We start from the raw sequence: 55,573 nt of genomic DNA on the forward strand, positions 1-55,573 counted from the left end.
CCGTCGGGCTCTCGGTCCTCACCGAGCCCACCTACTTTGGGGGGAGCACCGAGTTCCTCGTCCGGGTACGGCGTGCGGTAACGGTCCCGATCCTCCGCAAAGACTTCATCATCGACGAACGCCAGCTCAGCGAAACCCGGGCGCTCGGCGCCGACGCCGTCCTCCTGATCGCCCGGGTGCTCGGGAACCGCCTCCCCGCGTTCGTCGACGAGGCGTGCATGCTCGATCTCGAGCCGCTCGTCGAGGTCCACGACCGAAGCGAGATGGATCGTGCCCTCGACACGAAAGCAAACCTCATCGGGATCAACAACCGCAACCTCGAGACGCTGAAGATCGATCTCTCGACGACCGTCCGCCTTGCAGAGGCGGCCCGGGACGAGGGGAGGACCGTGGTCTCCGAGAGCGGCATCGTCTGGCCCTACGACGTCAGGAACATCGGGAGGCACTGCGATGCGTTCCTGATCGGGTCCGCCCTGATGTCGGCCCGGGACCGCCGGAAACGACTGGAGGGGTTCGTATTCGCGTAAAGATCTGCGGGATCACCACCGTCGGCGACGCACTTCTCGCCGCGGCGGCCGGAGCCGACGCGATCGGCGTGGTGCTCGCGAGCCCCTCTCCGCGGTCCGTGACGCCCGATCGGGCGCGGGAGATATTTGCGGCGGTCCCGCCGTTCGTGACCACGGTCGCCGTCACCTCGACCGGCCGGCCCGAAGACCTCGCGGCGATCCTCCTCTCGCGGCCGGATGCGGTGCAGGTGGCAGGTGACCTCGCCGTGCCCCCCAACGCGGGGGTGCGGGTCCTCCGGATGCTCTCGCCCGGCGATCCCCTGCGGGACGACTGCGACGCGGTAGTCATCGACGGCAGCCACGGCACCGGAAGGGCGTTCGATCCCGGGTATGCCCGGGAATGCGTGGCATCCTCGCCGGTGCCGGTCATCCTCGCGGGCGGGCTCGCCCCCGGCAACGTGGGCGAGGCGATACGGACGGTGCGGCCCTACGCCGTCGACGTCGCTTCAGGCGTCGAGGCGGCGCCGGGGGTCAAGGACGAGCGTCTCATGAGGGCGTTCGTAAAGATATGCAGGACGGATCCATGAAAGCAGGACGATACGGAGTATACGGCGGGCAGTACGTGCCCGAGACCCTGATGAGCGCGCTGATCGATCTTGAGGAGACCTACGGCCGGGTCCGCGAGGACCCGGAGTTCTCCCGCAGGCTCGACTGGTACCTGCATGAGTATGCCGGACGGGAGACACCGCTCACCTACTGCGAGAATCTCTCCCGCGACCTCGGCTGCCGCATCTACTTAAAAAGAGAGGACCTTCTCCACGGCGGTGCGCACAAACTGAACAACACCCTCGGCCAGGCGCTCATGGCGAAGTTCATGGGCAAGCGCCGGCTCATTGCCGAGACCGGTGCCGGGCAGCACGGCGTCGCGACGGCGATCGCGGGTGCGGCCCTCGATCTGCCCGTAGAGGTTTACATGGGCGAGGTGGATACCCGGCGCCAGGCGTTGAACGTCTTCCGGATGGAGCTTCTCGGCGCCCGGGTCGTCCCGGTCGCTTCCGGGACGCGGACCTTGAAGGACGCCATCAACGCGGCGATGCGCGACTGGGTGGCGAACCTCCGGGAGACCCACTACCTGCTCGGTTCCTGCGTCGGCCCGCACCCCTTCCCCCGGATCGTCCGCGACTTCCAGTCGGTCATCGGCGAGGAAGCACGGCGGCAGGTGCTCGAGAGGGAAGGGCGGCTCCCCGATACCGTCGTCGCCTGCGTCGGCGGGGGTTCGAACGCGATCGGCATCTTCTACCCCTTCGTCGGCGACGACGTGGCGCTGGTCGGCGTGGAGGCGGGCGGCGATGGGCTCGATACCCCCCGTCACGGGGCTTCACTCTGTGGAGGCTCGGTCGGGGTTTTCCAGGGGGCGCTCTCCTACCTCCTCCAGGACGGCGACGGCCAGGCGCTCGAGACGCACTCCGTCGCCGCGGGCCTCGACCATCCCTCCGTCGGGCCGGAGCACGCCATGCTGAAGGACTCGGGAAGGGTCCGCTACGAGGCGGTCACCGACGCCGAGGCGCTCCATGCCTTCCGCTACCTCTCCCGCACCGAGGGGATCATCCCGGCGCTCGAGTCCGCCCACGCGGTCGCCTACGCTCTCCGGGCGGCGGACGACCTCGATAAGGACGGAGTCCTGGTCATCAACCTCTCGGGGAGGGGTGACAAAGACGTCGCGGACGTCGCGAGCCTTCACGGGGGCGTCGCATGAGCCGGATCGAGGGGCTCTTTGCCCGGGAAAATCCGGCCTTCATCGGCTTTACCGTCGCCGGAGACCCCGGCATCGAGGCGTCGTTTGGGGTGGCGACGACGATGATCGACGCAGGGGTCGATCTCCTCGAGATCGCCGTCCCCTACTCCGACCCGGTGGCGGACGGCCCCGTGATCGAGCGGGCGCACGCCCGTGCCCTCCGGGCGGGCACCACGCCGGACGACGTCTTCGCCCTCGTCCGGCGGGTCAGGGAATATGCGCCGGCGTTGCCCCTCGTCCTCTTCACCTATTACAACATCGTCTACCGCCGGGGAGCCGACCGGTTCTTTGCGGAGGCCGCCGCCGCCGGCGCGGACGGCGTCCTCGTCGTCGATCTTCCGAGCGAAGAGTCGGGCGAGGTCGCGCCGTACGCCGCCCGGCACGGCATCGACCGGATCGCCCTCATCGCCCCGACGACCTCGCCGGAACGGCAGCACGCGATCCTCCGCGAAGCCTCCGGTTTTGTCTACCTGATCTCGCTCGAGGGGGTTACCGGCGAGCGCGACCGGCTCCCCTCCGGTATCGTCGGGCTGGTCGGCGCGGTGCGGGAGAAGACGGATCTCCCGCTCGCCGTCGGGTTCGGGATTTCGCGCCAGGAGCATGTCCGGACCGTTACAGCCACCGGTGCGAACGGCGTCATCGTGGGGAGCGCCCTCGTCCGGCTGATCGAGGAGCACTCGAGCGATGAGACCGGGATGCACGAAGCGCTCGCGACGGCGATCACCGCGTTGCGGGATGGGCTTACTCCCCGATCCTGAACCTCATATACCCTGACGGGCAAGAATAGAGGGATGACGCAGACCGTCGGGTTTTTGCTCAACCCGGTTGCCGGGATGGGCGGCGCCGTGGGGCTGAAGGGGACGGACGGACAGGCGGAGGAGGCTCTCCGCCGGGGCGCGGTCCCGCACGCCCGCGACCGGGCGGTGCAGGCCCTCTCCCTCCTCAAGAGCGACGACATCGCGTGGTGCACCTGTGCGGCGCCGATGGGGGGGGACGTCCTCGCGCTGGCGGGGATCGACCGCTTCACCGTCCTCTACCGGCCCGAAAAGCCGACCGCTGCCGCCGATACGAAGGCCGCCTGCCGGGCGTTCCTCGATGCCGGGGTCGATCTCGTCGTCTTCTGCGGCGGGGACGGGACGGCCCGGGACGTCTTTGATGCCGTCGGCCGGGAGGTGCCTATCCTCGGCATCCCCGCCGGGGTGAAGATGTACTCGGCGGTCTTTGCGGTCAACTCGGCGGCGGCGGCCGACCTCATCCGGCAGGCCGGGCGAACGGGCTGCCGGGACTCCGAGGTGATGGACGTCGACGAGGAGGCCTACCGTTCGGGCCGTCTTGCCGCCCGGCTCTACGGGTATGCATGCGTTCCTTTCATCCCCGAGCGGACGCAGGGCGGGAAGCAGGTCTTCGAGCAGCAGGACGAGGAGCGGGCGAAGGACGAGATCGCCGTGTTCATCGGCGAGATCATGCTGCCGGATACCCTCTATATCGTCGGCGCCGGGAGCACGACGGCACGGATCGTGGAACGGCTCGGCCTCCCGGCGACGCTGCTCGGGGTCGATGCCGTCAGGAACGGGGAGGTCGTCGCCCGCGACGCCGATGAGAAGACGCTTCTTGCCCTCCTCGACGAATACCCGCGGGCGAAGATTATCGTCAGCCCCATCGGGGCGCAGGGCTTCGTCCTCGGCCGGGGGAACCAGCAGATCAGCCCGGGCGTCCTCCGGAAGGCCGGGTTACGGAACCTGATCGTGATCGCCACGCCGGCAAAGCTCGCCGCAACACCCCTCCTCTACGTCGACTCCGGCGATCCGGTGCTCGACCGGGAGGTCGGCGACACCCTGCAGGTCATCTCCGGCTACCGGATTGCGCAGCGAAAGCGTGTCGTCCACCACGGTTGAAGCCGCATCATACCTCTTCTGGACGGAGTACTGCTCGGAAAGTTTACGGAGGTCCCGCACCTTGGCGTTCGCCGCCTCGATGATGGAGAGGACCTCCAGGTAGCGGCTGTCCGCGAGATTGCCTTCCCTCTTGAGACTGACGAGCTGCTCGCGGTAGTGCTCGTTGATGGCGCGCTGGAGTTCGACGTCCCGTGCGCGGAGTTCCGAGACGGTCACTTCCAGGATCCTCGGGAAGAGGAGTCCGAGCCCGACGATGTTCCCGTCGAGGATCCGGTAGACGCTTTCCGTCTTCCGTACCAGGCCGGCGGGTGTACCGTTTCCGTTCCGGGACGACCTGCGGAAGAACTCCCCGAGATCCGCCCCGAGGTCCCCGAGCCGCTCGATCTCGTTTGACATCCGCACCAGGAAGACCACCTCGGTCGCTTCCCGGTCCGAGAGCTGCCTTCCGGAGATCGCCCGGAGCGCCTGTTCGATCCTCCCGTCAAGGTAACCGTTCAGGCTCTTGAGTTTCTCGACCATCTGGTAGTCCGCCTCCCTCGACGTGGCGAGGTAGGTCATCGCCGCCCGGAAGAGGTCGAGCGTGACCTCGTGGGCGTGCTTGAGCTCGTTCTGGATCAGTTCGAACCCGAGTTGCGTGTCTTCGGGGATGCCGTCCTCGAGGTGGCGTGTCCGCATCAGGATCTCGGGCTCGCTCCCGGGCACCGCCCGTTCCACGAGCTGCCCGAACCTCCCGATGAAGAGGAGGAAGACCGCCGCCGCGATCAGGTTGAAGATGAGGTGGGCGTTCGCCACCATCTGCGCTTCGGTTCCGCCGATCGCCGTTACGAGTTCGGCGAACGGCACGAGGAAGGGCAGGATCAGGAGCACGCCGCCGAGGTTGAAGATGAAGTGGGCCGCCGCCGCCCGCCGGGAGTGGAGGTTCATCCGGGCAGAGGCGATCAGGGTCGTCGTGGTCGAACCGATGTTTGCGCCGAGCAGGATCGGGATCGCCTGCGGGAGGGTGAGCAGCCCCTGCTGGGCGAGGACGACGACGAGGCCGGTCGTCACGGAACTCGACTGCACCATGGTGGTGAAGAGGAACCCTATCAGGATGGCAAGCGGGAGCGCCGAAAACTCCGCAACAAGCCCGATGATCGCAGGATCGTTCTGGAACGGTGCGAGCGCCGTGGAGATGAGGTTTAAGCTGAAGAGGACCAGGCCGAAGTAGAAGAGGGGCTTGCCCAGGAACCGGTAGCGCCGCCCGAATATCCCGACGAGGAACCCGACCGGGATCAGCACCTGTCCAAACGCCGTCATATTGAAGGCGACGAGCTGCGCGGTGGCGGTCGTCCCGATGTTCGAGCCGATGATGATCCCGAGGCTCTGGAGGAACGAGAGCGTTCCGGCGTTGACGAGCCCGATGGTGATGATCGTGGTCGCCGCACTCGACTGGACGAGGGCGGTGACGACGGCGCCGAGGAGTGCGCCGACGACCGGCCGCGACGTCAGCCGCCCCAGGATCTTCGCAAAACTGCCTTTCGCGACGGCGAGGATCTCCCTTGAGAAGTTCTCTATCCCGTAGAAGAAGAGGATCAGGCCGGGAATGACGGCGAATACGAGCTCCCACGGGACCATTGCTGTTCGAGGAGTATGGAGCCTCCGCTCTGAAATAACTCTCTAAATAGATCGCCGGCGGAGGGTGCCTTTGCGTGGGATTTCATGCACAGTGTGCCGTGCTCTGCCTCCAGGCGAGGACGAGGAGCAGGATGCCGAGGAGCCCGAGCCCGGCGTAGATGTAGGCCGCTCCGGCGAACTCGTAGAGCGAGGGCGAGTCGGTTATGATATTCTCCGGGAGCGGTGGGGCGAGGAAGAGGCCGTATGCCCAGAGCAGGCCGGGGAGGCTGATGAGCCCCGCCTCGATCGCCCCGAACCATGCCGTCGATCCCTTCTCGAGCGGGAGTGCCCCGAGCAGGAGGGCGAGGACCGCCGGGGCGAGGAGGGCGATCGCGACCTGGCTGAACCCGGGTGACCAGGGCGACGGCCCGATGACGGCGAGCGCGAGGAAGATTGCCGCGAGGGGTATCGCCGCCCACCACCTGCCCCCTTCCTCCCGCACGGCGACGGCGAAGAGCACCGCTCCTGCGAGGGAGGCGATGCAGAAGAGAAGGAGCACCGGCGAGATGTCTGCGATCCGGTACGCGAACTGGCCGTTGTAGACGTACCGGGCGTACATCCCGGTCACGGGAACGGCGAGGAAGTAGGCCGCGGTGAGGGTGAGTGCGATCGAGGTTCTCTCCGGCGCCGTACCTATCCCTCCTCCTCGGCGTGCCCCTCTTCCCGCAACCCCGGGGCGGGGGCGGCAGTCAGGCGGAGAGCGGCGTAGAGTATGGTTGCGGCCAGCACGCACTCGAGGTAGAACCCGAAGACCCCGAAGGCGGAGAAGAGCAGGTTATACGCGGGGGTGCCCGCGGCGAACGGGAGGGCGCTCATGATCCCGTCGAAGAGCCACCCGAATACCGGCACGCTGTCCGCGATGAGCGGGGCGGGCCCGCCCGGCCACCGGTCCGGGTTTATCAGGAGGGCGAAGACGAACGGAACCGAGGCTGCAACGGCGACGAGCATCGCCTGCCGCTCTCTCCGGACCGGGACGGCGCCCGAGATGAGCGGAAGCGGCGTCGCGGCTCCCGCGACCGCAAGGGTGACCATTACGAGAACGAAGACAGGGAGGACGAACGGTGGCGCCGGCCCGATGATCCCGGAGACGGTTCTCGCGGTACCCGCCCAGATCACGCATGCGACGACCGCGACGAGCGGGGGGATGGCCGGCGAGAACCGGCTCCGGGGGAGAGAGGCGACGATCTTACGTGACATACTGCACCGTTCTCGACACTGTTCGGCTGCCGTGTCCTGGAAACCTGCGGGAAAGGTCAACGTTCTTCTATAAACGATTTCTGTCACAATCGTCTACACATCGGGGCATCCTGACCCATCTCATCCCGGATCCGACCATAACCGGCCGGGCTCCTGCAGGCATCTCTCCCGGCACCGGTCGCCGTCACAACCTTTATAGTTAGGTCAAGCAAAACTAATCAGCATCAACTATGCCGGCGAGAGAGGAGCATCTGTTCGAGGTATTTGATCGCCTGATCGCCATCAAGAACGAATGCTCCTCCGAGATCTTCTCCGAATGCGGGCTTGCCGACGTGACGGTGAAACAGGTCGCCTACCTGAAGACGATCGACGAGCACGGCGACGTGACGTTCAGCAGGCTCGCCGAGATCACCAGGAACTCAAAGCCCACCGTCACGGAGATGATCAACAGGTTCGTCCGGATGGAGTGCGCCTACCGGCAGAAATCCCCCGATGACGGGAGAATCGTATACATCCGCCTGACCGAAAAAGGACGGATGATGGCGAACGCCGAGCGGAACGCGCTGAACCGGATGATCGAGAGGATGGTGCGGACGCTCGACGAGAACGAAGTGGATCTCCTGATCGAGATCTTAAAAAAGGTCGGATAATTTTTTTGGCCGGCATCAAAGTTAGGTAAATTCAAACTAAATGATTGGAGTCACCATGCACTCACCACAACCAGACACCAGCAAAGAGTACATCGTCATACCGCTCTTCGAGACCGTGGTCTACCCCGAGACCCGGACGAAGCTCCAGGTCGAGACGGCCGTCGGGGAAGCGCTGATCGCCGCCATGAAGAGCAACGGGTCGGCATCCGCGGTCGGTCTGACCGCAAAGAGCGGCGCAGAGTCGGCGGAGAATCCGACCGACGCGCTCTATTCGACCGGAAATCTCCTCCTGATCGCGCACGTACAGCCTGCGGACGACGGCTACCTGGTCTTTGCGCACGCAACCTCCCGGGTGAAGGCCGTAACCCTCTCCGAGAAGGACGGGTTGTTCCACGCCGCCTGCGAACCCCTCCCGGATGTACCGGACCTCGACGAAGATACCCGGGCGAAGATGCTCGCGGACGTCAAAGCGGCCGTCCACGAGATCAGCGGCAACTTCCAGGGCTCCGAGCAGTTCACCCGACCCGTCGACAGGATGGAGTCCGTCGACCAGATCATGGGGTTCGTCATGCCCTTCCTGCCGATCGGTGTTGCCGAGAAGCAGGCCCTCCTCGAGACCGTCTCCGTCCGGGAGCGCCACGCCGCGTTCCTCCGTCTCCTGGTGAACCTGAACGAGAGCATCAACCTCCGGATCGAGGTGGCCAGGAAGGCTTCCGAGAAGGTCGGGAAGGCGAACCGGGAAGCGATGCTCCGCGAGCAGCTCCGGGTGATCCAGGAGGAGCTCAACGGGTGCGAGGGCTCTTCCGGCGAGGAGAACTACCGGGAGCGGATCGAGTGCTCGACGATGCCTGATGAGGTGAGGAAGAAGGCGCTTGCCGAACTGAAGAAACTCGAGTCGGGCGGGAGCCAGCACCACGAGAGCCAGGGGATAAGGAACTACCTCGACCTCCTGCTCGATCTGCCCTGGACGGTCGAGAAGAAGAGCATCGATATCGAGGAGGCCCGCCGCGTCCTCGAGAGCAACCACAACGGCCTGGAGAAGGTCAAGGAGCGGATCGTCCAGCACCTTGCGGTCATGAAACTCAAGGAGGAGAAGCAGGGCTCGATCCTCCTCTTCGCCGGCCCGCCCGGAACCGGGAAGACGAGCCTGGGCAAAAGCATCGCCGACGCGTTGGGGAGAAAATACGTCCGTATCAGCCTCGGCGGCGTCAAGGACGAGGCGGAGATCCGGGGGCACCGGCGGACCTACGTCGGGTCTCTCCCCGGCCGGATCATCCAGGGGATGAAGCGGGCCGGGGCGAAGAACCCGGTCTTCATCCTCGACGAGGTCGACAAGCTCGCCGTCTCGTATTCGGGAGATCCGGCAAGCGCCCTCCTCGAGGTCCTCGACCCCGAGCAGAATAGCACGTTCTCGGACCACTACCTGGAGGTGCCCTACGATCTCTCGGACGTGCTCTTCATCGCGACCGCGAACTCCCTCGCAACCATCCCGGCGCCGCTCCTCGACCGGATGGAGCTGATCGAGATCTCTGGCTACACGAAGAACGAGAAGTTCGCGATCGCAAAAGACCATCTCCTGCCGGAGACGCTCGAGGAGCACGGCCTCGATGCGGGTATGCTCCAGGTCGAGGACGAGGCCGTCTCGGCGATCATCGACCGCTACACCCGGGAAGCAGGTGTCCGGACGCTCAAGAAGCAGCTTGCACGGATCGCCCGGTTCGTCTCCGCAAAGGTCGTCTCGGGAACGGTCGACCTCCCGGTCGTCGTGACGGCGGAGATGCTCCCCGAGATCCTGGGCAGAGAGACCGTCCGGCCGGACGTGGCGCGGAAGGAGAACCAGCCCGGCGTCGTGACGGGTCTCGCCTGGACGCCGGTCGGCGGCGACATCCTCTTCATCGAGGGGACGTTCATGCCCGGCAAAGGGAAGCTGACGCTGACCGGCCAGCTCGGCGACGTGATGAAGGAGTCGGCCCAGATATCGCTCAGCCTGATCCGTTCGAGGCTCGCAGCCGTCACGACCGGGTTCGACTTCTTCGCAAGCGACGTCCACATCCACGTGCCGGCGGGGGCGACCCCGAAGGACGGGCCTTCGGCGGGCGTGACCCTCTTTACGGCCCTCGCCTCCCTCGTCACGGGGAGAGCGGTCGACCCGACGGTCGCGATGACCGGCGAGGTGACGCTCTCCGGCGCCGTCCTCCCCGTAGGCGGGATCAAGGAGAAGGTCCTTGCGGCCCACCGGGCCGGGATCAGGACGGTCATCCTCCCGCGGGAGAACGAGCGGGACCTCGAGGATGTCCCCGAGGACGTGCGGAGCGATCTTTCGTTCGTGACCGTGGAGACGATCGAGGATGTCCTCCGCGAGGCACTCGGGATAGAACTCCACGGCCCGGTCGTGCCGTATGCGGGGAAGAACCGGTGCGTCCCCGCCCACAACCTCTGAACACCCCTCTTTTATTATCTCTCCATACCCTCATTTCGCCCGCCGCGCCTTGCCCCGGGAGCAAACAGGCTTGAGGCGGTTCGACGTGTAGAGGATCGTGACAGAAATCGTTTATAGGGAAACGTCGACCTCTCACCGACAGTTGCCGGAATCAGTGCCCCGATGTGCGGGATCTGTCCGGTCTACGTCGAGACCGGAGGGGATTGCATGGAACCTGACAGGAAGCGCCTGATTGTTGTCGGGACCCTCGCGTTCATCGGCGTCGTCCTCCTCGTCGCGGCGGTCGTGTTCGTGTGTACCGCCCTCGTCGCCCTGATCACGGGAATCGACGGTCTTCCGCAGGAGTTGACCGTGGAGGTAGTCGGGGAAGAGGATCTGCAGAATGCATCCGTCATCCACCTGACCGACCGGGACTTGAAGCAGCACCCGGTGCTTGCCTCCGCGATCCGGGAGGCCAGCAGCGACTCCAACGTGGTGAAATCCGCGTCGGTCCCGATGACGGGGGCCGAATGTCTCGTGCTTACCGAGTCCTGTGGTGTGTATACGGCGAATGCGCCGATCCTCGAGTACGACGGAGTATACTACGCCACCCGCGTTCTGATCCATTAGAATCGTGTCAAAACAGGTGCAGAATGGAAGAGGGTAAGAAACCCGGCAACCGGCTCAGAATGGCGGGGCTCGTCGTCGCGTGCGGCCTTGTCGGCATCGTCGCCGTCGCGCTCGGCTTCATGCTCGCCGACGCTCTCATCGTCTACGCGATGGAGGGTTCGGGCGGGCAGCCGATGCTCTACGTCATGGAGAGGACGGAGCCGGGAGAGAACGTGGTCGTTCCCCTGACCGAGAAGGACTTTGCCGACCACCCGGCGCTTGATATGGTCATCCGGGGAGAAGAACGAAATCCGTCAGGATGGGAGTGGGGTATGAGCGACCGGCGCTTCATCGGGGGAACTAACGTCTCGTATGCGGAGAGCAAGGCGCTCCAGGACACTTACGGCCCCGACCGGGAGACATGGGTCTACCCGCACCTGGAGTACGAAGGAGCATATTACCTGGTGGTGACAACGTGGCCGTGAGAGAGCCGGGGGAGGAAGGATGAACGGAACGACCAGAACATGGACACTCCTCTTCGGGCTGCTGCTCGCGGTCGCCCCGGCGGCAGGCGCAGATCTCGATCTCAATCGACACCTGATCCCGGAACTGAAGGTGAACGGGTCGATCGAGACGATAGCCATCTCCGGGGAGTTGAGCCTTCAGCCGGAGCCGGGGGTTACCGCTGAGGGAACCTTCGGGATACCGTTCGGTTCGATCGTCGTCCATACGGCCGACGCAAAGACGCTGATCTTCGATGGCGACGGGAACCACCTCTTTTCCATCAGCGACGAACGCTCCGCGAAGATCCCCACTCCCGCGGGTGTCGAGAAGCCCTGCACCTGGGTGAGCCAGGTTCCGAGCGGTTCTCGTTCCTATCACCGCGGCGACACGACCTTCGTCTTCGGCACGGCCGGTGGCCCCATCCTCACCGTCATCAACGAGGGCCCTTTGATCGCCGTCTCGGGCAGAGTGACGGATGCCGGCGGCAACCCGGTTCCCGGTGCATCGGTGCGGTTCGAGCCGCTACTTACGCTCGACGAACCTCTCGCAGCGGTCACCACGGACGAAGACGGCCGCTACCAGATAACCGCTCCCGGCTACCGGCAGACCGTCACGGTCGAGAAGGAGGGCTATTCCACCCTCCGGGAGGAGCTCATCTTTGAGAACTCAATAAACACCCTCGACCTGGAACTGGAGCCCCTGCCCCGGACGGTCCCGGGGTTCGGTTCCGCGCTCGCGGTTCTCTCGCTTCTGGGGTTCTTCCTCCTCATCGGCCGGAATGGGTGGTGAGATGGTACAGGAAGGCTCGGTAATCCCGGCGCTCCTCCTTACCGCCGCAGTCACGGCGCTGGCGGCGGGGTTCGCGGCTTTTGCGCCCGTTGCGGAGGTCCCCGTAATCCCGCATGAGCAGATAGCCCCACAGGATCAGGCCCTGGTCCATATCGACTTCTTCACGGAGAAGAGGGACGTCCCTGTCGAGGGCGTGGATATTCTCTCCTCTATCCGGCGCTACGACCTCGCGGTCTACGATACGCAGGCAATCCTGGAGCGCCTGCTTTCCGGGGAACCGCTGGCGCTGCATATTGCCGGGCAGCCCTGCACTGCGAACCTGCAGGAGGTGCTGCACGACACTGGCTCCTTCACCGGCACCCTTTCCGGGGACGGGAGGGTGCATCTGACCATCAGCGGCAGCGTTCTTCGCGGCTATTTCGAGACCGGCGGCATCGCGTACTGGGTGGAGAGCACGGGGCGGTACGACACCGTATCCCCGGAGAACGTCCTCTACTACGTTTTCTCCTCCGCCGACGTAAAAGGGCTGAGCGGCTGCTATCTCACGCTGTACAACATCAGCAACGGGGATCTGGAGGATTCCGGGTACCCTGCAGGCTGGACGGAAGCCGACTTCCTGAGTGCCGGCCGCGAGGTCGTCCCGCTCGCGGATGCCGATCTCGTCGACCTCCCTAAAGTGAACGAGACCCTTCGCACCGGCTTTATCGAGGTGCCGCTCTCCGAGAACGAGACGATGTGCATCGTCAAGGGTTACCGGGGGAAGATCGCGGAGTACCACGGGGACTACTACCTGATCGACTTCATCGAGAGTTAGATTGTGGCGATCCCCTAAACTCTCTTTGCTATCGTCTCGATCGCTTCGATAAGCGTCTGCTGCTGCGGCTTGATGATCGCGACCGGGCAGTCGACGATCTTTTCCACGATCGGGGCAAGGATGGGTGCGCAGATGATCCCGAGCGCTCCCTCCTTATCCGCCCGGACGGCGGCGATGATGCACTCCTCTAGGGAGTCGGCCGCGTAGCCCCGGATGTGATATTGCTTCCCGCCGATGGGGAGGTTGCGGTTGTCGATCTCGTCGAGCAGGAACCGGGCCGCGATCACCGCGATGAAGCTCTTCTCCCGGGGCTCGAGGACGTTGACTATCCGCCGGACGGTCGAGAGGCGTGGGTCCGCCCTGCCCGACGTCAGTTTGTAGAGGGTAGCGGGTGGGATCCCCGCCCGCTCCGCGAGTTCCCGGATGCTCATATCCTGCCGGGCGAGTTCCTCCTGGAGCGCATCGGCAAACTCGGCTTCAAAGATCTTTCGTGAGAGCATCGATCTACTATGGTCTGGTGTGTGGGAAAACATTTTCCTCATACGGTCAAAATCTCCGCCCGGGAGGCGAACCCCTCTCCCCCGGGAGATCCGGGCCCCACGGGGCGGAGGGTTTAAGGACGTGGAAACCTACCAGATCGCCGGTTCTGGGGATCCGCCCGGCGGGCGGACGGTTCCCGGCAAAGGCGGAGGAGATCGGGAGTATCATGAAGACGATGGCAGAGATCGATGAGAAGATCCGGAACGGTTCGGCGGTCGTCTACACCGCCGCGGAGTTCAAACGCCTCATCCGCGAGGGTGCAGAGATCACGGCCGCGGACGTGGACGTGGTCACCACCGGGACGTGCGGGGTGATGTCCGGGACCGCGGCGATCCTCTCGGTCCCGGTGGCGACGCCGGGGACGTTCGAGCGGGCGGAGCGGGCCTGGCTGAACGGCGTCCCCTGCATGCCCGGTCCCTGCCCGAACGAGCGCCTCGGGCTCCTCGACCTGATCGTCTCCGGGACCGCCCACGCCAGCGCCGGCTACGGGGGCGGCCACCTCTTCCGCGAGATCGTCGAGGGCCGCGAGATCGAGGTGGTGGTGGAGGCCGCCGACCGGTCGATCGAAGCACGGGTGACCCTCGACGACTTTGGCTACGCCCGGCTCTTCACCACCCGGAGCGCTTACAAGAACTATACCGCCTACGTAAACACCCTGCCGACCCGGGTGAAGACGATCTTCTCCATCGAGGGTCTTCAGGGGCCCTGCCGGGAGGTCTCGGTCAGCGGATGCGGCGAGATCAATCCCCTCCAGAACGACCCCGCCCGGCTCGCGATCCGGGACGGGACGCCCATCCTCCTGAACGGCTCGGTCGGGATCGTGACCGGGGAGGGAACCCGGAGCACCCCCGGGCGCCCCAACCTCACGGTCATCGCCGACATGGCCGGGATGCAGCCCCGCTACATGGGCGGGTTTACGACCTCCGCCGGGCCCGAGTGCATCACGAGCCTCGGCGTCGCGATCCCGGTCCTCGACGACCGGCAGGTCGCGGCCCTCCGCGTTCTCGATGAGCATATCCCCCTCCCGGTGGCCGATATCAACACCCGCGCCGTCCTCGGGGAAGGGACTTACGCCGACGTCTGGCAGCAGCCCGACCGGGAGGTGACCTACTACCCCGAGTGGTGCGAGGAGTGCTCGGCCTGCGTTGCGGCCGCGGTCTGCCCCACCGGTGCGTTCTCCCGCGAGACCGGGATCGACCGCGACCGCTGCCTCGCCTGCACCGCCTGCCTTGCCGCCTGCCCGAACAACGCCCTCGAAGCGGGGGAGGGCGCGATCCGGGTCCGGGGGCGGAAGGTCCCGATCACCCTCCGCCAGTCGGGCCGGACGCTCGCCGAAGACCTCTGCCGGGACTTAAAAGAGCGGCTCCTCGATGCCCGGTTCACTTTCACCGGGGGCGGGGGGCGGTGAGGGCGAAGTTTATCCCCGCCGCCGCCCTCCCCCGCCCATGCGCATCATCCGGGCGGCGCTCCTCCTCACCGCCCTCGCCCTCTTCCTCGCCGCCTATCTGGTGGTCCGGTTCGACGACCCGGCGATCCCGACCGCCGTTCCGGTGGTCTTCCTGGTCGGGCTCGCCCTCCCCTCCTACGTCGCCCTCGTGCGCTGGCTCGGGCCCCTGCGGGGCATCGCCCTCCTCCTCCTCCTGAGCCTCCTCCCGCTCGCCGTCGAGGCATACGCCGTCTCGACCGGCGTCCCGTATGGCAGCTTCACCTACGCGGCCGACCTCGGCTACCGCGTCTTCGGCCTCGTCCCCTGGACGGTCGCCTTCGCCTACCTCCCGATGCTGCTCGGGGCGGTGACCCTCGCCGCGGCCGCTGCCGGGACCGCCTGGAGCCGCCTGGTCCCGGCCGGAACCTTCGTCCTCCTCCTCGTCGACCTGGTCATCGACCCGGCGGTCGTCCACGCCGGCCTCTGGGTCTGGCTCGACGGAGGCGCTTATTACGGCGTCCCGGCCTCGAACTTCGTGGGCTGGGTCCTGACCGGAGCGGTCTACGTTGCACTCTTCCGGCTCATCTCGTCCGGCCGGCCGATCCCCGGGATGGTCGCGGCGAGCCTTCTTTTGATACTCGCGTTCTGGACCGGCTATCTTACCCGGGACGGCCTTGCGATACCGGCGCTCCTCGGGACCGCGCTCGCCCTTGCAACCCTTCCGGTCGTTTTCGGCGACGATCCCTCGCGGTGAGCACCGCATCGCCGGCGGTCTCCCATGACGATCCTGACGCCAAAATATATATGCCACCTGTGACTTCCTACACCCGTTTTCCGTTCCGGAAGGGGGGAATGATGCGGGCTGTAATCGTTGGAGCCGGGTTCGGGGGCCTCTCCGTCGCCGCCCTTCTTGCGAAGGGCGGTTTCGACGTCACGGTGATCGAGAAGAACGAGCAGCCCGGGGGCCGGGCGAGCGTCCACCGCGATAACGGGTTTACGTTCGATATGGGGCCGTCCTGGTACCTGATGCCCGATGTCTACGACCGTTTCTTCGCGGAGTTCGGGAAAAGCCCGAAAGACTACTTCCCGCTCGTGAGACTCGACCCCTCGTACCGGGTCTTCTTCGCCGACGAACGAGTCGCGGACGTTTCGGCCGACCTCGAGAAGAACCTCGCTCTCTTCGAGTCGTTCGAACCCGGTGGGGCCGAAAAACTCCGGGGCTACCTCGCCGAATCGGAGGAGACGTATGGGATCACCATGAGCGACCTCCTCTACCGGGACTACCGGAGCATCTTCGACTTCTTCGACCGGCGGCTCCTTTCCCGGGGGAGGAAACTCCATCCCTTCGAGAACCTGGAGTCCTTCGTCAAGAAGCGCTTCGAAAGCGACGAGGCCCGGAAGATCGTGCAGTACTCCATCGGCTTCCTCGGCGGCTCGCCGAGAAACACCCCCTCGTTCTACCACATCATGACGCACATCGACCTGAATATGGGCGTGTGGTACCCGGAGGGGGGCATGCGGGCGGTGGTCGATGCCCTGGTCTCGCTCGGCCGGGAGTTCGGGGTCGAGTACCGCTACAACGAACCGGCGACCGCCATCGACGTCGAGGACGGAATCGCCCGCCGGGTCGTCACCCCGCTCGGGGCGCACGAGACCGATATCGTCGTCGTCAACGCGGACTATCCGTTTACGGAACTCTCCCTCCTCTCCGAAGGCTCACGGTCGTACTCCGCCTCCTACTGGGCAAAAAAGGTCCTCGCCCCGTCCACGTTCGTCGCCTATCTCGGTGTCGATCGGGTGATCGAGGGGCTCGCCCACCACAACATCTTCCTCGAGCCCGACTGGGAGGAGGGGTTTGAGACAATCTTCGATCCCAAAAAAGCTGCCTGGCCGTCGAGTCCTTCGTTCTACGTCAACGTCCCCTCGAGGACGGATACGACCGCCGCCCCGAAGGGCACCGATACCCTCTTCGTCCTCGCACCCCTCGCCCCCGATCTTGAGGACACCCCGGAACTCCGCGAGCGGTTCTACGACCACCTCATGAACCGCATGGAGGAGATCCTCGGCGAGAATATTCGGGGTTCGGTCGTGACCCGACGGATATTCGCGCTCTCGGACTTCTCGGACCGCTACAACGCCTACCGGGGCACGGCGCTCGGGCTCTCCCACACCCTCCGGCAGACGGCGCTCTGGCGGCCGGCGCACCGGAGCAAGCGTGTCAGGAACCTCTACTACACCGGCCAGTACACCCACCCGGGGATCGGGGTGCCGATGACCCTGATATCGTCCCAGATCGTCGCCCGCGAGTTGACCGGCCGCTACCACCGTTGAGGTGCCCCGTGATCGACAGGACCATCTACGACATCTTCAGGCGGGGGAGCAGGACCTACTTCTACTCGACCCTCTTCTTCCCGCCGGCGGTGCGGGAGGATGTCTTTTCCCTCTACAGTTTCGTCCGCACGGCCGACGATTACGTGGACGCTGTGCCGCAGGAGGTCGAGGAGTTCTACGCCTTCATCGACCGCTACGCCGCGGCCGCGGCCGGGGAGACGACGGGGGACGTGGTGATCGATTTATTCGTCGAACTTGCGGGGCGCAAAGGCCTCGACCCGGCATGGACGGCGGCGTTTCTCAACTCCATGGAGAAGGACATCACGGTCGGCTCCTACCGGGCGATCCGGGATCTCGAGGGCTACCTCTACGGATCGTCCGAGGTGATCGGGCTGATGATGGCCCGGATCCTCGATCTCCCGCCGGAATCGCACGCTGCGGCGCAGAACCTCGGCCGGGCGATGCAGTACGTCAACTTCATCCGCGACATCGCAGAGGACCTCGCTCTCGGCCGGACCTATTTCCCCCAAGACGAGATGGACCGGTTCGGGCTCGACGACCTCTCGGCGACGACCGCTTCCCGTGACCCCCGGGCGTTTGCGGCGTTTGTCCGGTTCCAGCTCCGGCGCTACCGGGTGTGGCAGGAAGAGGCGGAAGCAGGGTTCGGGCACATTCCCCGGCGTTACCGGATCCCGATCCGGACGGCGTCGGACATGTACCGCTGGACGGCCCGGGCGATAGAGCGGGACCCGGCCGTCGTCCACCGGCGGAAGGTGAAGCCGTCGGTGATCCGGATCGTCTCAGGCGCCGCCTCGAACACCCTGAAGGCATGACGTCCATGACGCCGCGGCTCCTCTCGCTCGCCTGGCGGGTCTCGCGGTTCCGGTTCTGGATCTACACCGGCGGGACCTACGTGGTGGGCTACGCCCTCGGGATGGACTCCTGGACGGCGTTCTTCAATCCCGCGTACATCCTCTTCCTGCTCTACTTCTTCCTTCCGGCAAACCTCCTCATCTACGGGGTGAACGACTGGTGGGACCAGGAGACCGACCGGTTCAACCCTAAAAAAGACGTGAAGGAGTACCGCATCAGCGAGGCGGACGGCCGGGACCTGCTCCTCCTCCTCGGCCTTGCGGGCGCCGTCAGCCTCGCGCTCCTCGCTGCGCTCGATACTGTCGGAAAGGCGCTTCTCCTCTCGTTCCTCTTCCTCTCCTACTTTTACAGCGCCCCGCCGCTCCGGTTCAAGGAGGTCCCGGTCCTCGACTTCTCCTCGAACATGCTCTACGTCGTCCCGGGGATCCTGGGCTACTACATCGCGAGCGGCACCCTCCCGCCGCTGGCCCTGGTCATCGCCGGCTACCTTCATGTCGCCGCGATGCACCTCTTCTCCGCTATCCCCGACATCAGCTTCGATGCGGCCGCGGGGATGACGACGACGGCCGTCCTTCTCCAGGAACGGCGTTCGCTCCTCCTCTGCCTCGTGTTCTGGTCGGGGCTTGCCGTCCTCGTCATCCGGCTTGCCGACTTCAACCCGGTGAGCCTGCTCGTCCTGGTCTACCCGGCCGTCCCCCTCGCCCTCCTCCTGCGGGAGAGCCTCTCCATCGACCGGGTCTACTGGTACCTCCCGTACGTCAACACCGGCCTCGGTGGGCTGGTCTTTCTTCTCGCAACCCTCCGGACGGTGGCGTGGTAGTGCGGGAGCCGTGATGGCCTACCTCCGGTCGGGTGCCTGTCCTGAGGCTCGATGCGGAGACACGCGTCACAGAAAAGGTATATGTCAGAACGTTGACTTCTCACCCATAGATACCGGTATCGGGGCAGGCACGGTCCATCCCCGGGTCCGACGCCCGGCAGCACGTCGCGAGGTCCGTATGAAGGTTGATTATGTTCTCAAGGCGATCGCTGCCGTTCTTGCCGTGGTTGTCTTCCTGTTCCTCTTTGCTCCTGCGTTCTCCGAGACCGTTCTGCCGGGCAACTTCTATGTGATCGAGATCACCGGTCTATCCGGTCTTACCGTGAACGGCACCGCCACGGTCATGGTCCCGCTCCCTGCAAACGCAGAGGGTGAACCGGTGATCCCGGAGGGGGTGTTCTCCGGCGATGGGGTTACCGGGTGGCAGGCGGCGGTCCGGGAGACACCCTACGGGAAGATGCTCGCGTTCACGACGACGGGAGAGTATGCGCCCGATATCTCTGTATCGTTTGAGGTGCTGCAGACGGAAGACGAGCTGCAGCGGTTGCCCCTGCACCAGCGGCCTACCAACCTGACTGCATGGGAGATGAAGAGGGAGCCGCGGCTGCTCGTGCCCGTGCTTGCGACACCCAATAACATGAGCGTCGCTGAGTTTAGCCGGGTTTCGAGCGGGACCTACACCTCGGTTGTATTCCTCGATGGCTTCGTCCCGTCGCCGGAGGATGCAGCGGTGGTCACGTTCAGCCTCGACTACCGGGGAGTGGGGGGCACGAAACGTTTGATAAGAGAGAATACCTGGACGACAATGGTGAATACGGACGTTATGAGCACTGAGTCCGGCTTCGTCCCGGTTCCGGCTGATTACCGGGTTATCGCAGGAGGTATCGGGTTCCTATGAGGATCAGGGCTGTACGTCTCTACGGGATTACGGTGACGGCTCTTGCCGCTGTTGGGGGGATTCTTGACGACCTGTTACGGAAACCCGTTGCCGTGATCGTGTGCGGAGGAGAGAAGGCCTATGATGCAGGGTAAGCGCGGTCTGCGGAGGATGCTCCGATGAAGAGGAGATCGTTAACATGGCTCTTCCTCTCTCTTTCGGCGGCGCTGCTCGCGGCCCTGCTCCTCCTCCACGCACCGGGCGCTGGCGCCGTGCAGGACCCGGTAGAGATGCCCGGCACGGCAAAAGAGCCCGGGCGGGCGGGGAACCTGACCGTCATCCTGGTGGCCGGGGATTCGAGACTCCCGCAGGCCGTCCCGATCCCCTCGTCCTGGAGGGATATCGAACCGGAGAGATGCGAGCCGACCGAAGAGGATTGGGCTTTCGTCAGAGATGCCGCAACGGATCTATCGGAAGAAGAGAAGACCCGGTTTGTTACGGAGATCAGAAAGATATTCGCCGGGGAATCGGCACTTCCCCGGGAGGAGCAGGATGTTCTGAAGAGGAGACTCGGGTACTACCTGGTTGAGGCAACCGGGGGAGCCGGGACGGCCCCATAACTGCAGTCGGTGTTCGGGTCGCTCTCGCTCCCGTCCTACAGCATCACCGTCGCGATCAGCGGAATCGTAACGAGCGACCCGATCGTCGAGACGAAGACGATCTGCGACGCGAGCCGGGAGTCGGCGCCGTACTGCTCCGCGAAGATGACGGTGTTTGCGGCGGCGGGCATCGCGGCCATCGTGATCATGATCCCGTTGATGTAGGGGTCGGCAAAGACCGGGGCGAGGAGGTAGCAGTAGGCCGCCGGGATGGCGAGGAGGAGGATGGCACTCGCCGCCCATATCCGCCAGTTCCCGACCATCTCCCGGGCCGGGAACGTCGCGAGCATCGCCCCGACGATGATCATCGCGAGCGGCGTCGTCACCCCCCCGAGGAGTTCGATCGAGTCGATGAAGGGGTTCGGGATCTCCACCGAGCCGAGGAAGAGGGCGAGCCCGACGACGGAGGCCGCGATCCCGGGGTTTAAGAGGAGTTTTGGATCGAACCCCTTCCCCCTCCCCTCGGTCAGCATCGCGATCCCGACCGAGAAAACCAGGATGTTGAAGAAGAGGTTGAAGATCGCGACGTAAAAGAGCGAGTCCTCCCCGAAGAGCGTCAGGGCGACCGGGAACCCCATGAACCCGACGTTCCCGAAGACGATCGCGAACTGGAGCACCCCCTCCTCCGCGGGCGGGACCCGCATGGCTTTCGAGACCCCCCAGGCGAGGGCGAACGAGAAGACGTAGAGCGCCCCGGTCGCGAATATCAGGGTCTCGGCCCCGGCGAGGCGCTCGGGGGTGAAGGGCACCTGCATCGAGGCGACGATCAGCGCCGGGATGGTGATGTTGATGAGGAGCCCGGAGAGCCCCCGGGTGGCCCGGGGGTCGACGATCTTTGTCGAGACGGCGACGTAGCCGGCGGCGATCAGGAGGACCAGGATGAATATCTGGTCCGCAACTATCAGGAAATCCGTGATCGCGCCGTTCATATGGGCACCGCTCCGTCCGGTTCATCAAGGTGAGTGCCGATACCCCTTTACGGTTCTGCTCCCTTAACCCGCGCCCGGAACATGTGCTGTCGGGTCAGGTCGCGAAGCGGCGGCAATAGGTTAAGGCACGATTTCGTGGAGCAGGGCGAGTGGAGAGGACTTACTCCCGGCACGGGGAGGTTCTTCGCCGGCACCGCACCGCAAGGCACCAGAGCACGACCGTCACGCCGAGGAGCGCCTCGCCCGCGTAGAGGAGGAGAGGTTCCCGGACGACGCTTCCCCCCTGGACTACGAAACCGCGGAGATATGAGGTCACGCAGAGCAGTCCGGCCGTCATGGCAGCGAAGGACGCGCCGAGGATGATGATGATCCGGTGGTCCCTCCCGGGATGAAGGATCCGCCGCCCCCTCTTCGTCAGGGTGTAGTCCCGCCATTTCCGGGCATTCTCGTAATGCACGAGATCCGCGTCGGCGAGAACACTGAGGTGCTCATGAACGGTCGACCTGGCAAGGCCAAGCCGATCGGCGAGCTCGCTCATTGTCATGGGCCGGATATCGAGCGCTTTGAGGATAGCGACCCGGGCGTCGGAGGAGAGAGCGGCGATATCGTCCCGGTCGAGCGTGACGTCTTCCATAGTCTGGCCTGAAACGATCAGATACTCTTCTGCCGGAAGGGAAAAGCGTTCCGGCTCCTGGCAGGGCTGAAAAAGGGGGTATGCGGCGAATCCAGTCACTCCGCCCGGATGGTCAGCGGCGGGGCCGGCTCCGGTGCATCTCTCCCCGCTACGACGAACGCCGCCGATGCCCGGGGAAGGCGGGCCCTGTTGTAATCGGGGTCAATCGTGTCCCCGCAGGTGGGGATGGGGCCGGAGACGACGCTACTCATTCCCCGGAGATCGAAAGCGACCGACGTGCCGTTCGGGGCCATGAGGTTGTGCGGGGCGGCAAGACCGATCGTCAGGTAGAGGAGTTCCTCCGGGCCGGGCCGCGGGAGGTCCGCCGCCACCCGCACTTCGCGCCACTCCCCGGCGGCAAGATCGCCGATGGGCAGCGCGGTCGCGGCGCCGGAGAGGATGTCCCCCTCCGGCGACCCCATGGTAGCGTTCAGGCGCGTGATTTCCGTCGTCACGGCAAGATCGGCACGTGCGCAGTCTTCGCTAGCGAGGTTCCGGACGAAGAAGTCGAGGCTGATTTTACCGTCCTCGATCGCGATATCGGGAGTGTACCGGATATCCTCCGGGCGGGCCGGATCGAGGCTGTAGCGGTCATCGAGGGCGATGGTCCGGTTCCAGGCGGCGGCGTTTTGCAGGCGCCAGGTCTCGTTCATCCCGTCGTAGACGATCACCGGGCTTTCATAGGGATCGCGGTACTCGAACCCCGGCCCGAACGGCAGTATCCAGTTCACCCGCTTGAGCGGTTCCTGTACGTGCTGCTGTCCCGGGGGAAAGGCCGCAAGTATGGCGAGGTTTGCCGCAGCAAGGATGAGAACGGCGCCGATACCGAGCCATATCCATGTCTTCGAGTGCATTTGATCACATCAGAGAGTTCGGAGCATCCGGAACCATATCTGGATCCGGGGTGAAATCGTATAAAACCCACTGTGATCGTTCGGTTCCAACCGAATAAACCTTTAATGTTGCGATTTGCTGTGTGACGGCAGGAAGATGGCAGTTTCCCGGACTGCCGACCGGATCCAAAGGTTTATGGTGCGTTCGGTTCCAGCCGAACGATGAGTGTCGATTTTATATGTTCTAACGGCCTAAAAACGTGTTAGGTATCGCGTGTAGCGCCCACGTGTGTTTGAAATCCTCTATCCACAGTCGACGCCCGGATGAAGAACCCTGCATGCCCGGAGGCAGAGGGGCATACGCGTTCTGCGTTCTCAAACATGCACCTCTCCTGTCTCAAGCGAACGAAAACGGAGTTCGCATAGATGGAACCAAAAACCGGAATACAGGCATTCTCTCTGCTCCTGGCACCGCTGCTGGTGAGTGTAGATTTTGTGCTGGCAAGATCGTAGATAGCGATCCTGTAGGGGGTGAAGAAATGGAGAAAAAACGGCAACTCCTGCCGACACTCGTTGTACTTCTGCTGACAGCATCGGTCTGTCCAGGACTTGCTTCTGCGAATCCGGTTGCTGATGAATATAACACAACTGTTGAACGTGCAGAACTTACAGATGACGAATACACCGCGGCCGTTGAATTCCTCAGGTCAAGTGAAAATGTCGTTGATACGCGAGGCTATTTACCAGAGTTCAAAGACGCTCAACACCGTCGTTCATGGTATAACTTTCTGGAGAATCTCACAAGCGACACGTTCGACTCAATAAAACCCTATCTTTACCCGGATGGCCCCATTATCGGTTTTGGATACGATATTGAAGGGTATGTTGAAATCGGTATTGTGGAGGCATATCCTCGGGATAAAGCCAGCGTTGCGGTGGACGAGATATACACGATGCTGAACGAAGAGGCAGAAATACTGGGAGTTGAAGATATCCCCATCAAGATCAGATCTGTCGACCCTGACAGCCTGGAACTTGATGTGCTGATCGATCCGACAGACGGCGAGGCACCACCGGCCGTGCTTGCGGAACCTGCAGATACGACGACGTATCACGGCTCCGGGAGTGCGTTCAGCGTCTTCTATAGCCCTGTGCATCTCGGGTGTGCTCTCGGAGCCGTGATCGTGCTCCTGGTGGGCTACTTCCTCGTCCGGAGGTCCCGCGGGAAGGATGCACCGTGAGTCTGCTCTTCTTTCCGGCCATCGCCTTCGTCCTCGCATGGCCTTTCGCTCTTATAGCCCTGGTCGGGAAACCGGGACAGGAAAAACGGCGTCCGGCGGTTTCGCTCGGGATAGGAATCATGGCGGGGGCGTCCGGCACGATCGCCACGGCTTATGCAGGCGCTCCCGCCAGCCCGCTGGTATCCGGAATAATCCTGCTGTCGATGGTTACGGTCTCGGCATCCACCGTGGCGACGGCGTATTTTCTGTTCAGGAATGTTGCTACGAGCGGCAGGAGGTTGTGTGTTGCAGTCGGGTCGCTTCTTCAGCTGCCGTTCCTGGTTGCCCAGCTCGTGGGTCCCGATAAATTGCCTGGCGCCGCCCCGCCGGTCTTCGCGGAAAAACTGCCCGTTCTCGGCATACTCTTCGATGCTCTCGCAGCAGCAATCGGAACCGCCGGGGAACCCGGGTACCGGGGTTTCTTCTCTCTCGGCCTGCTGGCCGGGCTGTACCTGGAGGTATTCCTCGGTGCAGCGGTCGTCTGCCTGATTGTGGGCATCGTGATGCGCAGTCCGGGTGAAGGTGCAACTGGAGGGTGAAGCGATGACACAGACCCAAAGTAGACTCTGGATCTTCGTGATGGTTGCAATGTTCATTCTGTTGACCGTCGCCGGGTGTCTCGACCGGCCGCTGACGCCGGGCCATCGCGCGCTGGAGGGGGACGTCTGGGTGCTGAAACTGGACGATTCCGGGGACCGGGAATGGTTCACCGTCATCGACAGCGGGAGGTTCGACGAAGCATTCTCCATCGTCGAGGTTCCCGACGGCTACGCGATCGCCGGGTCGGTCTCGGACCTAGGCGAGTTTCATCCGACACCGAGGATTATCCTCCTCGACCAGGAGGGGGCGATAGTATGGGATACGACCTACCCGACGCCGGACGATCGCCGCGGGACGGGGATCGCGTCTGCCGGTGCACGGGGATTCGCCGTCGTGGCTTCCCGCGGCCTCCTCATCCTGACGGATGGGGACGGGAGCGAGCGGCACCGCACGGACCTTGCCGCGGAGGGGGAGTACTGGGCGATCGCACCCTTGGGTGCCGGAGGCTGGATCGCGGCTGGTGACGACCGGGTTTCGAGGATCGACGCTAACGGCAGCGTCACCTTGCAGGAGCCGGCCGGGGGCGTGAGTCCGGGTTCGATCCCGATTATCGTTTCGGACCCGGCGGGAGAGTTCCTCGTCGCCGGGGAAGCAGCAGGGGCGCCCGGAGCCGTAATAGCGGCGAAGTTCGACGACCGCGGTACACCGGTCTGGAACACGACGATCCGGGGCGGTTCCGGGGAGCAATACCTCCTCTCGGCGGCCTGGCAGGACGTGACCGGCGGTTACGGCCTGCTTGCCGGGGTCACGGGTGCGGAGCCGGCGGGAGTTCTGGAGGTCTCGCTCGGCGAGGACGGGAGCATCCTCCGGCGGAACACGATCAACGCCTCCGCTCCGGTGATCTGGACCCCTGGCGGCGGGTACCTCTCGGCGGCCCTTGCCGAAAACAACCACGGCGGTGCCATGCTCCGGGTAGAGAGATTCGATGAAGACGGTGCTACGCGGTGGGCGTCGACACAGCGGCTGGACGAGTACAGCAGGGCCGTAGCCCTCATTCCGACGGCCGATGGCGGATCGGCGGTGCTCGGGATGTACATGAAGTACTGATGCGGGTGAGGGTACCGATTTCTGACGTGGAACCAATCCGGCAGGTCCAATGCGTAGACGCGCGCCACAGAAATCGTTTATAGATGAATGCCGAGATCCCTCTCAACCAATGAGGTGACCGGGTATGCGGGTAATCAAAGTACTCCTGATATTGGCGCTCCTCCTCCCGGCGGGTTCCGCCGCCGCTCCGGCGCCCTCCACCGGGGGCACCACGAACTGGCTCGATACCTTTGACGAGTGGGTCACGCCCCGGGACATGTCGATGTACAATCCGGTCATTGAAACCCCGCAGAGGGTTCCGATCACTGAGGAGATCGCACGGCAGCACCCCGGCCTGATCCTGCTCGATGAGAACGTGACGTTCCCCGACGCCGGATACGTGGTGGCGCCGGGGCTACCGTCCGGCCCTACGGTTGACGTGGTCATGACCGATCCCGTGTACTTCAGCCCGGTCCCGACGGCCGGGGGGATGAACCTCACAAACCTTCCGCCCCTCCGGAAGTACGACCTCGTGACCGCCGACCCGGCGGCGTTCGTCGCCGACGCGGGTTCGGGGGGGCTGGTGACGCTCCGCCTCCCCGGCCGGGAGTTCGTGCTCGGCCTTGAACCGGTGCCGGGCCCCGTTGCAGAAGGTGCCCGGGCCTTCGTCAAGAACGAGTCGGGCACGTTCGCCGCCGCCCTGCCTCAGATGCGGTTCTTCGAGGGAGCCGTCGCCGGCGAGCCCGGGAGTTCCGCTTCGTTCACGGTCGGCGGCGACGTGATCCTCGGGACGGTCCGGTGCGGCGCGACGTCGCTCGTCATCGACCAGGCCGGGACGGTCGAGGTCGGCGGGGAGCAGAAGATCGTGCACGTCATTTACGACGAGCGGGACGTCATATCCGCATGCGGCCTGAGCCGGCTTGCGAGCCTTGCAGGAGGTCTGATCGACGCCATGAGGGCTTGATGGGCCATGTAACGGCTCCCCCGGCTTCTATGCCGCCGGACATCGCCGTTTCCCCCGCGCGCAGAACAACAACCCTTAAGAGGAACCCTTAGAGAGATACTACTCAAATGCTCGATCAGTTCAAGGGCTGTCTCCTCGGGGCCGCCATCGGGGATGCGCTCGGCATGGCGCGGGAGAGCACGCCGCCGGACTTCCAGCGCCTCCACGAGGGATACCGCCGGGCGTGGCGGGGGCACCCGAACGCCGGGCTGAAACCCGGGCAGTTCACCGACGACACCCAGATGATGCTCCTCGTGGCCGGCATGCTCGCCGACGGCACCTACTCGGAGCAGGGGTATGCGGCCGCCCTTGCCCGGATGTACATGAACGAGGAGCTTCGGTTCCCCGACGGTGCCGTGGACGCCGCGTGCCGGCACCTCCTCCTCTCCGGCGAGAGGCCGGGTGGTGTCTCCTCCAACACCGCCGGCTGCACCGGCATCTCCGTCCCGTTCGGCCTCCTCTACGGCGACCCCATCGACGTGACCGAGCGGGTGGTCCAGGCCTGCAGCGTCACTCACACCCACCCGGCGGCGCACGCGGGAGCGGTCACCGTCGCGATGCTCGTCCACTACGCCGTCCGCGGCCGCCCCGACGCTCTCTCCCTTGCCGGGAAGCACGCCGCCCTCGAAGACGTTGCCCTCGGCAACAAGATCCGCGACGCCGTCCGCCTGGCAAACGAGGGGATCAGTCTCGAGAGCGCGTTATCGGTGATAGGCAACGACGTGACCGTCTACCAGACCGTTCCGCTCGCATTCTTCCTGATCAACCGCATCAAGGACGTCATGGCTCTCCTCACCACCGCCGCACACGTCGGGGGGAACACCGACACCATCGCGCTCATCTGCGGGGCCTACGCGGGCGCGACCTACGGGAAAACCGCGTTGCCGCAGGTTCTCCTCGAAGGGCTCGAAGGAAGAGATGAGATCGAGTCGACGGCCGCCCGGCTCTACGAACGATACACCACAAAGCCTTAAGATTCTATAAAAGACACCTCTTTCTTATGGAAATTGCGATTATCGGTGCATCCGGATACACCGGCGGCGAGTTAATGCGGCTCCTGCTGCACCACTCGTCCGCGGAAGTCGTCGCCGCGACGTCCCGGAAGCTGGACGGCACCCCCGTCGCCTCGGTGCACCCCCACCTCCGGGGACTGACCGATCTCGTCTTCCGGAACACCGAAGCCGGCGATATCGATGCCGATTTCGCCTTCCTCGCCGTACCGCACACGGCGGCGATGAAGGTGGCCGGGACGCTGGTGGAACGGGGGATCAGGACCGTCGACCTCTCGGCCGACTACCGGCTCGCGAAGGATGTATACGAGAAGACCTACGGCGTGCCCCACGAGGCCTACTTCGAGGCCCCCTACGGCCTGCCCGAGCTCCACCGCGACGAGGTCAGGGGAGCCACCTTCGTCGCGAACCCCGGGTGTTTCCCGACCGGGGCGACGCTTGCCGCAGCACCGCTCGCGAAACTCGCCCACACCATCATCTACGACTCGAAGACCGGGGTCTCAGGGGCCGGAAACACCCCGTCCGCGACCACCCACTACGGAAACGTCGGCGACAACTTCACCGCCTACAAGTGGACGAGCCACCGCCACCTCGCGGAGATGAAGCAGGAGGCCGCCAGGCTCGGCTCGGACGCCCGGTGCTACTTCACGCCGCACCTCCTCCCGGTGAACCGGGGGATCCTCACGACGGCCCACATCCTCCTCCGCGAGCCGATGGAGCAGGACGAGGTCGAGGCGCTCTACCGGAAGTTCTACGAGAACGAGTTCTTCGTCCGCTACCAGAGACCGACCCTCGCGGCCGTGCGGGGCACGAACTTCTGCGACGTTGCGGTCGAGAGCGAGGGCGACCGTGTTGTCGCGGTCTCCGCGATCGACAACCTGGTCAAGGGCGCAAGCGGCCAGGCGATCCAGAACATGAACCTGATGTGCGGGTTTGCGGAAGACGACGGTCTCCGCAACGCCGGGATGCTCCCCTGAGGTGACGACGATGCTTGTTAAGGATGTTATGACACCGGACCCCGTGACCGTCCGGGTCGACTCACCGGTGCGCGAGGCGGCGGGATTGCTCCGGAAATACCATATCGGCGGCCTCCCCGTGATGGACGGGGAGCGGGTGGCGGGAATCGTCACCGAGACCGATATCCTCTCGCTCCTCGATACCGGCGACCTCTCCGAAGACCTCTGGCTCCCGTCGCCGCTCGAGGTGATCGAGGTCCCGGTCAGGGAGTTCATCAACTGGGAGAAGACGAAGCGTGCACTCACCGATATCGGCGACATGGAGGTCAGGCGGGTGATGAGCAGCCCGGTTATCGCCATCGACGAGGATTCGGATATCGCCGATGCCGCCGCCCAGATGCTCCACGAAGGTATCGCACGCCTCCCGGTGCTCCGCGACGGAAAACTGGTCGGGATCGTCACCCGGGCAGACATCGTCCAGGGCCTCGGGGCGTCTTCCCGGGAGGAAGAGTCGTGAAGAGCATCTGTGCGGTCAGGGGCGTAGCGGCCTCGGGGATCAAGGAGAGGAAGTACGGGCTTGCCCTGATCCGGGCGAGCGGGACCGCGGCCGGCGTCTTCACGTCGAATAAGGTGCGGGCGGCCCCGGTCGAGGTGATGGTGGACCGGATGCGCCGGGGCACCCTCGACGCCATCGTCGTGAACAGCGGGTGCGCGAACGCCTACACCGGCGAGCGGGGATACCGTGATGCCGTCGAGATGTGCGCCGTGGCGGCCGGATCCCTCGACCTCGACCCTGAGTCGGTCGGCGTCGCGAGCACCGGGGTGATCGGGCGCTACCTCGACCTTCCCCTGATCCGGGACCAGTGCGGCCGGGTCGCGCCGCTCCTCGCCCGGAGCGGCGACGCCGAGGACGCGGCGGCGAGGGCGATCATGACCACCGACACCTTCCCAAAACACGCCCTCGTCGAGACGGAGTCGTTTGCCGTCGGCGGGATCACCAAGGGGAGCGGGATGATCGCCCCCAACATGGGGACGATGCTCGCGTTCATCTACACCGACGCGGAGGTCGAGGCCCCGGTTCTCCAGGATATCCTCCGCCAGGCGGCCCGGCGGTCCTTCAACCGGGTCGTGGTCGACGGCGACACGAGCACGAACGACGTGGCCCTCTGCACCGCGACCGGCGCCGCCGGCCGGGTCGACCGTGACGAGCTTGCGAGAGCGGTCGAGGCCGTCTGCCGCGACCTCGCCGTCCAGATCGCCCGCGACGGCGAGGGGGCGACGAAACTCCTCGCGGTCACGGTCCGCGGCGCCGCCGACGAGGACGCTGCCGCCGCCGTGGCGCGGACGATCGTCGCCTCTCCGCTCGTCAAGACCGCCATCTACGGCGAGGACCCGAACTGGGGCCGGGTGGTCGCGGCCGCCGGTAGGGCCGGCGTTGAGTTCGACCCCTACGCGGTCTCTCTCTCTGTCGGCGAGGGCGCCGGACGGACGCCGCTCGTCCTCCGCGGCGAGATCGTCGCGGATCTTTCGAAGGCGAAGGCCGCGATGCACGGTGATACCGTCGCGTTCGACCTCGACCTTGCCGCAGGCGAGGGGAAGGCGACGGCGTGGGGGTGCGACCTCACGGAGAAGTACGTAGAGATCAACGGGAAGTATACGACATGAAACGAGAAGATGTGCTGATGGAGGCACTCCCCTACATCCAGAAGTTCCACGGCAAAACGATCGTGATCAAACTCGGCGGCCACGCGATGGTCGACCAGAACATCCTCGAGACGGTGATCCGGGATGCCGTCCTCCTCCGCTACGTGGGGATGAAGGTCGTCCTGGTCCACGGCGGCGGCCCCGAGATCACCACGAAGATGCAGGCGATGGGCAAAGAGCCGAAGTTCGTCGGGGGGCTGCGGATCACGGACCTCGAGACCCTCGAGATTGCCCAGATGGTCCTCGTGGGCAAGATCAACGATGGAATAGTCTCCCTCATCGCAAACTGCGGCACCCGTGCGGTCGGGATCTCCGGCAACGACGGCAACCTCCTCATCGCCCGGAAGATGGACCCCCAGCGGGTGAAGGTGGGGGAGGTCGTGCAGGAGGTGGATCTCGGCCAGGTCGGCGAGATCGAGGAGGTCGATCCCGAGGTGCTCCACTGCCTCCTCGCCCAGAACTACATCCCGGTGGTGGCCCCGATCGCCATCGACCGGCAGGGCCGGAGCCTGAACATCAACGCCGATACCGCGGCGGCCGAGATCGCGATTGCTCTGGGGGCATTCAAACTGATCAACCTCACAGACGTGGACGGGGTGATGAACCCCGACCGGACGATGGTCTACCACCGGCTGACGCTCCCCGAGGCGGAGGCGATGATCGGTGAAGGGATCATCGCCGGCGGGATGATCCCGAAGCTCGAAGGGTGTATGAAAGCGGTCAGGAACGGTGTTGTAAGCGCCCACGTCGTGAATGGCAACCGGGAGCACAACCTGCTCCTCGAGCTCTTCACCGACGAGGGCGTCGGCACGATGCTCTCCCGATAACCTTTTTTTCAGGTGGTCGTCGCAAAGCGCTCCGGCCGACGCGGCCTCGTGGGGGTTCAGGGACGACCTCTATGGCAGGTTGCCGTCGCCGCTGCATTCCCGCTGCCGCTCTTCGTTCATCTCGATCAGGATCTCAAAGACCCTCCGGACGGCGACCGGGTCGATCCGGCTCTCGACGGCGTAGGTGAAGACCCGGTCGAGGACCATCTTCCGCTGCTCCTCGTCGCGGATGGGAAGACTGTTCTCCTGCTTGAGGCGGGCGATCTGCGCCGCCAGTCTCTGCCGCTTTGCAACAAGGTCGATGATCCGTTCATCTATCTCCCGGACTTCGTTCCTGACGGCATCAAGGGACATACTACATGATTGGCTCCGGCCGGGGAATAAATTTGATGGGTCGGCCCCGGGGGAAGCGAAGGATATTATCGTGCCGGGACAAACCAGGTACCGGATGCTGGAACGAATACCGCCACGCGAGCGCCGGGACCTCCTGATCGCGTGGCTTGCCATCTCGGTCGCCTTCACCCTGCTCTACATCCGGGGCGGGATAGATCCCATCGGGTTCGTCTTCTTCTTCGCCATGTCCCTCGTCACGGTGGGGGTCGCCTTCGTCCTCCACGAACTGGCGCATAAGTTCGCCGCCATGCGCTACGGCTACTGGGCCGAGTTCAAGAAGGACAACCAGATGCTCCTCGTCGCCGTTGTGATGGCAGCGCTCGTCGGAGTCGTCTTTGCGGCACCGGGGGCGACCTACGTCTACGGGAACGCAACACGGACCGAGAACGGGCGGATATCGGCGGCAGGTCCGATCACGAACCTCCTCCTCTGCATACCGTTCGCGGCCCTCATGCTCTTTGGCGGCGGCGGACTCCTCGCTGTCGTGGGCCTTGTCGGGCTCCGGATCAACGCGATGATCGCCGCCTTCAACATGCTCCCGATCAGTGTTCTCGACGGGCGCAAGGTTCTCGCCTGGAACCCTGCCATCTTTGCCGTGCTCATGGCCGCCTCCGCCGGGCTCCTTATCTGGTCGCTCCTCTGAGCCCCTCTCTTTTTTCAGGCCCGTTTCAGGGTGAATCGGAACGCGGCGCCGCATTCCGGCCGGCCCGGCACCCGATCGTCGACCCGGACCCTGCCGCCGTAACGTTCGACGAGCATACGGGTGATGTAGAGGCCGAGGCCCTGGCCGCTCTTGTGGTGTATGCTCTGCCCGAACCGCATGAACACGATCTCCTTCTTTTCGTCGGGAACCCCCGGCCCGGTATCCTCGACCGAGACCAGGACTTCATCGCCGTGCGCCTCGACCCGGATGGCCACCTCGACCGCCGGCCCCCCAAACTTGATGGCGTTCCCGATCAGGTTCGTGAAGACCTCGGGGAGGAGCGCGTCGGCCGTGACCGCAAGATCCGTATCGTCGTAGTGGATCCGACTCCCGGAGAAGGTCCTGATCTCGTCCCGGATCACCCTATCAAGGTCGACCGGCACGAGCGCTGCCGACTCCTGGTGAATCCGGCGGATCGTCGAGACGTTCCTTAAAATCTCGATGCTCTTTCGGATGCTGGCCTGGAGTTTCTGTGCGTAGCCCTTCGTCTCCCCCTCGAGCATATCGACGAGGAGGTCGGTGTAGAGGCCCGAGACGTTCTCGGCGTTCCTGATATCGTGGCTGAGGATATCGAGGTAGAGGTTTGCCACCTGCTCGGCCATCCCGAGCTTCCGGATCAGCATGGTGCGCTCGATGGAGGTGCCGACCTCCCTCCCGATGACCGTAAGGAGGGAGCGGTCGGCGTCGGTGAACGGGCTGCCGCTCCCGGACACCACGTTCAGGGCCCCGATGACCCTCCCGTGCGCCATAATCGGAATGCTGGCGCACGGGTGCGGTGTTCCTTCGCTCTCCCCCGGGTAGCGGAGATCGGGGTAGTCGTCGAAGAAGCGGGTCTCCCCTGCCACCAGCACCCCCGTGTAGGGCTGCTCGGTGATGTCCGGGATGCATGGCTGCGCAGGAAAGCCCTCCGGGAGGCCCTGCGTGCAGACGAGCCGTGCTCTCTGCCTTCCCGGCTCGATCAGGTAGATGCCGCCGCCCGAGAGATCGAGAAGGTCGAGGGTTACCGCGAGCACCCTCTCCAGGGCTTCATCGATGTCCGTCGCGGACGCCGATGCGCCGATGATCCGGTTCAAGACCGAGAGCTCGCGGTTATGGGCCTGGATCTCTGCCTCGGCCTGTTTCTGGCTGGTGATGTCGGTGAGCGAGGCCGCGATGCAGATGGGAATTCCGTCGCTGTTCCTGACCAGGTTTCCGGAGAACATGGTATAGAATATCGTTCCATTCCGCCTCCTGCCGATCCGCTCGCCGGTGTGCCTGCCGGTGTGGACGACTTTCCGGAACGTATTCAGGGCGTCCTCCTCGTCCTCCCAGAGTTCTTTGACCGGCCTCCCGATCACCTCGGCGGGGGAGCCGTAGCCCCACATGGAGAGGAATGCCTGGTTGACGTAGGTCAGGCGGCCGTCGAGATCGGCGATGGTGAACGCGCTTGATGACGATGCTATCGCCATCTCCCGGATCCGGAGCTCCTGCTCGGCCTGCTTCCGTTCGGTGATGTCGACCCCCGATCCCATCGTGCAGATCCGCCTGCCCGCTTCGTCGGTGACGATGGAGAGGGCAAGCTGCATGGGGAAGGTCGATCCGTCTTTTCGCCGCGCTTTCACCTCACCGGACCAGGCGCCGTTCCGGAGGAAATCCTTTCTGACCCGGTTCATCTCCTCCCGGTCGGCCCAGAGCACCGAGATCGGGTGCCCGACGATCTCCTCCTGCTCCCACCCGTGCATGGCGAGGAAAGCGCGGTTGACGTAGATGACCTTCATGTCGAGATCGGAGAGAGAGATGCCTTCGCGTGCCGAGGCTATCGCCATATCCTTGATCCGGAGTTCGAGCTCGGCACGTTTCTGCTCGGTGATGTCGCGGATGGAGCAGAGTGTCCCGGTGACGTTCCCGTGCTCGTCATTCAGGGTGCTGACGGTCATATCGACGAACATGGTCTCTCCATCCCTCTTCCTGTGGACGGTGACGCCGCGCCAGAACCCGGACGCCCGGAGGGCATCCTGTGCCTCCCGTTTTTCTTCCGGGCCAATCCACTGGTTGGTGAAGAGTTCCGCCTCAGGCCGACCGAGGCCCTCGCCTGAAGGAACGCCGTAGAGCTTTTCTGCGGCCCGGTTCATGTAGGTGATCCGCCTCTCCGTGTCGGCCGCGATAACGGCATCCTCCACCTGCGAGAGCACCCGGGCCTGAAACCGGAGCCGCTCTTCCGTCCGCTTCCGGCCGGTGACGTCGCGGCTGATCCCGAGCAGGCGCCGGACGGTGCCGTCGCTTTCCGCCATCGGGATGAGACGCGCCTCAAGCCAGATGCCCCCATCGTCCCCGGGTATCAGGGTCTCCTCGGTGAGGATCTCCCCGGGTGACTCCGCTGCAGTCCGGATCATCGTGAGCCATCGATCCGCAACGACAGGCGGAAACAGTTCCCCGATGTTCTTCCCCCGGAGACTCTTCAGTTCCGTGCCGAGCAGGCGGGTGCCGGCACTGTTCACGTAGAGGACATCCCCTTCTACGTTGATGAGGAAGATGACATCCGGTGCCAGCTCCGCAAGCATCCGGTAGCGCTCCTCGCTCTCCCGGAGCGCCTGCGCCATGCGTCGCTCCTCGGTGATATCGACGGCGGTAGCAAGGATGCAGACCGGGTTTCCGGATTCGTCGGTGACGATGTTCGCGGTCACGTGGGCAATAAACTCCGTTCCATCGGCCCTGCGGCCGACCAGTTCTCCGGTAGACCTGCCCCGCTCCGCAAACGCTGCAAGAACTCTCGCGACCTTCCCCTGGTCTACCCAGAACTCCGTGAGATGCCGCCCGAGGACCCTGTCGGAGTCGGTGACCCCGCCCATCGCGAGCAGCGCCCGGTTGGCGTACGTGATGTACCCGTCGAGGTCGGCGATGGCGATAGCGGCAAACGACGACTCGATTGCCATCCCCCGGATCAGGAGTTCTTTCTCCGCCTGCTTACGCTCCGTAATATCGGAATGTGTCCCCGCGATCCTGAGCGGTTTCCCGTCGCCGTCGCGGCGGACCACCCGGAGCCGGTCGAGGATGTAGACCCACTCCCCTGATGCCGACCCCATCCGGAACTCCATCTCACAGTGATCGCGTTTTCCGGCGGCCATATCGGTGAGAACTGCCTCCACGCGGCCGCGGTCCTCCGGGTGGACGAGTGAGAGGATCGCAGGAAGCGTGGGCACGAATGCTTTCGGCTCGTAGCCGAGCATTGTGAAGGTCCGCTGACTGTAAAAGATCGTGCCGGTTCTGACGTCCCAGTCGACCAGCCCCTCGTTTGTCGCCGAGAGTGCGAGGTTCAACCGTTCTTCGCTCTCCTGCAGCGCCCGCTCCGCACGCCTCTGCTCGGTCACGTCGACGAGCGACATCACCGAGCGGGCCGTCCCCGGGATCAGGCCGATGGTGACCTCGACGGTGTGAAGGGTGCCGTAACAATCGATGAACGTGAAGGAGTAGTTCTTCGGCGCAGCCCCGGGAGCCCTCCGCCGGAGGGCGTGGTACCCCATGAGCCGCCGCTGGTCGTCTGCATCGGCAATGAAATCAATCAGCCGCTTTTTGCCGACGATCTCGGCGCGCGAGCACCCGGAGAGCCGCTCGAACTCCGTGTTCGCCACTGAGATGGTGCCGTCGCCCTCGATGAGGATCGTCGCCGTCCCGGTGTACTCGACGATCGCCTCGTAATCCCCGACGTCCGGGGCTTCCCGGAGCCGGAGCACCCACCCCTTTCCGGACGGCGTCCTCCTGCCCGAGCAGCGATACCGCCGCTCTCCGCCCGGTCCCGGGAGCCGGCACTCGAACTCCGGGAGCCTGTCCCCGTCCGCAAGATTGCTCATCGCCCCGAGCGCTTCGACGATCTGTCCGGGTTCGCTCCCGGGCACTCCGAGGATCCGGCGGCAGGCTGTGTTTGCCCAGATTATGCCGTCGCCCTCGTCGACCACGAGAACCGCATCTTCCAAACACTCGAGTATCCGGTAGTCCGGCTGCGCGCCGTATGAGTGTCCTGGAGGCTCGGCGGAGGTCACGTATAGGTCCTTCTGCGGTCCTGAAAAGCATCCTTAAGGTGCTTACTGAAGATGGAGGTTATCAAAACATATTAATTTGTTCCGGTTTGTTGGCCGGGGGGAAAACAATTGTTCTGTTCAGCCGGCCCCTGGTAACGATGTTCCCGCCCGAAACGGCGATCCAGGAAATATTTTTCACCCCTGCATCCCGGGCCGGCCTGGCACGGCTGAGAATCAGGCTTACGTCTGCGTTTTCCGGAGGAGGCCGACCACATTCCGCCCTTTCTCCCGCCCCTCAGCGAGTGCGGTGGGGTGGCCCGCAATCCCGCCGTAGCGGTCCATGTCGTTTGCGATCACGTTGTCCCAGTACTCAAAACCGGTGGTGTTGAAGAAGGCAGTGAGCGCCGGAAACGCCGCGTCGAAGACGTTCTCCCACCCGAGCCCCGCAGTCGAGACGAAGATACCCTTATGGCGGCGGATATGATCGGTCGTGTAATAGAGATCCTTTTTGATGAACTTGCGCGCCCAGAGATACTGCGCCCGGTCGATCAGCCCTTTCGCCTCCGCCGTGATTCCCATCGAGTAGATCGGGGACGCGACAACAAGGACGTCGGCGGCGGCGATCTTCTCAAACACCTCCGTGAGATCGTCTTTTATGACGCAGACCCCTGTTTTGTGGCAGGCGTTGCACCCCCGGCACGAGGCGTAATCGAGCGGCCGGAGGACGACTTTCTCCACATCGGCCCCCGCCTCCCGGGCGCCCTCGAGCACGGCGTCGAGCAGGGTCTCGGTGTTCCCGTGCCGCCGGGGGCTGCCGGAGATGCCGAGGACTCTTACCGGTTCGGTCATGCCGCCCGGAGCTCCTGCAGTCGTGCGACGACTTCTTTTGCCAGATTCTCTGCGTCGGCTCTCGCGGTGGGGTGGCGGTCGATCGCGCCTTTCTCGTCGACGCCGTTCACCATCAGGTACCTGAGATCTCTGTTTCCGATCTCGACGACGTGGAAGAAGCACTTCACCGACGGGATTGCCGCGTCGAAGACGTAATCCCAGTTCTGTCCGGCTGTCGCGAGGAAGATGCCCATCCGTTTTCCCTTCCGCTCGGGCGGGACGACCGGGAGGCGGAGGACGTACTTCCGGGAGCGGAAGACCTGGGCCCGGTCGACCAGCGCCTTCGCCTGCGCGGCGAGCCCCATGCAGTAGATGGGAGACGCGAGAATGATGCAGTCGGCCGCGACGATCCGGTCGTGGACGTAGTCCATGTAGTCCCGCTGGACGCACCGGTTGAGCGTCTCACAGAGGTTGCACCCGCGGCAGGGCCTGATATCCACCTCGGGGACGACGATCTTCTCGACCGCGGCCCCTTTCTCCTCCATCGCCGCGAGCACCCAGTCGAGGAGGGTCTCGGAGTTGCCGTGGCGGCGGGGAGAGGTCGAAAACGCGAGGACGTCAAGGGTCATACAAGGAGTATTGTCCGGCCGGAGGCAAAAAAAGTGCCGGGTTTAGATTTCCTTGAAGCAGAGGTACCAGTCTTTGCACTCGTAGCCTGCCTTCATCCTCTTCCCGATCTCTTCAGGCTCCATGACTCACTTCCGCGGGCGGTTGCCCAGGTACTCCTCGAGGGCGGTCTTGCCGTGGACGTAGGCCGGCATCCCCGCGAGCAGGAACGCGACCCGGAGCCCCTCCTCAATCTCCTCCTTCGATACGCCGAGGTTCCCGGCACCGGCCATCTGCGCCCGGACAGCGTGTCCGTCCCGGAGGGCGGCGGCAATCGCGATCGCGATGATCTTCTTCGTCTGCTTCGAGAGGGCGCCGTCGGCCCAGATCATCTGGTCAAGCCCCATGACGCTGGCGTAGAGGTCGGGGTCCGTCTCCTTGAGTTCCTTGAAGATCACGGGAACCTTCCCTATCTTCTCTTCCAGGTGCTTCTCTTCCATCGCAGCTCACTCCTCGAGCACCATCGGTTCGCCGCAGCAGACCAGTTCGCCGCCGCCGGCTTCCAGCACCTGGACCACGTTTCCGCAGATCTCGCAGTGGTAGACCTGCCCTTTTGCCGATACATTCACCATTCTTCTCACCTCAGTGGTTCTCCGGTTTCTTCTTCCTCTCGGGAGGATGCAGGACATCCTCCGGCGTTTTGATATCGGGTCTGATATGAGTCATCGGGAAGCAGTTGTACATCTCACAGGCGCAGGTCGGACATTTGACGAGGTCCGCATCGGTGCTGTCGATCCGGACTTCCCGGCCGCAGTCGATGCAGATGAACCGGCCGGGACCCGGCTTCTCACCGGCTTTCGCTGTCTTTTTGGGTTCTGATTCGGCCATAGAAATTCACCAGGCGGTAATAGCCTCACAAGGTATTTAGTAGTTCCCTCCCCGGATGATACCGGATCGCCCCCGTTATCCGCCTAACCGTGTCCGCGCCGCATGGCCGCATCCTATTAATAGGGTCGTGCGCAACCCTGCACCATGCCAAAGAAGGTTATCGCGCTGCTCGGGAGTCCTGTCCTCGACGGGAACACCGCCCGCCTCCTCGACGAGGCCATACGGGGCGCAAAGGAGGCCGGGTGCGAGGTCGAGAAACTTGAGGTCGCGCACATGGACGTTCTGCCCTGCATGGAGTTCTTTCAGTGCATGGGGAGCGAAACCTGCCTGATCCAGGATGAGATGGAGGGGATCTTTCGGAAGTTCCGGGAGCTGGACGGCCTGATCGTCGCGACCCCGGTGATGACGATGGGCGTCCCCGGGAGGCTCAAATCCTTCATCGACCGGTTCCAGGTCTTTTACATGGCAAAATACCACCGGGGCCGGTCGCTTATCTCTCCTGAACACCGGAAAAAACGCAAGATGCTCTTTATATCGATCGCGGGGATGAATATACCGAACGTCTTTGACGGGATCAGGATGACCATGCAGGCGTTCGGGGAGATTATCGACTGCCCCCTCTGGGACGAGGTGCTCCAGAACGACATGGACACAATCAGGGACATCCGGACGCGGCCGGAGATGATGGAGGCGGCATACCGGAAGGGCTACGAACTCGGAAAACTGTTAGGGTGATTCTTCGGGCTCGATGTGGACGACGACCTCGGCGAGCCCCGGCACCGTCTCTTTGAGTCGCCGCTCGACCTCGTCGGAGATCTCGTGGGCCCGGGAGACCGGGAGGGCAGGGTCGACGGTGATGTGGATGTCGGCAAGGATCTCGTCCGGTTTTCCCCGGCACCGGAAGTCGTGGTACCCGGTCACCCCCGGGACGTCCATCACCACTGCCCGGATGAGTTCCATGTCGCAGGGGAGGTTCATTGTGTCGGTGAGAACCCGGGCGGCGTCGTAGAGAACCCTGATCCCCATCCTCGCGATGAGGAGGCCGATGGCAAACGCGATGATAGGGTCGGCCTCGGGGTAGCCGAGCCTGACGGCGAGAAACCCCCCGAGGACGGCCAGCGAGACGAAGACGTCGCTTCGGGTGTGCTGGGAATCGGCAACCAGGATCTGGCTCCGGTACTCCTCGCCCTTCCTCCGCTCGTAGGTGGAGACGGCGAGGTTAACGACGAGCGTCCCGACCATGACGCCGACGGTGACCGCGGTGATATCAGGGACGACGGGTTCGACGAGCCGCCGGTAGCCTTCGTAGAGGATCCCGGCGGCGGTCAGGAGGAGCATCGCCCCGATGACCAGGGTGCCGAGCGTCTCGATCTTGCCGTGGCCGTAGGGATGCTCCGGGTCAGGGGGTCTCCCGGCGAAGTAGAGGGCGACTATGCCGACGACGTTCGAGAAGGAGTCGAACCCCGAGTGGAAAGCGTCCGCTACCATGCTCACCGACCCGGCGAGGAGACCGAAGACCGCTTTTGCGAGTGCGACGGAGAGGTTTAAGGCGAGGACAAAGATGAAGATCCGCTGCACCCGGCTTCGCACCTTCGGTGCTCGCGCTCCTGCCGTTTCGGCAGTCGTGATTCGCGCCTTCGGTGCTTGCGCTCCGGCTCTACGAACCATCGCGACCCACACCTCCGGTGCTCGCGCTCCGGCTCGAAGCCTGGTGGCTTCTCAAGCTCCGGACGCTGTCCGTCGCACCCTTCCGTCCGTCGCACTCGAAGACCGAAGGTCTTCTCAAGCTCCGGGCGTTCCGCCCGTCGCACCCTTCGGCCCGTCGCACTCGAAGACCTTCGGTCTTCTCGAGCTCCGGGCGTTCGCACCTAACGATGCTCACGCCCGTCGCATCCTCCTCCATGCGGCAGGTGGTGGTGCTCCGGCGGGATAGCGTTTCCGGGGGGAAGAAGGTGAAAGATTTAATAAGGGCGTCCCGCAATGATTCATCCATGCCGACTGATGAGAACGCTCAGAATGCGTACGCCGGGGAGTCCCAGGCGAACAGGAAGTACTCGGTCTTTGCAGAGAAGGCAGCCGCCGAGGGGTATCCGACCGTGGCAAAACTCTTCCGGGCGGCGAGTGAAGCTGAAGCCGTCCACGCAAAACGTCTCCTCTTCATCATGAACGCCGTCGGGAGCACCGAGGAGAACCTCAAAGGTGCAATGGAAGGAGAGAACTACGAGTTCATGGAGATGTATCCGGCGTTCATCGCCGAGGCAAAGGAGGAGCGGAAGAACGAGGCTTCGATCGTTTTTACCCACGCGATGAAGGCGGAAGAGGTGCACGCGAACCTCTACCTCCAGGCGCTTGAGGCCGTCCGGGAGGGAAAAGACCTCGATACGGAGAAGGTCTACCTCTGTCCGGTCTGCGGCAACGTCGAACTCGGGACGGCGCCGGAGAAGTGTCCGATCTGCGGGGTTCCTGCGCGGATGTTCCGCGAAATTCAATAATCTCACTTTTTGGTCCGGCGCAGCCGTGCCCGGGTTTGGCGAACCACCTACCCTCACAAGTTAAATAGGGCTCCTGAGATACTCAACCCCATGGCAGGCGTGAAGGTCTACACGACGGAGAACTGCCCCTACTGCCGGATGGTCCAGGCGTTCCTCAAGAAGAACGGCGTCGAATACGAGATCGTCGACGTCGGGAAGGATCGCGAGGCGGCCCGGGAGATGATCCGGGTCTCGGGGCAGCGGGGGGTGCCGGTCACGATCTCCGGCGACGAGATGGTCGTCGGATTCGATGCAAAGAGGCTCCGGGAGCTCTTCGGGACGCCGGTGACGGATGAGATCGACGATGTGGTCGTCGTGGGCGCCGGGCCGGCCGGGATGACGGCTGCGGTCTACTGTGGCAGGAAACTCATGAAGACCGTCGTCGTCTCGGAGAACATCGGCGGTCAGGCGGCCTGGAGCTGGGCGATCGAGAACTACATGGGCTTTCGGGTGATCACGGGAGAGGACCTCGTCGGAAAGTTCGAGGAGCAGGTCCGGGGGCTTAACGTCAGTCTCGAACTCGACAGCGTCGGGAGCATCGAAAAAGAGGGGGACGTCTTCCTCGTCCGGACGGCCTCCGGGAACACGTACCACTGCCGGACGGTCATCCTTGCTTCCGGAAAGCAGCCCCGCACCCTGGAGCTCCCGGGTGAGGACCGGCTGATGGGGAGAGGGGTCTCCGTCTGCTCGACCTGCGACGCCCCGTTCTTCCACGGCAGGCCGGTCGCCGTCGTCGGCGGGGGGAACGCGGCGATCCAGACCGCCATCGAGTTGACCAGGATCGCGAGTTCCGTGGCCCTGATAGTCCGGAGCACCCTCCGGTGCGATGAGATCTACGTTCCCCGGGCAGAGGAGGTGGGCGTGCGGATCTTCCTCCACCACGAGGTGACGCAACTCCACGGCGACCAGAATCTGACCGGGATCACTATCCGCGACCGCCAGACCGGGAAGGAGACGGTCCTCGACGTGGAAGGACTCTTTCTCGCGATCGGGCTCGTGCCGAATACGGGGTTCCTCGGGGACCTGGTGAAGCTGAATGAGCTCGGCGAGATCGATATCGACGAGAACGGCCACACGAGTGTTCCCGGGATCTTCGCGGCCGGGGACGCGACCTGCGTCAAGGCCAAGCAGATCATCGTCGCCGCCGGTGATGGGGCGAAGGCGGCGCTCGAGGCGCACGAGTATTTCGAGCGTCTCATGAGCAAGCAGGCGAAAGAGCGGGTCGCCGCCACGTGAGGCCGGCGCTGCCTGCATCCGGACGCCTTCGGCCGGAGTCCGGAGGGTGAACAGGTTCGGCGGACGGTTCGACCGGGCTGAGGATGGCCGCTGCCCGGCTTTATGGTGCCGTTCGCGGAGGCCGCCGACCACTATCCGGTTGAGATCACTCTCCCATGGAAATCTCCATGGGACCCGCGCCTGTTCCCCGGCCGGCACCCTCCAGCAGGTTCCAATTTTTCAGAATATTCAGAATATTCGGAATATTTATGTGCTCTCGCAGACAACCCTGATCCGGTGAGCCACATGGAAGATGTCCCGAAAGACGAGCGGAAATCCTCCTGTTCCGGTGCCTGCACGATCGAGGCGGTCGTGAGCGTCGACGCACGGGGGCAGGTGGTGCTTCCGAAAGATATCCGCGAATGGGCAGGGATCGCTCCCGGCGACCGGCTTGCGGTCGTCTTCTGGGGGAAGGAAGGAGATGTCTGCTGCATCACGCTGATCAAGGCGAGCTGTTTCAACGGTATGGTGACGGCGCTGCTCTCCCCCATGACGGAGGAGATCGCGGGCAGAGGAGAACAGAACTAACCAGGAGTTATCGCGATGAAGAAAGAAGATATTCACAAGCAGGTACGGAATGCATACGGGCAGGTGGCTGCCCGGCAGGGCGGATGCGGCTGCGGCACCGGGTGCTGCGGCACGGGGCGATCGGTCGAATCGGTGAGCCTCGGCGTCGGCTATTCGGAGGACGATCTCGGGCAGGCGCCGGAGGGCGCGAACCTGGGGCTCGGGTGCGGCAACCCCGTGGCTCTCGCCTCGCTTCGGGAAGGCGAAGTCGTCCTTGACCTGGGGTCGGGGGCGGGGTTCGACTCCTTCCTTGCGGCGGAGCGTGTCGGCCCGACGGGCCGCGTCATCGGCGTCGATATGACGCCCGAGATGCTTGATAAGGCGCGGGAGAACGCAAAAAAGAGTGGGCGGACGAACGTGGAGTTCCGTCTCGGCGAGATCGAGCACCTGCCGGTGGCGGACAGCTCCGTCGACGTGATCCTCTCAAACTGCGTCATCAACCTCTCTACGGATAAATCGCAGGTGTTTAGAGAGGCGTTCCGGGTTCTCCGCCCCGGCGGGAGGCTCATGGTCTCCGACATCGTGCTGGCGGCGCCCCTCCCGGCCCCGCTCGCCGAGTCGACGCTTCTCTACAGCAGCTGCGTCGCGGGAGCGCTGGTGAAGGAGGAGTACCTCGACAGTATCGCCGGTGCGGGCTTTACGGAGATCGCGGTCCAGGGGGAGACGGTCTTCCCGCTCGACCTGATCGTGAGCGAGCCGGAACTTGCCGGGCTCCTCGGCGAGGACGAGAGGGCGTCGATCGAAAAGAGCATCGTGAGCGTCAGGGTCGGCGCCAGGAAACCGGCGGGCTGCGGCTGCGGCTGCAACGGGACGTGCTAGGCTCTTCCCTATTTTTGCGCGACCCGGGGAGTTGCGCTCCCACCCGCGGGTCTGCACGGCCCGCTGCATCCTCCACTCCGGTGTCCCGGGATGGGGCGCCAGAGTGGCGGGGCGGGACACATGCCTGTGCCGACCCGTTTCGTATCGTGCAGGAACACGGGTTCTTCGATGAAGACCAAAACGTCTGCAAACGATGGCCTGGTTCAGGAACCGGTTGATCCACATCTATTGGGATATCGACAACGACAGGATTTACGACCTGCTCCGGGAAGATGTCGGCGACATTGAGCAGTACCTCGCCGAATATATTCGTGCCCTGCAGAGGAAGTGAAGGCTCTCTCCTGTTCTCTAAGCCTCCTCCAGTTTCCGAGGTCCACAGTATACGGGTGCTCCGGCTGCCGGAACACCCGCTTCCTATCACCGAGCGGCAGAATGATTACATCCATAATTATTACGGACATAATCATTACCCGGTCCGGGAGAGACACCCTTATCTCCCGGAGCGACGATCCCCTGCCATGGTACGGTCGGGGGCGGTCGCGGATCATCTCTTCGGGGTGACGGGCCGGTGATCGAGGAGCGGCTCCGGGCAGGGACGAACGGGGCGCTCACGCGGATCGCGGCCCTCGTCGCCCGGACGGGGGCGACCCCGAACACCCTCACGCTGCTCGGGTTTGCCGGGATGGCGGCCGCAGGGATCCTCTGCGCCGGAGGATCGTTCTTTGCCGCCGGGATCGTGGTCGCCGCATCGTGCATCTTCGACGCACTCGACGGGGCGCTCGCCCGGGTGACCGGTGCCGCTTCGCTCTTCGGGGCGTTCTTCGACTCGTTCCTGGACCGCTACGCGGAGGCGGCGGTCTACGGCGGGCTCGTCGTCCACTACGCGGGGGCGGGGACGCCCTGGGGCGTCGAGGCCGCGTTTGCCGCCGCAGTCGGGTCGCTGATGGTCAGTTACGCCCGGGCCCGGGCCGAAGGGCTCGGGGTGGCGTGCCGGGCCGGCCTCTTCGCCCGGCCGGAGCGGATCGCGGTCATCATCGCCGGACTGGTGACTGGGTTTGTCCTTCCTGCGCTCGTCATCCTCGCGGTCGCGACGAACGCCACCGCGGTCCGGCGGCTCCTCTGCGTCAGGGGGGCTACGCTCTCCCTGTCACGGCCTCCTCGGTCGCCGTGAACTCTTCGTTTCCGATCCGGTAGTTCCCGGCGGTCTTCACGTCGTAGGGGTTGCCGGTGGTGGAGTACGGGACGACGAAGGTCCCGTTCTCGCTTTGCTGCCGGTAAAGGAACTCCCGCCCGGTGTTGGTGACGACCGTGACCTCGATGACGCCCTCGCCCGGGATCACGGCGCCGTCGACGAATTCAAAGACCTTCACGCTCGTTTCCGCGTCGGGGGAGGACTCGTAGACGAGCCGGTAGTGTTTGAGCGCCGGGAGGGTCCCGGGCGGCGTCGCGGCATCGGTCCCGAAGACCGCGGCCTTCCCCGGTCCCGTGTAGGCGTCGGCCACCGCCTGCGCCCCGGCCGGGTTCATCTCGCGGCTTGCGGTCAGTCTCGCGTAGCCGGTCTCCGGGACCGAAGCGGTGTCGTACTCGACGTAGAGGGCCTTTTCCGGCTCCGTCATCGTCCCGTCGAGGACCTGCAGCCGCACCGCCATCGTCTCAAAGTAGGCCTCCTTGTAGAACGATTCGATGCTGTAGGCGTTCTCTCTTCCCGGCACCGGCACGAGGAGCGCCGTCGCGTAGGGTGCGGTCCCCGCCGTCGCATTGTGCCAGTAGGCGATGGCCGGGAACCCTTCGGCGGCCATCCTGCCGTCGGTGACGATGTAGCGGGAGCCGGCCGCCGCGAGGGCCACGTCGGCCTTCTCCTCGGCGGTGGCGAGGAAGAACCCGGTGGCCCGGGGAACGTGGTCCTGGAATGGATTGGTGTTCGGTATCCGCTGCGCGATGAAGGTGATCCAGTGGCCGTAGTCCCACCAGGACATGACGCCGTAGGACTCTTCGGGATAGGTGAAGCCATTCTTCTCGAAGATCGCGTAGTAGTCCACGCCGGGGCCGGGGGTATGAGCGTTCATCCACTCGAGGGCGTCGCGCCAGTCGTCGGCGAGGATGGTGCGGGGGACGCCGTTTACGGCGTAGCCGATGTTTTCGGAGGCCGATGCCCCGACGAGAGCCATGATGAGGAGGACGGCGATCCCGACGGCGGCGACCTCCGCGGTGGGAAGCGTCTTCTTCTTCTTTTTGCTCTCGGGCTCCCGGAGGAACGCGGCCGTCTTGCTAAATCCGTAACCGAGCGCCCACGCGATGACGACCCCCGCAAGGAGCGCGAGGTTCACGGCGAGGTAATACTCGAACCGCAGGTGCTGGATGGTCGCAATCAGGATGATGACCGACCAGACGATGGCAAAGAGGAGTTCGGGCCGGTTCTCGCGCCGGGCCCGGAGGGCGAGGAGCACGAGCCCGGCGGGGATGAGGAGGAGGCCGACGTTGAAACTCTGCCACGCGAGGGAGGCATCCCACGGTGCCATCTCCCGGATGGCGGTGGCCGACATGTCCCGGCCGAAGAACGTTATAAGACCGCCGGCCATCGTCCTCCCGATATCGGTAAGCCCGAGGAAGGCGACGCCGGTGATTCCGAGCGCGGCAAGTGCGGCGAGGTACTCGTTCCGTCTTCCTTTGAGCACCAGCGAGATGCCGGAGAGGAGGGCGGTCGCGGCGATCAGGAGGAGGTAGGCGTAGACGTGGCCGACGGAATAGAGCGAGAGGTTCTGCGAGTCGACCATGAACCCGGAGAGCGGCAGGAAGATCGTGGGAACAACGAAGGCGACGGCGTTGACGAGGAGGAGCCCCTCCGGCCCGGTGCCGTCGAGGTGGTTCCGTACGGCCTGGAGTACCGTGAAGACTCCGGCGATGAGCGCGAAGAGGATCATCGTCGGCATGACGAGGAGGCCGAGGAGGTAGGCGGCCCCGGCGCCGAGGGCGAGGAGCGCGACGGGGAGGATGGTTTTCGTCTCCGCGAGCGTTACCGGGTGCCGGGCGGCATACGCGAGCGCGGCGATGTAGGCGAGGCAGAAGAGGGTGGAGAAGAGGGTTTCCGCAACATGGTGGTCGACGAACCCGAAGATCGACCGCGCGAAGAACGATGCCGAAACGATCGTGATGAGCCCGGCGGCGGCGAGGCCGGTTGTTCTGTCGGCGAGGGTCTTTCCGGTGAGGTAAACCCCCGGGACGACGGCGGCAGCGAGAAGCGGGGGGACCCACGCGGCGGTATAAACGATCTCGGGCCGGGTGGCCGCCCCGGCGAGGAGGCAGAGGGTGGCGGTGATGAGCGGGAAGAGCGGTCCCCACGCGACCTCCTTCCCCGTCGGGTAGGCGGTCATGGGGTCGAACCAGGCGTAGCCGGGGTAGTTCGCCGCGATCATCTCGACCTGGCGGAGGTTGTACCAGGCGTCGGTGCCGATGAGGCTGGTGAACGAGCCGTCGACGAGCGCGGCGTGGGGGATTGCCCGGAGGAGGACCGCCACGATCATGAAGAGGAGCAGCACGGCGGCGGTGAGGGCGGTTTTATGTTCTTTTAGTGCAGCGGGAGCCATAGGTCGTACGTTGATCTTGGGGGCGGCCGGTAATTAAGGGGTACGGCTGGAGGTTGGTCCGCCACCGGATGAATACTTATTTCCCCGGTCTCTGGTAACCTATCAGTCGAAGACACCTGCAGGGTTTCCGCCGATGAAGATCGCCTACGTCTACGACGCCGTCTACCCCTGGGTGAAGGGCGGGGTCGAGAAGCGCATCCGCGAGGTCTCGGTCCGGCTTGCGGACCGGGGGCACGAGGTCCACGTTTACGGGATGCGCTCCTGGGACGGTCCGGCGGTGCTTGAGCGCGACGGGGTGACCCTCCACGGGGTCTGTCCCGGCGAGGCGCTGTATTCCGGCGGCAGGCGGACGGTCCCGCAGGCGCTCCGGTTCGGCTCTTCGGTGCTCCGGCCGCTTCTCGCCTCCGGCGCCGACGTTGTCGACTGCCAGAACTTCCCTTATTTCTCGTGTTTCTCGGCGAAGGGCGCGTCGATGATGCGGGGGATTCCGCTCGTCGTCACCTGGCACGAGGTCTGGGGCGACTACTGGTACGACTACCTCGGACCACGGGGGGTCTTTGGGAAGGCTGTCGAGCGGCTGGCCGCCGGGCTCACCGAGCACCACATCGCCGTCTCGCCCTCGACGGCCCGGGCCCTCGAGGGCCTCGGGGTCACCGGACCGGTCCCGGTCGTCCCGAACGGGATCGACACGGAGCGGATCGCGGCCGTCGCCCCGGCGGCGGAGGGCTCCGACGTCATCTTCACCGGCCGGCTGATCCGGGAAAAAAACGTCGACGTCCTCCTCCGGGCGCTCGTCCCGGTCCGGGAGGAGGTCCCCGACCTCCGGGCCCTGGTCGTCGGCGACGGCCCGGAGCGGCCGGCACTCGAAGCCCTCGCGCGCGACCTCGGGCTTGACGGGGCGGTGACGTTCACCGGGTTCCTCCCCGACCACGACGCGGTCATCGCCGCGATGAAGGCGTCACGGGTCTTCGTCCTCCCCTCGACCCGCGAGGGTTTCGGGATCGCGGCGCTGGAGGCGATGGCCTGCGGCCTCCCGGTGGTGACGACGGACCATTCCGGGAACGCGGCGGCGGATCTGGTTGTCCCCGGGGTGAGCGGGTTCCGCTCGGGGCTCTCGGCGGGGGAGATGGGGGGGAGGATTCTCGCGGCGCTTGATCTGCACCGGACCCGGGCATCCGACTGCCGGGCAGCAGCGGCAGCATATGATTGGGGACGGATTGTCGATATACTCGAAAAGGTTTATCAAAATTCCTGACCAACTCTGACATCAGGTTTACGCCTTTTAGTTTTTAAGGACCTATGCGGGGAGCAGATTGCATGTCATGGAAGGATAGGAGCGTTTTAATTACCGGGATCAGCGGGTTTGCCGGGTCGTACCTGGCCCGGTATTTGATCGATGAGGGTGCGCACATCTATGGGCTTGTCCGGAGGCGGGCGGACGGCGCCATTCCTCAGAATATCGCCTGGAAGAAGATCGAGAACGGCATAACCTTTCTTGAAGGAAACCTGGAGGATATCTCCGGGCTGGCCACGGCGCTCGATACTGCGCAGCCGGACACAATCTTCCACCTTGCCGCACAATCTTTTGTCCCCCGGTCGTTCTCTCATCCGATCGAAACCGCCCAGATGAATTCCATCGGCACGAACAACCTTCTTGAGGCGGTGCGCCGGAAGGACTGCGACCCGACGATCGTCTTTGCCGGATCGTCCGAGGAGTACGGGCTGGTCTTCAGCTCCGAGGAGCAGTACGAGCGGGCGAAGGCGAAGTACGGAACAATCTATCCCGAGCCGGTCTCGATCCCCGAAGTGCCTATCAGGGAGACCAATCCCCTCCGTCCCATGTCGCCGTACGCCGTGAGCAAGGTCTGCGGCGACCACCTGATGCGCAACTACTTCTACACCTACGGCACGAAGGCGATCGTCTCCCGGGCCTTCAACCACGAAGGGGCCGGGCGCGGGAGCATGTTCGTCACCTCGGTCGCGACGAATCAGGTCGCGAAGTATGCGGCGGGAGATATCGACCACATCACCATCGGGAACGTCAACGCCTTCCGCGACTGGTCGCACGTTATGGACACCATCCACGGCTACTGCCTGATCGCTGATGCGGGCCATCCCGGCGACGTCTACAACCAGGGCTCGATGCGGACGACCTCCGTCCTCTCTTACATCCTCCTCTCCCTTGAGAACGCCGGGATGCCGGTCGACCGGATCGAGAGCATCAAAAACGACAAGGCCGTCGAGGCGCCGACCGAGAAGGACACGTCCGCCGTCTTCGGCGTGCCGTTCGAGAAGACGAAGGTCGACCGGATGCTGCTTGAAGGGGCGATCGAGTTCGCCGCCAACGACCAGGGCATCATCGCCAGATCGGGCGACAAAAAGATCCCGATCCTCTTTGACCCCGAGCGGTTCCGGCCCGCCGAGGTCCCGATCCTGTTTGCGGACACGACAAAGATCAGGCGCCTCGGGTTCTCGTCCACCTACAGCGTCGAGGATATCATCCGGGATCAGCTCAACTTCTACATGGACGAGAAGAAGCGGGTATGAAAATCGCGATCGTCCATGACTATTTCGGGGCGATCGGGGGCGGCGAACGGGTCGTCCTCACCCTCGCGAAGATCCTGAACGCCGACGTCATCACGACCGACACGGATGCGGCCGCAAAACTGGACAACGGGGTCCGGGTCACGAGTCTTGGAAGCACGGTCAAACTCCCGCCCTTCAAGCAGATCTCCGCCACCTGGAAGTTTGCCTCCGCCGATTTCTCGGACGACTACGATTTCTTCATCTTCACCGGGAACTGGAGCCACCACGCCGCCCGGCGCCACCACCCGAACCTCTGGTACTGTTATACGCCGGTGCGGGCGTTCTACGACCTCTACGGGACGTTTCTGTCGCGGCAGGGGTTTGTTTCCCGGCAGGCGTTCCGGGCGTGGGTGGCGTTCTCCCGGCGGCAGGACCAGCGTTCCGTGAGCCGGGTCGACCGGGTCGTAACGATATCGGAGAACGTCCGGCAGAGGATCTGCACCTGCTACGGCCGTGATGCGGAGGTCGTCTACCCTCCCGTCGACGTGTCGCGGTATCGTTGCGAGGGTTATGGGGACTTCTGGCTCTCGGTGAACCGCCTCTACCCGGAAAAGCGGATCGAGCTGCAGATCGAAGCCTTCCGGTCGATGCCGGACGAGCGCCTGGTCATCGTCGGCGGATACGCCGCCGGGGACCACGCGGGCCGGTATGCGGCCCGGCTCATGGAAGACCTCCCGGAGAACGTCGAGATCCGGGGGGAGGTCTCCGAAGAGGAGCTGATCGACCTCTACGCCCGGTGCAGGGGCCACGTCTGCACGGCCCTGGACGAGGACTTCGGCCTGACGCCGGTGGAGGCGATGGCCGCCGGCAAGCCGGTGGTCGCGGTGAACGAGGGCGGGTTTTGCGAGACGGTGACGGCGGAGACGGGGATGCTCGTCGATGCCGATCCCGGAAGGATTGCATCGGCGGTTCTGGCGGTCTCGGCCGACCCGGAGCGTTACCGGGAGGCCTGCCTGGCGCGGGCGAGACTGTTTGACCTGTCTGTTTTCGCGGACCGGATCCGGCGTGTGGTGAATGATGGCGTTTGACCATTTGAAGACTCTCTACGGTTACCGGAATCTCATCTGGGTGCTCGCCTGGGGGGAGTTTAAGCAGCGCTACAAAAATTCGGTCCTGGGTTACTTCTGGTCACTCCTCGAGCCGCTCCTGATGCTCGTGGTCCTCTACGTGGTCTTCTCGAACCTGATGCGGATCGAGGTGGAGTACTACCAGCTCTTCCTGCTGCTTGGCATCATTCTCTGGAACTTCCTCTCCCGGGCAACATCCATGGGGCTTAATGCAATCCTCGGGAAGCCGAGTATGGTCCAGAAGATTTACTTCCCCCGTGAGATCCTCGTGATCTCGTCCTGCATCACGGCGCTCCTGATGAGCATCTTTGAGTCTCTGGTCTTTATCGCCTTCATGACGGTCTTTCAGGTGCCCCTCTCGGCAAATCTCATCTACGTGCCGCTGATCCTGGTGCTCCTCTTCCTCGTGTCCCTGGGGCTTTCTCTCGCTCTTGCCGCACTGAATGTGTTTTACCGGGACGTCCAGTTCATCTGGGCGGTGATTCTCCAGGCCGGGTTCTTTGCGACGCCGATCCTCTACCCGGTCACCATCTTCCCGGAGACCCTGCAGGGGATCTTCCTCCTCAACCCCATGGCCCATATCATCATCTCGGCACGCGACGCGATCATTTATTCCACTCCTCCGGCAGCCGGATCGCTCCTCTATGCGGGAGTAATGGCCGTGCTTACACTCATAATCGGATACATTATTTTTGCCCTGTACGAACCTCGTTTCGCGGAGGAGATGTAAATGAGCGTCATCGACGTCGAACACCTGGAGAAGGTCTTCCGCATTCCGCACGAGAAGCGGACGACCATCTTTGAAGCCCTGACCGGCCTTCTCAGGCCTACAAACTACGAGACCTTCCCTGCTCTGCGGGACGTGACGTTCTCGGTAGAGGAGGGAGAGATGCTCGGGATCATCGGGGAGAACGGGAGCGGGAAGAGCACGCTCTTAAAGATCCTCGCCGGGATCATGCGGCCGACGTCGGGGACGGTCACCGTCAACCGCCGAATGACGCCATTCCTCGAGCTCGGTGTCGGGTTCAACCCGGATTTCACGGCGGTCGAGAATATCCGGACCTACGCGACGATCATGGGCCTCTCGAAGCGGGAGATCAACGGCAAGGTCGACGAGATCCTGGCGTTTGCCGGGCTTGAGACGTTTCGGGACGCGAAACTGAAGAACTTCTCCTCCGGCATGCAGGTGCGGCTCGCCTTCTCGACCGCGATTCAGACCAACCCTGAGATACTGTTGATGGACGAGGTGCTCGCCGTCGGCGACATGGAGTTCCAGCAGAAGTGTATGGATGTGCTGAACCGCTACCGCAACGAGGGCGTCACGATCGTCTTCGTCTCCCACGACCTTGGTTCGGTCAGGCGGTTCTGCGACCGGACACTTCTCCTCCGGCACGGAGAGCAGGTGGCTCTCGGGGAGACGGATGAGGTGATCGACCGGTATGTCTACGGGAAGGTCGCGGAGGAACCCCCTACCGAAGACGCCCTTCCCGTCGATGATGAGACGTCCCCCGGGAACGGGCGGGTGAAGATCACGGGCGTAAAGTACCTCAACAAGTTTGGCTCTGAGAGCGCCCGGTTCAACGCCTTCGATCCAATGACCATCCGGATCTTCTACTCGGCCCGGGATCGGGTCCCGGATCCGGTCTTCGGCATCGCTCTCTACTCCGAACGCGGGGAGCACCTCTATGGGACGAATACCGAGTTGAAAGACGTTTCGATCGAGTATATTATCGGCGAGGGGCATATAGATCTCCAGATTGACCGGATTCCGATGCTCGCCGGGCGTTTCTTGGTGACGGTTGCAGCCCACACCCACAGCGGGGAGCGCTATGACTGGCAGGACAAGGCGTATTCGTTCGATGTCATCCCCACAGGGAGGGATGCCGGGCTCTTTGATATTCCCTGTTTATGGCGGCGGTGAAGAAGATACCTATGAGCGATACTCCGTTTGAGATCAAGGACGACGAGATCAACGTCGAAGAGATAATGGGAAAGATCCGGGAGAACATCCGGCGAAGGAAGGAGGCCGGGGTCTACCCACCTGACCCGAGCCCGGCAGCCCCGCAGGATCCGGCCGGGGCCAACACCGAGATCGCGCGGGACCTTGCCTATCTCTCCGGCAACTGGAACATCCAGAACAACAGTTACTTCATCAGTTCCCACCGGCCCGTCGTCGGGAAGTATCTGGTAAAGGGCCGGGAGCTCGTTCACGGCGAGGTCCGGCGCTACGTCGACCCGGTGATCTGGAAGCAGGCCGAGTTCAACCGGGCTACAGGCCGGGTGCTCGAAGACGTGGCCCGGCAGGTATCCGAGATCGAGTCCCTCCGGCAGCAGATCAGGGAGGACACCACCAGACAGATCCAGGCGACTATCGGTGAGGTGCGCTCAAGGCTCAAGGAGCGGCTCCGGGAGCAGGATATTGAGGTCAGGAACGGGATCTCGGAGGCCGAGGAGCAGATCCGAAATGAGGTCGCGGAGCTGGTCGCACAGGTGAAAGCGGAGATCGCCGAAGAGGTCGGGGAGCAGATCCGGGCCGAGTTGACGGGACTTGCCCCGCAGTTGAAAGCCGAGATCGCCCGGAAGGTCGAGGAACGGCTCAGAGGCGAGGTTACGGCGGCGGTCACGCAGGCGAAGGCCGAGATAATCACAGAGGCTGAGGAGCGGATCCCGGGCGAGGTCACAGAGCAGGTGCAGTCCGCAATCCTCGCGATGGACACCGATATCGAGAACCGGGCGTGGCTGGCGAAGGTTCTTGAGGGCAGGGCTCTCGAGGGTGCATCCGGGGCGGCTGAACGCCCCGAATCTCCCTCTGCCGGGACGGGGGTGAACTACATCGCCTTTGAGGACCACTTCCGGGGCTCCCGGGAGGATATCAAGGAGCGGCAGAGGGCGTTCGTCCACTACTTCGAGGGCTGCAGCAACGTTCTCGACATCGGCTGCGGCCGGGGTGAGTTCCTCGAACTGATGCGGGAGCAGGGCATCGGGGTCCGCGGCGTGGACCTCGACGAGACGATGGTGGAGTTCTGCCGCTCCCGGGATCTCGCGGTCGAACTGAACGATGCGGTTTTGTACCTCGAACATCTCGAGGACGCGAGTCTTGATGGGGTCTTTATTGACCAAGTCGTCGAGCACCTCGAGCCTGGCTATCTTGTCCGGCTGCTCGATCTCTGTTACCGGAAATTGAAATCTGGCTACTATCTCGTCGCCGAGACGGTGAACCCGCTCTCGTTTGTCTCGTTTGCGAATTTCTACATCGACATGACCCATGTCAGGCCGGTTCATCCTGAGACGCTGAAATTCCTTTTTGGGGCTGTGGGATTCAGGGAGATCGAGGCTCAGTTCTCCTCACCGGTACCGGATGAAGCGAGGCTGCGGCAGCTGCCAGTGGAGGAGAGGGTAAACGAGGCAGAACGGCTGCAGGCTGACATTTACAACAGAAACATCGGTTTGTTGAACGAAACGATCTATGGAGCGCAGGACTATGCAGTTGTTGGAAAGAAGTAATTCGAAGCGACTGAATACATGCTCATATCTGAAAATAATTTTCCCATTCTAAAGAGATCAGCGAGTTGATACGATTGAAAATTGCACTGTGCGCGGTCCAAGTGCCGTTTGTCAGAGGGGGAGCAGAATCTCTTTGTGATAACCTCTATACTGAATTATGCAGACGGAATTGTGAAGTTGAGTATATTAAGATTCCTTTCAGGTGGTCCCCTCCACAAGAGATCGTCAACCATTCTCTAGTCTGGAGATTGCTTGATCTTACAGAGAGTAATGGTTCGAAAATCGATGGAGTTATAGCAACAAAATTTCCTTCATATCTGGTTAAACACGATACGAAGGTCGTATGGCTGCTCCATCAGCATCGACAAGCATATGATCTAGCACACACGCAGTTTGACAACCTTGCAACCTATGGCACGCTTGGCAAGATCGTGCGGAAAAAGATCCATCAAATGGATAATATTGGGTTCACCGAGAGTAAAAAAGTCTATACGATCGCACAGAATGTCGCAAACCGGCTCTGGGGCTTTAACCAGTTGCATGGAGAGGCGTTGTATCCCCCTCCTCCCCTCATGGGCAGATATCGTTGCGGTAAGTATGATAACTACATCTTCTATCCGAGCAGGCTTGATTCAGCGAAACGCCAGGATCTTGTAATCAAAGCAATGAGGTATGTCCATCGCGATCTGAGGTTGATAATATCGGGAACGGGCCCCTCGCAGGAGCGATATAAGGCAATCGCGCGTGAATATGGAGTGGCTGATAGAGTTGATTTCCTTGGATACGTGTCTGATGAACAATTGCTCGAATTATACAGTAATGCTTTCTGTGTTGCTTACACCCCAGTTGACGAGGATCTGGGTTATGTTACTATGGAGTCATTTTTTTCCAAAAAGCCTGTAATAACATGCACTGACTCTGGAGGAACTTTAGAATTTGTCAGAGATGAGGAGAACGGCTATATCGCACATCCATCCCTGGAGGATATTGCCCAAAAAATAAATGCATTATACGAGAGTGATCGCGCCC

General features: G+C 63.8%; 58 protein-coding genes and 1 pseudogene (2 of these 59 running past the window's edge). 42 read left to right on the plus strand and 17 right to left on the minus strand.

Annotated features, from left to right (window positions below; genetic code table 11):
- The 5 genes in view from DIC75_RS02360 to DIC75_RS02380 are tightly spaced (at most 33 nt apart) and all read left to right on the plus strand, a layout consistent with a single transcriptional unit that may run on beyond the window.
- Window positions 1–527 carry the 3' portion of an indole-3-glycerol phosphate synthase TrpC gene (locus tag DIC75_RS02360; protein ID WP_250986406.1) on the plus strand. It extends 232 nt beyond the left edge of the window, so the window shows 527 of its 759 coding nt (coding positions 233–759); the start codon falls outside the window, past its left edge; its stop codon occupies window positions 525–527.
- Window positions 528–538: 11 nt separating this feature from the next.
- Entirely contained in the window at window positions 539–1,093 is a 555-nt protein-coding gene (locus DIC75_RS02365) for a phosphoribosylanthranilate isomerase (RefSeq protein ID WP_352151547.1), read from the plus strand.
- Window positions 1,090–2,262 (plus strand): tryptophan synthase subunit beta, encoded by a 1,173-nt coding sequence (gene trpB / locus DIC75_RS02370; RefSeq protein WP_250986407.1) that lies wholly within the window; start codon window positions 1,090–1,092, stop codon window positions 2,260–2,262. Before DIC75_RS02365 ends, trpB begins: the two co-directional genes overlap by 4 nt.
- A complete protein-coding gene (gene trpA / locus DIC75_RS02375; protein WP_250986408.1) occupies window positions 2,259–3,059 on the plus strand; it encodes a tryptophan synthase subunit alpha in 801 nt (266 codons plus the stop codon). The genes trpB and trpA overlap by 4 nt, the downstream gene beginning before the upstream one ends.
- A 33-nt stretch (window positions 3,060–3,092) precedes the next feature.
- Window positions 3,093–4,196, plus strand: a complete 1,104-nt coding sequence (locus DIC75_RS02380; protein WP_250986409.1) for an ATP-NAD kinase family protein — start codon at window positions 3,093–3,095, stop codon at window positions 4,194–4,196.
- Window positions 4,197–4,919: 723 nt separating this feature from the next.
- Here DIC75_RS02380 and DIC75_RS02385 read toward each other — a convergent pair.
- The 3 genes and pseudogenes from DIC75_RS02385 to DIC75_RS02395 all read right to left on the minus strand — a co-directional run.
- Window positions 4,920–5,810 (minus strand): annotated as a pseudogene (locus tag DIC75_RS02385) (Na/Pi cotransporter family protein); the annotation flags it as partial.
- A gap of 82 nt (window positions 5,811–5,892) precedes the next feature.
- Window positions 5,893–6,408, minus strand: a complete 516-nt coding sequence (locus DIC75_RS02390; RefSeq protein WP_250986410.1) for a hypothetical protein — start codon at window positions 6,406–6,408, stop codon at window positions 5,893–5,895.
- Between the two features lie 74 nt (window positions 6,409–6,482).
- A complete protein-coding gene (locus DIC75_RS02395) occupies window positions 6,483–7,046 on the minus strand; it encodes a hypothetical protein (RefSeq protein WP_250986411.1) in 564 nt (187 codons plus the stop codon).
- A gap of 230 nt (window positions 7,047–7,276) precedes the next feature.
- Between DIC75_RS02395 and DIC75_RS02400 the strand changes: the two genes are divergently transcribed.
- From DIC75_RS02400 to DIC75_RS02425, 6 genes are all read left to right on the plus strand, one after another.
- Window positions 7,277–7,696, plus strand: a complete 420-nt coding sequence (locus DIC75_RS02400; protein ID WP_250986412.1) for a MarR family winged helix-turn-helix transcriptional regulator — start codon at window positions 7,277–7,279, stop codon at window positions 7,694–7,696.
- Between the two features lie 55 nt (window positions 7,697–7,751).
- A complete protein-coding gene (gene lon, locus DIC75_RS02405; RefSeq protein WP_250986948.1) occupies window positions 7,752–10,136 on the plus strand; it encodes an endopeptidase La in 2,385 nt (794 codons plus the stop codon).
- A gap of 207 nt (window positions 10,137–10,343) precedes the next feature.
- Window positions 10,344–10,745 carry a hypothetical protein gene (locus DIC75_RS02410; protein ID WP_250986413.1) on the plus strand — a complete coding sequence of 134 codons (402 nt, stop codon included), beginning with the start codon at window positions 10,344–10,346 and terminating at the stop codon, window positions 10,743–10,745.
- A gap of 23 nt (window positions 10,746–10,768) precedes the next feature.
- The gene (locus DIC75_RS02415) at window positions 10,769–11,209 is read left to right on the plus strand and encodes a hypothetical protein (protein WP_250986414.1); all 441 of its coding nucleotides are present in this window, start codon (window positions 10,769–10,771) and stop codon (window positions 11,207–11,209) included.
- 19 nt (window positions 11,210–11,228) lie between these two features.
- On the plus strand, window positions 11,229–12,017 hold the full coding sequence (locus DIC75_RS02420; RefSeq protein ID WP_250986415.1) for a carboxypeptidase-like regulatory domain-containing protein: 789 nt from the start codon (window positions 11,229–11,231) through the stop codon (window positions 12,015–12,017).
- 1 nt (window position 12,018) lies between these two features.
- The gene (locus tag DIC75_RS02425; protein ID WP_250986416.1) at window positions 12,019–12,831 is read left to right on the plus strand and encodes a hypothetical protein; all 813 of its coding nucleotides are present in this window, start codon (window positions 12,019–12,021) and stop codon (window positions 12,829–12,831) included.
- Window positions 12,832–12,845: 14 nt separating this feature from the next.
- Here the strand turns inward: DIC75_RS02425 and DIC75_RS02430 are convergent, their stop codons facing one another.
- Window positions 12,846–13,331, minus strand: a complete 486-nt coding sequence (locus tag DIC75_RS02430; RefSeq protein ID WP_250986417.1) for a helix-turn-helix domain-containing protein — start codon at window positions 13,329–13,331, stop codon at window positions 12,846–12,848.
- A 206-nt stretch (window positions 13,332–13,537) separates the two neighbouring features.
- Here DIC75_RS02430 and DIC75_RS02435 point away from each other — a divergent pair, with 206 nt between their 5' ends.
- The 7 genes from DIC75_RS02435 to DIC75_RS02465 all read left to right on the plus strand — a co-directional run bounded on the left by DIC75_RS02435 (window position 13,538) and on the right by DIC75_RS02465 (window position 20,318).
- Window positions 13,538–14,779 carry a methanogenesis marker 16 metalloprotein gene (locus DIC75_RS02435; protein WP_250986418.1) on the plus strand — a complete coding sequence of 414 codons (1,242 nt, stop codon included), beginning with the start codon at window positions 13,538–13,540 and terminating at the stop codon, window positions 14,777–14,779.
- A gap of 37 nt (window positions 14,780–14,816) precedes the next feature.
- On the plus strand, window positions 14,817–15,551 hold the full coding sequence (locus DIC75_RS02440) for a carotenoid biosynthesis protein (RefSeq protein WP_250986419.1): 735 nt from the start codon (window positions 14,817–14,819) through the stop codon (window positions 15,549–15,551).
- Window positions 15,552–15,649: 98 nt separating this feature from the next.
- Entirely contained in the window at window positions 15,650–17,128 is a 1,479-nt protein-coding gene (gene crtID, locus DIC75_RS02445) for a bifunctional phytoene desaturase/3,4-desaturase (protein ID WP_250986420.1), read from the plus strand.
- 8 nt (window positions 17,129–17,136) lie between these two features.
- A complete protein-coding gene (locus tag DIC75_RS02450) occupies window positions 17,137–17,961 on the plus strand; it encodes a phytoene/squalene synthase family protein (protein ID WP_250986421.1) in 825 nt (274 codons plus the stop codon).
- Window positions 17,958–18,821: a prenyltransferase gene (locus tag DIC75_RS02455; protein WP_250986422.1), complete on the plus strand. Its 864-nt coding sequence runs from the start codon at window positions 17,958–17,960 to the stop codon at window positions 18,819–18,821. The genes DIC75_RS02450 and DIC75_RS02455 overlap by 4 nt, the downstream gene beginning before the upstream one ends.
- A gap of 178 nt (window positions 18,822–18,999) precedes the next feature.
- Window positions 19,000–19,719 carry a hypothetical protein gene (locus tag DIC75_RS02460; RefSeq protein WP_250986423.1) on the plus strand — a complete coding sequence of 240 codons (720 nt, stop codon included), beginning with the start codon at window positions 19,000–19,002 and terminating at the stop codon, window positions 19,717–19,719.
- Window positions 19,720–19,877: 158 nt separating this feature from the next.
- Window positions 19,878–20,318 carry a hypothetical protein gene (locus DIC75_RS02465; RefSeq protein WP_250986424.1) on the plus strand — a complete coding sequence of 147 codons (441 nt, stop codon included), beginning with the start codon at window positions 19,878–19,880 and terminating at the stop codon, window positions 20,316–20,318.
- A 35-nt stretch (window positions 20,319–20,353) separates the two neighbouring features.
- On the opposite strand, the gene DIC75_RS02470 is transcribed toward DIC75_RS02465, so the two are convergent.
- From DIC75_RS02470 to DIC75_RS02480, 3 genes are all read right to left on the minus strand, one after another.
- Window positions 20,354–21,286 (minus strand): AEC family transporter, encoded by a 933-nt coding sequence (locus DIC75_RS02470; protein WP_250986425.1) that lies wholly within the window; start codon window positions 21,284–21,286, stop codon window positions 20,354–20,356.
- A 160-nt stretch (window positions 21,287–21,446) separates the two neighbouring features.
- Entirely contained in the window at window positions 21,447–21,920 is a 474-nt protein-coding gene (locus DIC75_RS02475) for an ArsR/SmtB family transcription factor (protein WP_250986426.1), read from the minus strand.
- Between the two features lie 95 nt (window positions 21,921–22,015).
- Complete coding sequence (locus DIC75_RS02480) at window positions 22,016–22,813, minus strand: hypothetical protein (protein ID WP_250986427.1); 798 nt, start codon at window positions 22,811–22,813, stop codon at window positions 22,016–22,018.
- Between the two features lie 518 nt (window positions 22,814–23,331).
- On the opposite strand from DIC75_RS02480, the gene DIC75_RS02485 reads away from it, so the two are divergent.
- From DIC75_RS02485 to argB, 9 genes are all read left to right on the plus strand, one after another.
- Complete coding sequence (locus DIC75_RS02485; protein ID WP_250986428.1) at window positions 23,332–24,033, plus strand: hypothetical protein; 702 nt, start codon at window positions 23,332–23,334, stop codon at window positions 24,031–24,033.
- Window positions 24,030–24,611 carry a hypothetical protein gene (locus tag DIC75_RS02490; protein WP_250986429.1) on the plus strand — a complete coding sequence of 194 codons (582 nt, stop codon included), beginning with the start codon at window positions 24,030–24,032 and terminating at the stop codon, window positions 24,609–24,611. Before DIC75_RS02485 ends, DIC75_RS02490 begins: the two co-directional genes overlap by 4 nt.
- Window positions 24,612–24,615: 4 nt before the next feature.
- The gene (locus DIC75_RS02495; protein WP_250986430.1) at window positions 24,616–25,719 is read left to right on the plus strand and encodes a hypothetical protein; all 1,104 of its coding nucleotides are present in this window, start codon (window positions 24,616–24,618) and stop codon (window positions 25,717–25,719) included.
- A gap of 124 nt (window positions 25,720–25,843) precedes the next feature.
- Complete coding sequence (locus DIC75_RS02500; protein ID WP_250986431.1) at window positions 25,844–26,662, plus strand: hypothetical protein; 819 nt, start codon at window positions 25,844–25,846, stop codon at window positions 26,660–26,662.
- 107 nt (window positions 26,663–26,769) lie between these two features.
- Window positions 26,770–27,675 carry an ADP-ribosylglycohydrolase family protein gene (locus DIC75_RS02505; protein WP_250986432.1) on the plus strand — a complete coding sequence of 302 codons (906 nt, stop codon included), beginning with the start codon at window positions 26,770–26,772 and terminating at the stop codon, window positions 27,673–27,675.
- 26 nt (window positions 27,676–27,701) lie between these two features.
- Complete coding sequence (argC, locus tag DIC75_RS02510; RefSeq protein ID WP_250986433.1) at window positions 27,702–28,688, plus strand: N-acetyl-gamma-glutamyl-phosphate reductase; 987 nt, start codon at window positions 27,702–27,704, stop codon at window positions 28,686–28,688.
- Between the two features lie 10 nt (window positions 28,689–28,698).
- Entirely contained in the window at window positions 28,699–29,184 is a 486-nt protein-coding gene (locus DIC75_RS02515; protein ID WP_250986434.1) for a CBS domain-containing protein, read from the plus strand.
- The gene (gene argJ / locus DIC75_RS02520) at window positions 29,181–30,332 is read left to right on the plus strand and encodes a bifunctional ornithine acetyltransferase/N-acetylglutamate synthase (protein WP_250986435.1); all 1,152 of its coding nucleotides are present in this window, start codon (window positions 29,181–29,183) and stop codon (window positions 30,330–30,332) included. The genes DIC75_RS02515 and argJ overlap by 4 nt, the downstream gene beginning before the upstream one ends.
- Window positions 30,329–31,198, plus strand: coding sequence for an acetylglutamate kinase (gene argB, locus DIC75_RS02525; protein WP_250986436.1), 870 nt, complete (start codon window positions 30,329–30,331; stop codon window positions 31,196–31,198). Before argJ ends, argB begins: the two co-directional genes overlap by 4 nt.
- Before the next feature lie 69 nt (window positions 31,199–31,267).
- Here the strand turns inward: argB and DIC75_RS02530 are convergent, their stop codons facing one another.
- Window positions 31,268–31,552 (minus strand): chorismate mutase, encoded by a 285-nt coding sequence (locus DIC75_RS02530; RefSeq protein ID WP_250986437.1) that lies wholly within the window; start codon window positions 31,550–31,552, stop codon window positions 31,268–31,270.
- A 94-nt stretch (window positions 31,553–31,646) separates the two neighbouring features.
- Here DIC75_RS02530 and DIC75_RS02535 point away from each other — a divergent pair, with 94 nt between their 5' ends.
- Window positions 31,647–32,234 carry a site-2 protease family protein gene (locus DIC75_RS02535; RefSeq protein WP_250986438.1) on the plus strand — a complete coding sequence of 196 codons (588 nt, stop codon included), beginning with the start codon at window positions 31,647–31,649 and terminating at the stop codon, window positions 32,232–32,234.
- A 14-nt stretch (window positions 32,235–32,248) separates the two neighbouring features.
- Here DIC75_RS02535 and DIC75_RS02540 read toward each other — a convergent pair whose 3' ends face one another.
- From DIC75_RS02540 to DIC75_RS02565, 6 genes are all read right to left on the minus strand, one after another.
- Window positions 32,249–36,310, minus strand: a complete 4,062-nt coding sequence (locus DIC75_RS02540; protein ID WP_352151402.1) for a PAS domain S-box protein — start codon at window positions 36,308–36,310, stop codon at window positions 32,249–32,251.
- A gap of 219 nt (window positions 36,311–36,529) precedes the next feature.
- Complete coding sequence (locus tag DIC75_RS02545) at window positions 36,530–37,138, minus strand: flavodoxin family protein (protein ID WP_250986440.1); 609 nt, start codon at window positions 37,136–37,138, stop codon at window positions 36,530–36,532.
- Complete coding sequence (locus tag DIC75_RS02550; protein WP_250986441.1) at window positions 37,135–37,746, minus strand: flavodoxin family protein; 612 nt, start codon at window positions 37,744–37,746, stop codon at window positions 37,135–37,137. The genes DIC75_RS02545 and DIC75_RS02550 overlap by 4 nt, the downstream gene beginning before the upstream one ends.
- A gap of 126 nt (window positions 37,747–37,872) precedes the next feature.
- Window positions 37,873–38,223, minus strand: coding sequence for a carboxymuconolactone decarboxylase family protein (locus DIC75_RS02555; protein ID WP_250986442.1), 351 nt, complete (start codon window positions 38,221–38,223; stop codon window positions 37,873–37,875).
- A gap of 6 nt (window positions 38,224–38,229) precedes the next feature.
- On the minus strand, window positions 38,230–38,355 hold the full coding sequence (locus DIC75_RS02560; protein WP_048183354.1) for a desulfoferrodoxin FeS4 iron-binding domain-containing protein: 126 nt from the start codon (window positions 38,353–38,355) through the stop codon (window positions 38,230–38,232).
- Window positions 38,356–38,365: 10 nt separating this feature from the next.
- The gene (locus DIC75_RS02565) at window positions 38,366–38,611 is read right to left on the minus strand and encodes a zinc ribbon-containing protein (RefSeq protein WP_250986443.1); all 246 of its coding nucleotides are present in this window, start codon (window positions 38,609–38,611) and stop codon (window positions 38,366–38,368) included.
- Between the two features lie 144 nt (window positions 38,612–38,755).
- Between DIC75_RS02565 and DIC75_RS02570 the strand changes: the two genes are divergently transcribed.
- The gene (locus tag DIC75_RS02570) at window positions 38,756–39,346 is read left to right on the plus strand and encodes a flavodoxin family protein (RefSeq protein WP_250986444.1); all 591 of its coding nucleotides are present in this window, start codon (window positions 38,756–38,758) and stop codon (window positions 39,344–39,346) included.
- Here the strand turns inward: DIC75_RS02570 and DIC75_RS02575 are convergent.
- The gene (locus tag DIC75_RS02575; RefSeq protein WP_250986445.1) at window positions 39,338–40,201 is read right to left on the minus strand and encodes a cation diffusion facilitator family transporter; all 864 of its coding nucleotides are present in this window, start codon (window positions 40,199–40,201) and stop codon (window positions 39,338–39,340) included. The genes DIC75_RS02570 and DIC75_RS02575 overlap by 9 nt on opposite strands.
- A 67-nt stretch (window positions 40,202–40,268) precedes the next feature.
- Complete coding sequence (locus DIC75_RS02580; RefSeq protein WP_250986446.1) at window positions 40,269–40,514, minus strand: hypothetical protein; 246 nt, start codon at window positions 40,512–40,514, stop codon at window positions 40,269–40,271.
- Window positions 40,515–40,602: 88 nt separating this feature from the next.
- Here DIC75_RS02580 and DIC75_RS02585 point away from each other — a divergent pair, with 88 nt between their 5' ends.
- The 6 genes from DIC75_RS02585 to DIC75_RS02610 all read left to right on the plus strand — a co-directional run bounded on the left by DIC75_RS02585 (window position 40,603) and on the right by DIC75_RS02610 (window position 44,974).
- Window positions 40,603–41,103: a rubrerythrin family protein gene (locus DIC75_RS02585; protein ID WP_250986447.1), complete on the plus strand. Its 501-nt coding sequence runs from the start codon at window positions 40,603–40,605 to the stop codon at window positions 41,101–41,103.
- A gap of 90 nt (window positions 41,104–41,193) precedes the next feature.
- On the plus strand, window positions 41,194–42,378 hold the full coding sequence (locus DIC75_RS02590; RefSeq protein ID WP_250986448.1) for an FAD-dependent oxidoreductase: 1,185 nt from the start codon (window positions 41,194–41,196) through the stop codon (window positions 42,376–42,378).
- A gap of 285 nt (window positions 42,379–42,663) precedes the next feature.
- A complete protein-coding gene (hgcC, locus tag DIC75_RS02595) occupies window positions 42,664–42,945 on the plus strand; it encodes an HgcAB-associated protein HgcC (protein WP_250986949.1) in 282 nt (93 codons plus the stop codon).
- Between the two features lie 15 nt (window positions 42,946–42,960).
- Entirely contained in the window at window positions 42,961–43,803 is an 843-nt protein-coding gene (arsM, locus tag DIC75_RS02600; RefSeq protein ID WP_250986449.1) for an arsenite methyltransferase, read from the plus strand.
- A gap of 193 nt (window positions 43,804–43,996) precedes the next feature.
- Entirely contained in the window at window positions 43,997–44,134 is a 138-nt protein-coding gene (locus tag DIC75_RS02605; RefSeq protein WP_284738347.1) for a HepT-like ribonuclease domain-containing protein, read from the plus strand.
- Window positions 44,135–44,371: 237 nt separating this feature from the next.
- Complete coding sequence (locus DIC75_RS02610; RefSeq protein WP_250986451.1) at window positions 44,372–44,974, plus strand: CDP-alcohol phosphatidyltransferase family protein; 603 nt, start codon at window positions 44,372–44,374, stop codon at window positions 44,972–44,974.
- Here the strand turns inward: DIC75_RS02610 and DIC75_RS02615 are convergent.
- A complete protein-coding gene (locus DIC75_RS02615) occupies window positions 44,937–47,387 on the minus strand; it encodes an oligosaccharyl transferase, archaeosortase A system-associated (protein WP_250986452.1) in 2,451 nt (816 codons plus the stop codon). The two genes, DIC75_RS02610 and DIC75_RS02615, sit on opposite strands and share 38 nt — an antisense overlap.
- A gap of 133 nt (window positions 47,388–47,520) precedes the next feature.
- Here DIC75_RS02615 and DIC75_RS02620 point away from each other — a divergent pair, with 133 nt between their 5' ends.
- From DIC75_RS02620 to DIC75_RS02650, 7 genes are all read left to right on the plus strand, one after another.
- Window positions 47,521–48,642, plus strand: coding sequence for a glycosyltransferase family 4 protein (locus DIC75_RS02620; protein WP_250986453.1), 1,122 nt, complete (start codon window positions 47,521–47,523; stop codon window positions 48,640–48,642).
- Window positions 48,643–48,704: 62 nt separating this feature from the next.
- Window positions 48,705–49,934: a GDP-mannose 4,6-dehydratase gene (locus tag DIC75_RS02625; RefSeq protein ID WP_250986454.1), complete on the plus strand. Its 1,230-nt coding sequence runs from the start codon at window positions 48,705–48,707 to the stop codon at window positions 49,932–49,934.
- On the plus strand, window positions 49,931–51,001 hold the full coding sequence (locus tag DIC75_RS02630; RefSeq protein WP_250986455.1) for a glycosyltransferase: 1,071 nt from the start codon (window positions 49,931–49,933) through the stop codon (window positions 50,999–51,001). The genes DIC75_RS02625 and DIC75_RS02630 overlap by 4 nt, the downstream gene beginning before the upstream one ends.
- Window positions 50,991–51,770: an ABC transporter permease gene (locus DIC75_RS02635; protein ID WP_250986456.1), complete on the plus strand. Its 780-nt coding sequence runs from the start codon at window positions 50,991–50,993 to the stop codon at window positions 51,768–51,770. Before DIC75_RS02630 ends, DIC75_RS02635 begins: the two co-directional genes overlap by 11 nt.
- Window positions 51,771–52,961, plus strand: coding sequence for an ABC transporter ATP-binding protein (locus DIC75_RS02640; protein WP_250986457.1), 1,191 nt, complete (start codon window positions 51,771–51,773; stop codon window positions 52,959–52,961).
- 11 nt (window positions 52,962–52,972) lie between these two features.
- A complete protein-coding gene (locus DIC75_RS02645) occupies window positions 52,973–54,544 on the plus strand; it encodes a class I SAM-dependent methyltransferase (protein WP_250986458.1) in 1,572 nt (523 codons plus the stop codon).
- Window positions 54,545–54,792: 248 nt separating this feature from the next.
- A protein-coding gene (locus DIC75_RS02650; RefSeq protein WP_250986459.1) for a glycosyltransferase crosses the window boundary here: on the plus strand, window positions 54,793–55,573 show its 5' portion. Its footprint extends 92 nt past the window's final position; only the first 781 of its 873 coding nucleotides appear in the window; it begins with the start codon at window positions 54,793–54,795; its stop codon lies beyond the right edge, outside the window.

Source organism: Methanoculleus oceani, assembly GCF_023702065.1.
GTDB lineage: Archaea > Halobacteriota > Methanomicrobia > Methanomicrobiales > Methanoculleaceae > Methanoculleus > Methanoculleus oceani.

What these genes read in the sequence shown, in the direction of transcription:
- trpB (WP_250986407.1), top strand. Translation starts at nt 1,090, where the DNA reads ATGAAAGCAGGACGATACGGAGTATACGGCGGGCAGTACGTGCCCGAG.
- trpA (WP_250986408.1), top strand. Translation starts at nt 2,259, where the DNA reads ATGAGCCGGATCGAGGGGCTCTTTGCCCGGGAAAATCCGGCCTTCATC.
- DIC75_RS02380 (WP_250986409.1), top strand. Translation starts at nt 3,093, where the DNA reads ATGACGCAGACCGTCGGGTTTTTGCTCAACCCGGTTGCCGGGATGGGC.
- DIC75_RS02390 (WP_250986410.1), bottom strand. Translation starts at nt 6,408, where the DNA reads ATGTACGCCCGGTACGTCTACAACGGCCAGTTCGCGTACCGGATCGCA.
- DIC75_RS02395 (WP_250986411.1), bottom strand. Translation starts at nt 7,046, where the DNA reads ATGTCACGTAAGATCGTCGCCTCTCTCCCCCGGAGCCGGTTCTCGCCG.
- DIC75_RS02400 (WP_250986412.1), top strand. Translation starts at nt 7,277, where the DNA reads ATGCCGGCGAGAGAGGAGCATCTGTTCGAGGTATTTGATCGCCTGATC.
- lon (WP_250986948.1), top strand. Translation starts at nt 7,752, where the DNA reads ATGCACTCACCACAACCAGACACCAGCAAAGAGTACATCGTCATACCG.
- DIC75_RS02410 (WP_250986413.1), top strand. Translation starts at nt 10,344, where the DNA reads ATGGAACCTGACAGGAAGCGCCTGATTGTTGTCGGGACCCTCGCGTTC.
- DIC75_RS02415 (WP_250986414.1), top strand. Translation starts at nt 10,769, where the DNA reads ATGGAAGAGGGTAAGAAACCCGGCAACCGGCTCAGAATGGCGGGGCTC.
- DIC75_RS02420 (WP_250986415.1), top strand. Translation starts at nt 11,229, where the DNA reads ATGAACGGAACGACCAGAACATGGACACTCCTCTTCGGGCTGCTGCTC.
- DIC75_RS02425 (WP_250986416.1), top strand. Translation starts at nt 12,019, where the DNA reads ATGGTACAGGAAGGCTCGGTAATCCCGGCGCTCCTCCTTACCGCCGCA.
- DIC75_RS02430 (WP_250986417.1), bottom strand. Translation starts at nt 13,331, where the DNA reads ATGCTCTCACGAAAGATCTTTGAAGCCGAGTTTGCCGATGCGCTCCAG.
- DIC75_RS02435 (WP_250986418.1), top strand. Translation starts at nt 13,538, where the DNA reads ATGAAGACGATGGCAGAGATCGATGAGAAGATCCGGAACGGTTCGGCG.
- DIC75_RS02440 (WP_250986419.1), top strand. Translation starts at nt 14,817, where the DNA reads ATGCGCATCATCCGGGCGGCGCTCCTCCTCACCGCCCTCGCCCTCTTC.
- crtID (WP_250986420.1), top strand. Translation starts at nt 15,650, where the DNA reads ATGATGCGGGCTGTAATCGTTGGAGCCGGGTTCGGGGGCCTCTCCGTC.
- DIC75_RS02455 (WP_250986422.1), top strand. Translation starts at nt 17,958, where the DNA reads ATGACGTCCATGACGCCGCGGCTCCTCTCGCTCGCCTGGCGGGTCTCG.
- DIC75_RS02460 (WP_250986423.1), top strand. Translation starts at nt 19,000, where the DNA reads ATGAAGGTTGATTATGTTCTCAAGGCGATCGCTGCCGTTCTTGCCGTG.
- DIC75_RS02465 (WP_250986424.1), top strand. Translation starts at nt 19,878, where the DNA reads ATGAAGAGGAGATCGTTAACATGGCTCTTCCTCTCTCTTTCGGCGGCG.
- DIC75_RS02470 (WP_250986425.1), bottom strand. Translation starts at nt 21,286, where the DNA reads ATGAACGGCGCGATCACGGATTTCCTGATAGTTGCGGACCAGATATTC.
- DIC75_RS02475 (WP_250986426.1), bottom strand. Translation starts at nt 21,920, where the DNA reads ATGGAAGACGTCACGCTCGACCGGGACGATATCGCCGCTCTCTCCTCC.
- DIC75_RS02480 (WP_250986427.1), bottom strand. Translation starts at nt 22,813, where the DNA reads ATGCACTCGAAGACATGGATATGGCTCGGTATCGGCGCCGTTCTCATC.
- DIC75_RS02485 (WP_250986428.1), top strand. Translation starts at nt 23,332, where the DNA reads ATGGAGAAAAAACGGCAACTCCTGCCGACACTCGTTGTACTTCTGCTG.
- DIC75_RS02495 (WP_250986430.1), top strand. Translation starts at nt 24,616, where the DNA reads ATGACACAGACCCAAAGTAGACTCTGGATCTTCGTGATGGTTGCAATG.
- DIC75_RS02500 (WP_250986431.1), top strand. Translation starts at nt 25,844, where the DNA reads ATGCGGGTAATCAAAGTACTCCTGATATTGGCGCTCCTCCTCCCGGCG.
- DIC75_RS02505 (WP_250986432.1), top strand. Translation starts at nt 26,770, where the DNA reads ATGCTCGATCAGTTCAAGGGCTGTCTCCTCGGGGCCGCCATCGGGGAT.
- argC (WP_250986433.1), top strand. Translation starts at nt 27,702, where the DNA reads ATGGAAATTGCGATTATCGGTGCATCCGGATACACCGGCGGCGAGTTA.
- DIC75_RS02515 (WP_250986434.1), top strand. Translation starts at nt 28,699, where the DNA reads ATGCTTGTTAAGGATGTTATGACACCGGACCCCGTGACCGTCCGGGTC.
- argB (WP_250986436.1), top strand. Translation starts at nt 30,329, where the DNA reads ATGAAACGAGAAGATGTGCTGATGGAGGCACTCCCCTACATCCAGAAG.
- DIC75_RS02530 (WP_250986437.1), bottom strand. Translation starts at nt 31,552, where the DNA reads ATGTCCCTTGATGCCGTCAGGAACGAAGTCCGGGAGATAGATGAACGG.
- DIC75_RS02535 (WP_250986438.1), top strand. Translation starts at nt 31,647, where the DNA reads ATGCTGGAACGAATACCGCCACGCGAGCGCCGGGACCTCCTGATCGCG.
- DIC75_RS02545 (WP_250986440.1), bottom strand. Translation starts at nt 37,138, where the DNA reads ATGACCGAACCGGTAAGAGTCCTCGGCATCTCCGGCAGCCCCCGGCGG.
- DIC75_RS02550 (WP_250986441.1), bottom strand. Translation starts at nt 37,746, where the DNA reads ATGACCCTTGACGTCCTCGCGTTTTCGACCTCTCCCCGCCGCCACGGC.
- DIC75_RS02555 (WP_250986442.1), bottom strand. Translation starts at nt 38,223, where the DNA reads ATGGAAGAGAAGCACCTGGAAGAGAAGATAGGGAAGGTTCCCGTGATC.
- DIC75_RS02560 (WP_048183354.1), bottom strand. Translation starts at nt 38,355, where the DNA reads ATGGTGAATGTATCGGCAAAAGGGCAGGTCTACCACTGCGAGATCTGC.
- DIC75_RS02565 (WP_250986443.1), bottom strand. Translation starts at nt 38,611, where the DNA reads ATGGCCGAATCAGAACCCAAAAAGACAGCGAAAGCCGGTGAGAAGCCG.
- DIC75_RS02570 (WP_250986444.1), top strand. Translation starts at nt 38,756, where the DNA reads ATGCCAAAGAAGGTTATCGCGCTGCTCGGGAGTCCTGTCCTCGACGGG.
- DIC75_RS02580 (WP_250986446.1), bottom strand. Translation starts at nt 40,514, where the DNA reads ATGGAGGAGGATGCGACGGGCGTGAGCATCGTTAGGTGCGAACGCCCG.
- DIC75_RS02585 (WP_250986447.1), top strand. Translation starts at nt 40,603, where the DNA reads ATGCCGACTGATGAGAACGCTCAGAATGCGTACGCCGGGGAGTCCCAG.
- DIC75_RS02590 (WP_250986448.1), top strand. Translation starts at nt 41,194, where the DNA reads ATGGCAGGCGTGAAGGTCTACACGACGGAGAACTGCCCCTACTGCCGG.
- hgcC (WP_250986949.1), top strand. Translation starts at nt 42,664, where the DNA reads ATGGAAGATGTCCCGAAAGACGAGCGGAAATCCTCCTGTTCCGGTGCC.
- arsM (WP_250986449.1), top strand. Translation starts at nt 42,961, where the DNA reads ATGAAGAAAGAAGATATTCACAAGCAGGTACGGAATGCATACGGGCAG.
- DIC75_RS02605 (WP_284738347.1), top strand. Translation starts at nt 43,997, where the DNA reads ATGGCCTGGTTCAGGAACCGGTTGATCCACATCTATTGGGATATCGAC.
- DIC75_RS02615 (WP_250986452.1), bottom strand. Translation starts at nt 47,387, where the DNA reads ATGGCTCCCGCTGCACTAAAAGAACATAAAACCGCCCTCACCGCCGCC.
- DIC75_RS02620 (WP_250986453.1), top strand. Translation starts at nt 47,521, where the DNA reads ATGAAGATCGCCTACGTCTACGACGCCGTCTACCCCTGGGTGAAGGGC.
- DIC75_RS02625 (WP_250986454.1), top strand. Translation starts at nt 48,705, where the DNA reads ATGTCATGGAAGGATAGGAGCGTTTTAATTACCGGGATCAGCGGGTTT.
- DIC75_RS02630 (WP_250986455.1), top strand. Translation starts at nt 49,931, where the DNA reads ATGAAAATCGCGATCGTCCATGACTATTTCGGGGCGATCGGGGGCGGC.
- DIC75_RS02635 (WP_250986456.1), top strand. Translation starts at nt 50,991, where the DNA reads ATGGCGTTTGACCATTTGAAGACTCTCTACGGTTACCGGAATCTCATC.
- DIC75_RS02640 (WP_250986457.1), top strand. Translation starts at nt 51,771, where the DNA reads ATGAGCGTCATCGACGTCGAACACCTGGAGAAGGTCTTCCGCATTCCG.
- DIC75_RS02645 (WP_250986458.1), top strand. Translation starts at nt 52,973, where the DNA reads ATGAGCGATACTCCGTTTGAGATCAAGGACGACGAGATCAACGTCGAA.